Genomic DNA, 57,671 nt, shown 5'->3' with positions numbered 1-57,671 from the left:
AAAACGACCAGTGGCGTATTGTCGGTTTCCTGACCATTTTCAATATTCTGGCGGTATGCGTACGCGGCGGGGCGATGATGTATTACGTCACATGGATTTTGGGTACGCCGGAAGTGTTTGTCGCTTTTCTTACCACTTATTGCGTGGGTAACCTGATTGGTTCCGCACTGGCGAAACCGCTGACCGACTGGAAATGTAAAGTCACTATCTTCTGGTGGACGAACGCCCTGCTGGCAGTGATTAGCCTAGCGATGTTCTTTGTTCCTATGCAGGCCAGCATCACTATGTTTGTCTTCATCTTCGTGATTGGTGTGTTGCATCAACTGGTGACACCTATCCAGTGGGTAATGATGTCCGATACCGTCGACTACGGCGAGTGGTGCAATGGTAAACGCCTGACCGGGATCAGTTTTGCTGGCACGCTGTTTGTGCTCAAACTGGGGTTGGCCTTCGGCGGCGCTCTTATCGGCTGGATGCTGGCTTATGGCGGATATGATGCGGCAGAAAAAGCGCAGAACAGCGCCACGATTAGCATCATTATCGCGCTATTCACGATTGTTCCGGCGATCTGTTATTTGCTGAGCGCGATTATCGCTAAACGCTACTACTCACTCACGACGCACAATCTGAAAACCGTTATGGAACAGCTGGCTCAGGGCAAACGCCGTTGCCAGCAACAATTCACCTCTCAAAAAGTGCAGAACTAAGGAACGGCAATGAAAATTAGCGACGGAAACTGGTTGATTCAACCTGGCCTCAATTTGATTCACCCGCTTCAGGTGTTCGAGGTTGAAGAGCAGGGTAATGAAATGGTGGTCTATGCTGCCCCTCGTGATGTGCGTGAACGTACCTGGCAGCTTGATACGCCTTTATTTACGCTGCGCTTTTTCTCCCCACAGGAAGGTATTGTCGGTGTACGGATTGAGCATTTTCAGGGGGCGCTGAATAACGGTCCTCATTACCCGCTCAATATTTTGCAGGACGTGAAGGTCACAATCGAAAACACAGAACGTTACGCTGAGTTTAAAAGTGGCAACTTAAGTGCGCGTGTCAGCAAAGGTGAGTTCTGGTCACTGGATTTTCTGCGTAACGGCGAACGTATTACCGGTAGTCAGGTGAAAAATAATGGCTACGTGCAGGACACGAATAATCAACGAAATTATATGTTTGAGCGGCTGGATCTTGGCGTTGGCGAAACAGTTTACGGTCTGGGAGAGCGCTTTACTGCCCTGGTGCGCAATGGCCAGACGGTAGAGACCTGGAACCGGGACGGCGGCACAAGTACTGAACAGGCGTATAAAAATATTCCGTTCTATATGACTAACCGTGGTTATGGGGTACTGGTCAATCATCCTCAATGCGTCTCTTTTGAAGTGGGATCGGAGAAAGTCTCCAAAGTGCAGTTCAGCGTTGAGAGTGAATATCTCGAATACTTTGTTATCGACGGCCCGACGCCGAAAGCGGTACTTGATCGTTATACCCGTTTTACTGGTCGTCCGGCGCTGCCGCCCGCGTGGTCCTTCGGCCTGTGGCTAACCACTTCATTTACCACCAACTACGACGAAGCGACGGTAAACAGCTTTATCGATGGTATGGCGGGACGCAATCTGCCACTGCATGTTTTTCACTTTGACTGTTTCTGGATGAAAGCCTTCCAGTGGTGCGATTTTGAGTGGGACCCGCTGACTTTCCCGGACCCGGAAGGGATGATCCGCCGCCTGAAAGCGAAAGGGCTAAAAATCTGCGTCTGGATTAACCCCTATATCGGGCAAAAATCCCCTGTCTTTAAAGAGTTACAAGAGAAAGGCTATTTACTCAAACGCCCGGACGGTTCGTTATGGCAGTGGGATAAATGGCAGCCAGGTCTGGCGATTTATGACTTTACCAATCCGGATGCCTGCAAATGGTACGCCGACAAACTGAAAGGTCTGGTCGCGATGGGCGTTGATTGCTTTAAGACCGACTTTGGCGAACGTATTCCAACCGATGTTCAATGGTTTGACGGTTCCGATCCGCAGAAAATGCATAACCATTATGCGTACATCTACAACGAACTGGTGTGGAACGTGCTCAAGGACACCGTTGGTGAGGAAGAAGCCGTCTTGTTTGCCCGCTCAGCCTCCGTCGGTGCGCAGAAATTCCCGGTACACTGGGGTGGCGACTGTTACGCTAACTACGAATCAATGGCGGAAAGCCTGCGCGGTGGTTTGTCTATTGGCCTTTCAGGTTTTGGTTTCTGGAGCCACGATATCGGCGGCTTTGAGAATACCGCTCCGGCGCACGTTTACAAACGCTGGTGCGCGTGTGGTTTGCTCTCCAGCCATAGCCGTTTACATGGCAGCAAATCTTATCGTGTGCCGTGGGCCTACGATGATGAGTCCTGTGATGTGGTGCGCTTCTTCACGCAACTGAAATGCCGCATGATGCCGTATCTGTATCGTGAAGCTGCTCGTGCGAACGCGCAGGGTACGCCGATGATGCGGGCCATGATGATGGAGTTCCCGGACGATCCGGCTTGTGATTACCTTGACCGTCAATACATGTTAGGCGACAACGTGATGGTTGCGCCGGTGTTCACTGAAGCGGGCGATGTGCAGTTCTACCTGCCGGAAGGTCGCTGGACACACCTGTGGCACAACGATGAACTCGACGGTAGTCGCTGGCATAAACAGCAGCACGGCTTTCTGAGTCTGCCCGTTTATGTGCGTGATAACACCCTACTGGCGCTGGGCAACAACGATCAACGTCCCGATTACGCGTGGCACGAAGGCACGGCATTCCACCTCTTTAATCTGCAAGACGGGCATGAAGCCGTCTGTGAAGTGCCCGCTGCTGACGGTTCGGTGATCTTTACTCTAAAAGCAACACGTACTGGTAACACGATTACTGTGACTGGTGCGGGTGAGGCGAAGAACTGGACACTGTGCTTGCGCAATATTGTGAAAGTAAATGGTCTGCAAGGCGGTTCGCAGGCTGAAAGTGAGCAGGGGCTGGTGGTGACGCCTCAAGGGAATGCGCTGACAATTATGTTGTAATCTATTGATGGAATGCCGGGTACGTCTGAGTCGTACCCGGCGAGATTGATTTTTACTGCACCGGCTCTGTCGATGTAACTTCGCTACTGGAAACGACGCCCGCATTCATGGTTTGGGTCACTTGATGTTTTTCGGCGTTAACCGCATGGAGTTGCCCGCTAACCGTAGGTTTCAGCGGGATATTGGCCTGAATATCGCCGCTGGCGGTAAGCTGAATATTGCCGTCGCCAGTCAACGGTAATTCAGGCCATCCCCACTGTTGCAAAATATTCACCGGCACACCGCGTCCATTCAGGCTGATATGGGTCTGACGTTGTGGCGTCTGTGAAACACTGGCGGTGGCTTCCAGAATGCCTTTTTCAGTAAATGCACTCAGTTCGCTGATATTCACCGTGCTGCTGTTGGCGGTCAGCGCCAGCGATGGGCGACGAACATCAACACGATTGAATGTCGCGGCGGCGGCATTCAGATTCGCCGAACCACTCCAGACGCCCCATTTATGATCGGTAACCAGCGTCAGGTTGGCACCGTAACCATCGAGCGCGGTGAGCTGCCACGGGAAGTCAGGGTCGATATCAATGATCAGATTGCGGCTGGCGCTAAATCTCTTCAGTTGCAGGCTGTTTAACCAACCCGGTGTCGTTTCCATCCACAATTGTTGCCAGTTTTTTGGCAAGGTATATTCCAGTCCGGCGATTGCCGCATCATCAAGGATCAACGTTTTCCCGTTGCGCAGCCAGTTCCCTGACGTTCTGACCATGCCCCCTTCCCAGCGGCTGGTGAACTGACGCAGTGCTACACCCTGCGGGGAAAATTCCGCGTTTATAATCGGGTCAAATAAATGCAGCGAACCATAAATGAACTCGCTAGCGTTCATCGACAGTTTGCCTTCCTGTGTCTGCCAGTCATCTTTACTGAAGGTCATGTTGCGCAAGCTGAGATCGAGGTCGGTCACCGCCCAGTCCGGACCTTGCAAACGAGCATCGATCACTTCCAGGCGACCAATCTGCAACGACGGGACAGAGCGTAATGGCGCAAAGAAGTCGGTTAGCGATTTTTCGCTTTGTAGACGTATATCCGCCATGCGCAGGTTTTCCACTTGCCAGCTGCCGTCGGCGTTACGCTGCGCGTTTCCGGTTAATGTCCCGCGGGCGATGTCGGCACCCAGGTTAGTCAGCGTAACGCGATCGTTATCAATACTGCCTTCAATCAGTACATTGGTGGCAGGAACATCATTGAGCGAAAGCGATCCGGCACTAAACTGAATCTGCGCCTTCGTACCCAGCACTTTACCGGCTTTTGGTGACCACGGAACTACGCCGCCATTTACCCGCTGCGCGCTCAGTTTCCATTCGCTATTCGGGCTATTAAACGCCATATCACGCAGTTGCAGACGATCGGCTTTGAACGGTAGCGGCGCGGTCTGGTCGGTGAGATTCAGCGTCCCGTTTTCCAGCAGGATGGTATCGACATGGCGTGGTTCGGTCAGTTGCCGACTGCTTAGCGCAATGTCGACACTTTTTGCCACCAGGGTCGCGGGCTGGCCATCACGGCCGAACGTGACGTTCTCCAGCACGATATGAGATGGCGCGGAAAAACGGTGATCCATCGCCCCGAAGGCCAGATGATAGTCGCTATTCTCGGAAACCCATGCGCTGATATGTTCTGCTCCCCAGCGGGTTTGCAGAAGAAAATAGAGGCCAGCGATCACCACTAACAGAGCGATGAAAATGTAGAGAAGCAGCTTCCCAATAAATTTCATGGTCTTCCATCCCGTGAAATGCACATAAGGGAGTTATGCACGATTTACGCGCAATCCTCAAGGCGGGAATGGTGAAAGAGGTGAGACTGCGGCGGTAATTATCTTACCGCCGCCAGTGAATTACTGTTTTTCTGGTGGGAAAATCAGATTCAGCACGATGGCAGTAATACCGCCCGCGGCGATCCCGGAGGAGAGCAGGTTTTTCAGCCATTCAGGGGCAAACTGCAAAATCAGCGGCTGCTGAGACACGCCCAGACCGACCGCCAGCGACAGCGCGATAATCAGAATCGCCCGACGGTTCAGCGGCTCACGAGACACAATGCGCACACCGGAGGCGGCGATGGTGCCAAACATTACAAGCGTTGCGCCGCCCAGAACCGGTTCTGGAATATGTTGTACAAAACCGCTCACTGCCGGGAACAGACCCAGCACGATCAACATCAGCGCGACGACAAAACCGACATAGCGGCTGGCAACCCCGGTCAACTGGATCACTCCGTTGTTCTGCCCGAAGCAGGAGTTCGGGAAGGTGTTAAACACCGCCGAAACAAACGAGTTCAGGCCGTTTGCTAGCACGCCGCCTTTCAGGCGTTTCATGTACAGCGGACCGGACACTGGCTGTTCGGAAACGTCAGAGGTCGCCGTGATATCGCCAATGGTTTCCAGTGAAGTGATCATAAAGACCAGCATCAGGGGTAGCAGCAGACTCCATTCGATGCCAAGACCGTAATAGAGCGGCGTTGGTACCATAATCAGTTCTTGCGTCATCGGTTCGTTGCTTTCTGGCAACATGCCCATAAACCACGCCAGCGCATATCCGGCCGCCATCGCAATCACCAGTGAGGCCACGCGCAAATATGGGTTACGCTGACGGTTAAGCAGGATAATTAAGGCTAAGACCACGCCCGCCAGCAGCAGATTTTTCGGTGCGCCGAAGGTGTTATCGCTCATGGCTGCGTAACCGCCGCCAATGGACGTTAACCCAACCTGAATTAGCGACAGGCCGATAATCATCACCACAACGCCAGAAACTAGCGGCGTAATAATGCGGCGCGCCAGATGCAGAACGCGGGAGATCACCATCTCAGTGCAACTTGCCAGCATCAACGTGCCGAACAAAGCCGCCATCATGGTAGGAACATCAGCACCACCGGTTTTCAGCGCGGTACCGCCCATAATCAGCGGGGCAACAAAGTTAAAGCTGGTGCCCTGAATAGACAACAGCCCGGAGCCAACCGGACCCCAGGCCTTAATTTGAATAATCGATGCCACACCGGAGGCAAACAGCGACATACTAATAATGTGTTGCGTGTCTTGTGCCGGTAAACCCAGCGCCTGGCAGATTAATAGCGCTGGCGTGATCACCGCAACGAACATCGCCAGCAGATGCTGACAGGCGGCAAACAGAGTTTGAGGAAGCGGCGGACGATCTTCAAGACGGTAAATCAGTTCGCTGTTTTGAGTCTGCGCAACCGGTTGCGCATTTTCTGACTCGAGGGTGGAAACAGACATCGAAAACAATCCCGTGGTAGCAAAGCGGGCATTTTAGCTGACCGAAAGAGAAAAGCAAACGTTTGCCACATCCTCATCTAAATATTTAAATGAGATAAATGCACTTTTTTATATAACTTTTGGTATTTTTCTGCTTAAAATCCATGCCATTTGTTCATTAACAGCTGAGAATTTGACCCAGGAAAGCATAACTCGATACCCGTCATAGTTCATAAGTTGCCACTGCGCGATGAAGTATGACGAGTATGAAAGAGTGATGCGGATACAAAGGAGTAACTATGTTTCATCTCGATACTTTAGCAACGCTTGTTGCCGCAACGCTGACGTTGCTGCTCGGGCGTAAGTTGGTCCATTCCGTCTCCTTTTTGAAGAAATACACCATACCGGAACCAGTTGCAGGTGGTTTGTTGGTGGCGCTGGCGCTACTGGTACTGAAAAAAAGCATGGGCTGGGAAGTCAACTTTGATATGTCCCTGCGCGATCCGTTAATGCTGGCTTTCTTCGCCACCATTGGCCTGAACGCCAACATTGCCAGTTTGCGTGCCGGTGGGCGTGTGGTTGGCATCTTCTTGATTGTGGTTGTTGGTCTGTTGGTGATGCAAAATGCCATTGGCATTGGTATGGCTAGCCTGTTAGGGCTTGATCCGCTGATGGGGCTGTTGGCCGGTTCTATTACGCTTTCCGGCGGTCACGGTACGGGCGCTGCGTGGAGTAAATTGTTCATTGAACGCTATGGCTTCACCAATGCGACGGAAGTGGCGATGGCCTGTGCGACGTTTGGTCTGGTGCTGGGCGGCTTGATTGGCGGTCCGGTAGCGCGCTATCTGGTGAAACACTCCACCACGCCGAACGGTATTCCGGATGACCAGGAAGTCCCGACGGCGTTCGAAAAGCCGGATGTGGGCCGCATGATCACCTCGCTGGTGCTGATTGAAACTATCGCGCTGATTGCTATCTGCCTGACGGTGGGGAAAATTGTTGCACAACTTTTGGCTGGCACTGCTTTTGAACTGCCGACCTTCGTCTGTGTCCTGTTTGTTGGCGTGATTCTGAGCAACGGTCTGTCAATGATGGGCTTTTACCGCGTCTTTGAGCGTGCGGTATCCGTGCTGGGTAACGTAAGCCTGTCGTTGTTCCTGGCGATGGCGCTGATGGGGCTGAAACTATGGGAGCTGGCTTCGCTGGCGCTGCCGATGCTGGCGATTCTGGTGGTACAGACCATCTTCATGGCGTTGTATGCCATCTTCGTTACCTGGCGCATGATGGGCAAAAACTACGATGCGGCGGTGCTGGCTGCGGGTCATTGTGGTTTTGGCCTCGGTGCAACGCCAACGGCAATCGCCAACATGCAGGCGATCACTGAACGTTTTGGCCCGTCGCACATGGCGTTCCTGGTAGTGCCGATGGTCGGTGCGTTCTTTATTGATATCGTTAACGCGCTGGTGATTAAGCTGTATTTAATGTTGCCGATTTTTGCCGGTTAACCGATGAAGCGGCGGTAGAAGTGCCGCCGCAACGAAGACAAATGCCTGATACGCTTCGCTTATCAAGGCTGCGCATTGATTCACAATTTATTGAGTTTATATGTTTTTGTAGGACGAAGCACATCCGGCAGGAAGGTAGGGTAACCTGAAGCGGCGGTCTTCTCACCGCCGCCTTTTACGCATTCGAGTAACGTTCCGTCTCCGGCATCCAGCGTTCTATCAGGGCTTTTGCTTGTTGTGGGTAACGTTCGTGAATATGTCGCGCCAGGCGCTGAACTTCCGGGATCATCGCCTGATCGCGCAGTAAATCCGCCACTTTAAACTCAGCATTACCCGTCTGACGCGTACCTAACAGTTCACCCGGTCCGCGAATCTCTAAGTCTTTCTGTGCAATCACAAAACCGTCGTTGCTGTCGCGCAGCACTTGCAGCCGAATTTGCGCCGTTTTAGAGAGCGGTGTTTTGTAGAGCAACACGCAGTGAGAAGCCACCGCACCACGACCTACACGCCCGCGAAGCTGGTGCAACTGCGCCAGACCCAGACGCTCCGGGTTTTCGATAATCATCAGGCTGGCGTTAGGCACATCAACGCCGACTTCAATAACGGTAGTGGCAACCAGCAGGTGTAACTCGCCTTGTTTAAATGATGCCATGACGGCCTGCTTCTCGGCTGGTTTCATCCGTCCGTGTACCAGACCAACATTCAACTCTGGTAGCGCCAGTTTCAACTCTTCCCAGGTAGCTTCCGCCGCCTGCGCTTCCAGTAACTCTGACTCTTCAATGAGTGTGCACACCCAGTACGCCTGCCGACCTTCAGTCATGCAGGCGTGGCGCACGCGGTCAATGATGTCGGTACGGCGAGTATCAGGAATAGCGACCGTAGTCACTGGCGTGCGGCCTGGCGGCAGTTCATCAATGACCGAGGTGTCGAGATCAGCATACGCAGTCATCGCCAGCGTGCGGGGGATCGGCGTGGCGGTCATGATCAACTGATGCGGATGGAAGCCTTGCTGCTGGCCTTTCTCCCACAATGCCAGACGCTGATGCACGCCAAAGCGATGCTGTTCGTCGATAATCACCAGCGCCAGGCCGTTAAACTGCACCTGTTCCTGGAAGATGGCGTGTGTTCCGACAATCATCTGCACCTGACCGCTGGCGATGGCTTCCTGCTGTGCCAGCCGCGCTTTACCTTTCTGCTTACCGGCGAGCCAGCCCACTTCGATACCGAGCGGTGCAAACCAGTTACGGAAGTTATTGGCGTGCTGTTCGGCGAGTAATTCGGTTGGTGCCATCAATGCCACCTGTTTGCCGTGGGCAATCGCACGCAGCGCGGCGAGGGCAGCGACCAGCGTTTTACCGGAACCTACATCGCCCTGTACCAGGCGCATCATCGGCGCATCCAGCGCCATATCGCGCTCGATCTCCGCCACCACGCGTGCCTGTGCGCCCGTTGGCTTGAACGGTAAGGCTGCGAGGAGTTTATTTTTCAGCGCGTCATTGGCGCTAAGCGGCTGGGCATGGAAACGTTGTGCACCAGCGCGTAACGCCAACATGCTGAGGTTGTGCGCAAGCAGTTCTTCCAGAATCAGACGGCGTTGTGCTGGATGCTGCCCGGTTTCGAGATCGCTAAGCTGTAGCGTCGGCGGCGGGCGGTGCAAAGTGCGCAACGCTTCCGGTAGCGTCATCATTCCTTGTGACAGTTCCGGCGGCAGGAGTTCTTCAATGGCGCAGGTGTCGAGCAGATCCAGCGCCTGGTCGGTTAATTTACGCAGCGTGGCCTGCTTTACGCCTTCGGTTGTTGGGTAAACCGGCGTAAGCGTTTCCTGCAACTCTGGCGTACTGAGATCGCCCTGCACGCGGTATTCCGGGTGGATCATCTCCGCGCCATATTTACCGCGCTTTGCTTCTCCATAGGCCAGCACGCGGCGGCCCGTCGCCAGGCTATTTTTCATTGCCGCGTTGAAGTTGAAAAAGCGCATGGTGAGAATGCCGGAACCGTCGCTGATCTGGCAGGTCATCATCCGCCGACCGCCGAAGGAGATATTGCAGTTCAGCACTTCGCCTTCCACCGTGGCATAAACGCCCGGTAGTAGTTCTCCGATGGGGTAGAGATGGGTGCGATCTTCGTAGCGCAGGGGAAGGTGTAAGAGTAGATCCTGCACGGTATGCAGGTTGATTTTCGCCAGCTTGTTACTAAGCGCTGCGCCAACGCCCGTTAGGGAACTGAGCGGGACAGCATCTAACAGGCGACCTTTCATGGTACTTACCCTGCAGCTTGCATAGTGGCCCACCAGTCGGCATCGGCTTCAATTTCGCCCTGCTGATTGACGTGGGGGTAAGGCAGGCCTTTGCGTTTTGCGACTTTCGCCAGCACCGGATAGCCGCCTTCAAACAGCAGGCGTTGTTGCTCTGCTTCCGGCAACATGCTGTTTTCACGCAGGTACATGCCCGCATTTTGCCGCTGGCGCTGGGCTTCGTAAAGAATGAGGGCTGAGGCAACGGAAACATTCAGCGATTGCACCATGCCAATCATCGGAATGATGATGTCCCGATCCGCCAGGGCCAACGCTTCCTGCGTGATGCCTGTTTTCTCCTGTCCCATCAAAATACAGGTTGGGCGAGTGTAATCAATTTCGCGGAAATCGACAGCGTTATCAGAAAGATGGGTTGCCAGAATCTGCATGCCCTGGCCTTTCAGATGAGCGACGGCATCGCCAATGGTGCGGTGCGTTTTCACCTGTACCCAGCTGTTACTACCCGCAGCTGCCGAAGCCATGGTGCACATCCGGCTACCAGGCCAGACAGCATGAACTTCATGTACACCAACGGCATCTGCGGTACGAATAATCGCAGAAACGTTATGAGGTTTGTGGACCTGCTCCATGCAGACGGTCAGATCAGGCTGCCGCCTGGCGAGCATTTCGCAGATACGTGCATAACGTGTTGGGTTCATAAAACATTAATTTCGGTTTCGGGTGACTTTAATCACGTCTGGCATCACGCGGATTTTGCGCATGATATTCGCCAGATGCACACGGTCACGGGCGGTCAGACGAATAAAGGCGCTGTAGACGCGACCATCTTTCTCTTCCGTATTCAAACTTTGAATATTCGAGGTGGTGGTGTTAATTGCCGCTGTCAGGTTTGCCAGCGCGCCCTGATGATTGAACATCTCCACCTTGATTTCGGTGATGAACTCCTGCGCCGTCTCTTTATCCCATTCCACAGCCATAAACTTCTCTGGCTCTTTCTGGTAGCCACGGATGTTACGGCAGGATTCATGGTGGATCACCAGACCTTTACCGGGGCTGACGTGGGCGATAATCGGGTCGCCAGGAATAGGGCGGCAGCATTTCGCAAAGGTGATCAGCACGCCATCGGCACCTTTAATGGGCAGATGTCCGTGACTTTGGGTTGCCGGTGGAATGGAGGCGTCCCCATGTTGCAGATTTTTCGCGACCACCACGCTCATTGCGTTACCAAGTCCGATTTCAGCCAGCAGATCGTCAAGCGTAGCCAGCTTCATGCGATCCAGCTCGCGCTGAATATTTTCCTGCGGGATTTCATTGAGCTTACGGCTACCCCCCAACGCATGGTTGAGCAGACGACGGCCCAGACTAACAGAATCATCACGCTTGAGATTTTTCAGCAACTGACGAATTTTTGCGCGCGCTTTCGAGCTGACGACAAAGTTCAGCCACGCGGCATTCGGGCGAGCGCCCGGTGCGGTAATGATTTCAACGGTTTGACCGCTGGTAAGCGGCTGCGACAGCGGGTAAGGCTGACGGTCGACGCGCGCGCCCACGCAGGCATGACCGATATCGGTATGCACCGCATAAGCGAAGTCGACGGGCGTTGCACCGGCAGGCAGCTCTACAATGCGCCCTTCCGGTGTGAAAACGTAAATCTCATCCGGGAAGAGATCGGATTTAACGCTCTCGATAAATTCAAACGAACTACCAGCGCTCTGTTGCAGCTCCAGCAGGCTTTGCATCCAGCGCTGGGCGCGGATTTGCGCGGTAGTACTGGTTTCGCCGTGCTCTTTATAAGCCCAGTGCGCGGCAACACCCATCTCTGCCATCTGATCCATATCTTCGGTACGGATCTGGACCTCAACCGGTACGCCGTGCGGGCCAATCATCGAGGTGTGCAAAGACTGATAGCCGTTCGCTTTTGGAATGGCGATATAGTCTTTCACGCGGCCCGGACGCGGCTTGTACAGGCTGTGCATCTGGCCCAGCACGCGATAACAGGTGTCAGAATCATTGACGATCACGCGGAAAGCGTAGATGTCCATGATTGAGTGAAAACGCTGCTCTTTGAGCACCATTTTGCAGTAGATCGAATAAAGATGCTTCTCGCGACCACTGACGCGGCACGGTATACCCGCTTCCTGCAAACGCCCTTCGATTTCCGAGAGGATTTTTTGGATCATCTCTTTACGGTTGCCGCGCGCGGCTTTCACCACTTCTTTGATTACGCGATAACGGTTGGGATACAGCGCCTCAAAACCCAGCTCTTCGAGTTCGGTTTTAATGTGGTGGATACCTAAACGGTGCGCCAGCGGGCTGTAAATTTCGAGGGTTTCACGGGCGATGCGGCGACGTTTGTCCGGGCGAAGTGAGCCCAGCGTGCGCATGTTGTGGGTACGGTCGGCAAGTTTGATGAGAATGACGCGGATATCCTGCACCATCGCCATAATCATCTTGCGAAAGTTTTCGGCCTGCGCCTCTTTCTTATCGCGGAACTTGAGCTTATCAAGTTTCGACACCCCCTCTACCAGCTCGGCGACGCTTTTACCAAAAAGCTGTTCCATGTCCTGGTAGGTGGCGGGAGTATCTTCAATCACGTCATGCAGCAGTGCCGCCATTAGCGTTTCATAGTCGAGTTTCATCTCGGCCAGAATGCAGGCAACCGCCACCGGGTGCGTGATATAGGGTTCACCGCTTGAACGTGTTTGCCCCTCGTGAGCATCACGTGCAACGAGATACGCCTGCCGCAGACGCTTGATTTGGTCTTCCGGCAGGTAGTTTTGAATCAGTTGATTCAGGCTTTCAAACAGATACAAGGGCGACCCGCTTTGTGATTAACGACGACCTTCAGCAATAGCGGTAACGGCTTGTAATTCAGCGGCTTCCTGCTCTTGCTGTTCCTGGCGTTCGCGCACGTCGAGGATCTGGTTGTTGATCAGACCTTCTTCGATTTCGCGCAGCGCGATTACAGTGGTTTTATCGTTTTCTTCCGGTACCAGCGGATCCTTTCCGCCTACCTGCATCTGACGAGCGCGACGCGCGGCGACCAGTACCAGGTCAAAACGGTTACCAATTTTCTCTACAGCGTCCTGAACAGTTACGCGTGCCATACTTAAAAAGCTCCACAGGTGAAGAAATGACTGGGCATGATACTGAAATCAGGTTCAGTCTGCCAACAATTTGCTGATTAAAGCGTCATGACGCTGCTTTTGGCGGCTCATGCGCAGACGTTCGGCGCGAATAATGGTCTTCAAATCGGTCAACGCGGTATCGAAGTCATCATTCACAATCAGGTAATCATATTCGGCGTAATGGCTCATTTCTGCAACAGCTTGCGCCATACGCTTTGCAATGACCTCTTCGCTGTCCTGACCGCGACCGCGTAGACGGCGGTCCAGTTCAATTTTGGACGGCGGTAAAATAAAGATACTCCGCGCGTGCGGCATCTTCTGGCGAATTTGCTGCGCACCCTGCCAGTCGATATCGAGAAAAACATCGACACCGGTCGCCAGGACTTGCTCAATGGCCTCACGCGAAGTGCCATAGTAATTACCAAAAACTTCTGCGTGTTCGAGGAACGCATCTCTGCTAATCATTTCTCTAAATTCATCATGATTAACAAAGAAATAATGTTCACCGTGGACTTCACCAGGACGCGGTTGGCGTGTGGTGTGTGAAACAGAAACCTGGGTGTCATACAACGGTTGGGTTTTTAATAAAGCCTGAATCAGGCTGGATTTACCCGCGCCACTGGGGGCAGAAACAATATAAAGCGTGCCTTGAGCCATGAGTATCTTTCGTATGTGATTAGCGAAATAAAGCCTACATACGAGCTTATTATACACGGCGTGGGCATGTGACGTAGCCCTTGCTCACACTTTTTGCGCAAAGTTGTTGCGTTTTGCGTAGCTGCTTCCGCATTTGCCTGTCATTCACTGCAATAAAGACGATTCTCAGGAAGCGTCCTCGCAGACTCCGTTTTTGCCACTCGGCTTTGCTTTCATCACGTTGTATATCTGCCTGACTATCTACAGCGGAGGTGATGATGAAAGTATGGATGGCGATATTAATAAGTATCTTGTGCTGGCAATCATCTGCGTGGGCGGTCTGTCCGGCCTGGTCGCCAGCCAGAGCACAGGAAGAAATTTCCCGCCTGCAACAGCAAATAAAACAGTGGGACGATGACTACTGGAAGGAAGGGAAAAGTGAGGTTGAAGACGGTGTTTACGATCAGTTAAGCGCCCGTCTTACGCAGTGGCAACGCTGTTTTGGGAACGAGACCCGCGATGTGATGATGCCGCCTTTAAACGGTGCGGTTATACATCCGGTAGCCCATACGGGTGTACGCAAAATGGCGGATAAAATCGCATTAAGTCTGTGGATGCGCGAACGTAGCGATCTTTGGGTGCAGCCAAAAGTTGATGGCGTTGCGGTAACCCTGGTTTATCGGGACGGGAAACTGAACAAAGCAATCAGTCGCGGCAATGGCCTGAAAGGCGAGGATTGGACGCAGAAAGTTCGCTTAATTTCCGCTGTGCCGCAAACCGTTAGCGGGCCTTTAGCCAACAGTACGCTTCAGGGGGAAATATTTCTCAAACGCGAGGGGCATATCCAACAACAAATGGGGGGAATAAATGCCCGCGCAAAAGTTGCTGGCCTGATGATGCGCCAGGACGATAGCGACACGCTGAATTCTCTGGGCGTTTTTGTCTGGGCATGGCCGGATGGACCGCAGTTAATGACCGATCGTTTAAAAGAGCTGGCTACCGCTGGTTTTACTCTAACGCAGACGTATACCCGTGCGGTGAAAAATGCTGATGAGGTTGCGCGCGTACGCAATGCGTGGTGGAAAGCGAAATTACCCTTCGTCACCGATGGCGTGATTGTGCGAGCGGCTAAGGAACCCGAATCCCGTCATTGGCTACCGGGCCAGGCGGAGTGGCTGGTGGCCTGGAAATATCAACCGGTAGCTCAGGTTGTCGAAGTGAAGGCGATTCAGTTTGCGGTGGGTAAGAGCGGTAAAATATCGGTGGTTGCGTCACTCGCATCTGTCATGCTGGATGATAAAAAAGTCCAGCGGGTGAATATTGGTTCCGTCAGGCGCTGGCAGGAGTGGGATATTGCGCCTGGTGATCAGATCCTCGTCAGCCTTGCCGGTCAGGGTATTCCTCGCATTGATGATGTGGTCTGGCGCGGTGCAGAACGTACAAAACCGACACCACCAGAAAACCGCTTTAACTCGTTGACCTGCTACTTTGCTTCTGACGTTTGTCAGGAACAGTTCATTTCACGCTTAGTCTGGCTGGGGTCAAAACAGGTTCTTGGGCTGGATGGCATTGGTGAGGCCGGCTGGCGCGCGCTGCATCAGACTCATCGGAGCATATCTTTTCCTGGCTTTTATTAACGCCAGAGCAATTACAGAACACGCCGGGGATCGCGAAAAGTAAAAGTGCGCAGTTATGGCATCAGTTTAATCTGGCTCGTAAGCAGCCTTTTACTCTCTGGGTGATGGCAATGGGAATACCGCTAACCCGGGCGGCGCTTAATGCCAGTGATGAACGGTCCTGGTCGCAACTTTTATTGAGCACGGAACAGTTCTGGCAGCAGCTGCCGGGGACTGGATCGGGGCGCGCCAGACAGGTTATTGAATGGAAGGAAAATGCGCAAATCAAGAAGCTGGGCAGTTGGCTGGCTGCCCAGCAGATCACAGGTTTTGAACCTTAGTGTCCTTCGTGGCTGTAGTAAAAGACCGGTAATCCCAGCTTAAGGCGTAGCGCCAGTAAGCGGGCAAAAAAGCCGAATACCAGGGTGGAGATAATTACCACATCATGGTTAGAAACATAGTGTTGCAGCGCGATGTAAAGCACGGCGGAGGCAAATGAGACACCGGCATACAATTCTTTCTGGAATACCAGCGGGATGCGTTTACAGAACATATCGCGCAAAACGCCGCCAAATACGCCGGTCGTCACAGCTGCGACAACGGCAATGATCGGGCCGTGTCCCATATCCAGTGCAACCTGTGCGCCAATGATAGAAAAGACCACCAGTCCGAGCGCATCGAGCACCAGAAACACTTTGCGCAGGTAAGGCATTACAGGAGCAACGATAGTGGTGAGTACTGCGGCGGTAGCGACAATAATCACATATTCCGGGTGTTTGACCCAGCCGAGCGGATAGTGGCCCAGCAGAATATCGCGCACTGACCCTCCGCCAATTGCGGTGGCGGTCGCAATAATAATTACGCCAAATGTATCCATGCGCCGTCGTCCGGCCGCCAGCGCCCCCGTCATGGCTTCGGCAGTAATGCCAACCAAATACAAAATGTGTAACAGCATGGTTCTCTCCCTAAAAATCTGTCTGGCAGGGTAGCGATTTGTGCGTATTGTCACGATTGAGATTTTTTAAGGTGAGAGGAAATTGATAACTTGTAGTTATGTGAAATCGCTATTTTCTGTAGCGTAGATGCATTCTTCTGACTTCTTGTCTGAGAAAATGCATAAGAAAAAATAGGTTAAAATTGAGGGGTGGAAAAGAAAGGTGCAATGTTTAGCCATTGTGTTCACCGCACCTGGACTTTGGCTTACGCATCGGGTATCTCAATCAACAAAAAGAGTTTTTCGTTTCTGCTATTTCTTCTCTGTAATTTTTACACTGTTTTCCAATTGCTTGATGCTGACCTGCGGGGTCGGCAACTTAATACAACCATTTTGGTGGTTTCAACGAAATGGTCAGATGCAGCTTGATTACTGGCTTCGCACGCTTGAGTCGCGCGGGCCAGTACCTTTTGAAAATTGCGCCAGTCCCGATAATCCAGTAACGGTGCCAATTCTCTCGCTGACCAAAATTCTTGCCCTTCAGTGCCATAATGCCGTATTTCTTCAAAAGGTTGATGATGTTCGTTCATTGCCCACTCCATGTGATATCGATTGCAAGGAAAGTAAGTTTACAACTGTGTTTATATACAGTTGTGAGTATCTCACCTTCTCACTGCGCTGGGCAAAAAAACATCGCAAAATCTGGAGCAGGCACGCAAAACAGAATTGAATGTTGCGGGGAGGAAAAATGCCGCTCTGTTTGAGTGGGCGGCATTTGTGAAGGCTGAAAAGGAAGAATTGGCGTTACGAGTTATTCAATGTTCTGGATCTGCTCGCGCATCTGCTCAATCAACACTTTCAGCTCGATGGCAGAATTCGTCACTTCGGCATTGATAGATTTCGACGCTAGAGTGTTCGACTCGCGGTTGAACTCCTGCATCATAAAGTCCAGACGACGACCAACCGCTTCTTTTTTCTTCAGAATGTTGTAGGTCTCTTTGACATGCGCTTCGAGGCGGTCCAGTTCTTCGGCAACGTCAATTCGTTGTGCCAGCAGAACCAACTCCTGCTCCAGACGGTTGTTTTCCAGTTGCACCTGAGCATCTTCCAGCTTCGCGACCAGACGCTCACGCTGCCATTGCAGGATTTCCGGCATATGGGCGCGGACTTTGACCACTTCGGCGGTGACGCCTTCCAGACGCTGCTCGATCAATGCTTTCAGCGCCTGACCTTCGGTTTCACGTGCGATGATAAAGTCGTCCAGCGTACCATCCAGCGCCGCGAGAATTTCAGCAGCAATCGCGTCGAGATCCTGCTCCTGGGCTGCCATCACGCCCGGCCAGCGCAGAATATCAACCGGGTTGATTTCCCCTTCGTCACTCTGCATTTTTACCCAGTTCGCGGCAGTTACCAGCTGTTTAGCCAGTTTTTCGTTGAGGATCAGCTCACCTTGTGCGCTAACATCTGGCTCATAACGCAGGGTACATTCCACTTTACCGCGCGTCAGGCGAGAACGAATACGCTCGCGAACGACAGGTTCAAGGCTACGGAACTGCTCCGGCAGACGAAAGTAAGTTTCCAGATAACGCTGGTTTACCGAGCGCATTTCCCAGGTTGCGCTCCCCCATTCACCCTTGATTTCACGCCGGGCGTAGGCGGTCATACTGCGGATCATAGACGTTCCTGTTTATAAAAGGAGAGGTGGAAGGATTATAGCCATCGATGCCTTGTCAGGATAGGAATAACCGCCGGAAGTCCGTATAATGCGCAGCCACATTTGTTTCAAGCCGGAGATTTCAATATGCGTCCAGCAGGCCGTAGCAATAATCAGGTGCGTCCCGTTACCCTGACTCGTAACTATACAAAACATGCAGAAGGCTCGGTGCTGGTCGAATTTGGCGATACCAAAGTATTGTGTACCGCCTCTATTGAAGAAGGCGTGCCGCGCTTCCTGAAAGGTCAGGGCCAGGGCTGGATCACCGCAGAGTACGGCATGCTGCCACGTTCTACCCACACCCGTAACGCGCGTGAAGCAGCGAAAGGTAAGCAGGGTGGACGCACAATGGAAATCCAGCGTCTGATCGCCCGTGCTCTTCGCGCGGCAGTAGATTTGAAAGCGCTGGGTGAGTTCACTATTACGCTGGACTGCGACGTGCTTCAGGCCGATGGTGGCACGCGTACCGCGTCGATTACGGGTGCCTGCGTGGCGCTGGCAGATGCGCTACAGAAGCTGGTGGAAAACGGCAAGCTGAAAACCAACCCGATGAAAGGGATGGTAGCCGCAGTTTCTGTCGGAATTGTGAACGGCGAAGCGGTTTGCGATCTGGAATACGTTGAAGACTCAGCCGCAGAGACCGACATGAACGTAGTGATGACCGAAGACGGGCGCATCATTGAAGTGCAGGGGACGGCAGAAGGCGAGCCGTTCACCCATGAAGAGTTACTCACCTTGTTGGCGCTGGCCCGAGGGGGAATCGAATCCATTGTAGCGACGCAGAAGGCGGCGCTGGCAAACTGATTTTTAAGGCGACTGATGAGTCGCCTTTTTTTTGTCTGTAGAAAAGTAAGATGAGGAGCGAAGGCATGAAACCATATCAGCGCCAGTTTATTGAATTTGCGCTTAGCAAGCAGGTGTTAAAGTTTGGCGAGTTTACGCTGAAGTCCGGGCGCAAAAGCCCCTATTTCTTCAACGCCGGGCTGTTTAATACCGGGCGCGATCTGGCACTGTTAGGCCGTTTTTACGCTGAAGCATTGGTGGATTCCGGCATTGAGTTCGATCTGCTGTTTGGCCCTGCTTACAAAGGGATCCCGATTGCCACCACAACTGCCGTGGCGCTGGCGGAGCATCATGACCTGGACCTGCCGTACTGCTTTAACCGCAAAGAAGCAAAAGACCATGGTGAAGGTGGCAATCTGGTCGGTAGCGCGTTACAAGGACGCGTAATGCTGGTGGATGATGTGATCACCGCCGGAACGGCGATTCGCGAGTCGATGGAAATTATTCAGGCCAATGGCGCGACGCTTGCTGGCGTATTGATTTCGCTCGATCGTCAGGAACGGGGGCGCGGCGAGATTTCGGCAATTCAGGAAGTTGAGCGTGATTACAACTGCAAAGTGATCTCTATCATCACCCTGAAAGACCTGATTGCTTACCTGGAAGAGAAGCCGGAAATGGCGGAACATCTGGCGGCGGTTAAGGCCTATCGCGAAGAGTTCGGCGTTTAAAGAAACTCGCCGGATGAAAAGTCATCCGGCGTCATATTACTGCAACTGTGCGGCAATTAGCGGCCAGCGGGCGTCAAAATCATCCGTCGGGCGGTATTTAAACTCGCTGCGGACAAAGCGTGACAGCATACCTTCACAGAAGGCCAGGATCTGGCTTGCCAGCAGGGTTTCATCGGTGGTGTAACCTTCACCCTCACGCATTCTCTTTTCGCGCAATACCTGACGCAACTGCGCTTCAATACGCTCGAACAGCTGGTTGATGCGCCCTTGCAGGCGATCCTGTTCAAACATTAGTGCATGACCAGTGAGGATGCGGGTCAGGCCAGGATTACGCTCACCAAAACCGAGAAGCAGCAACACAATCAGACGCAGGCGCGCTGTGGTGTCCTTCTCATCTTTCAGAATCAGATTGATGCGAGTAATCAGGCTATCTTCGATAAACTCAATCAGGCTATCGAACATGCGGGTCTTACTGGGGAAGTGGCGATACAGTGCCGCTTCGGAAACGCCGACAGAGGCGGCCAGTTTTGCCGTCGTGATACGTTGGCTTCCATCGCTGGATTCCAGCATCAGCGCCAGAGACTGAAGTATTTCCTCGCGACGGTTCCTTTTCGCAGTTTGTTTTTCTGCCATGTTACAAAATACCCCTGAAAATAAGCACTTGCCAGGCGGCACCCACGCTATGACCGCAAACGAAATGTTTGCGGCTATGTTATGACGTTATTCGGATGCGTATGTGTTACTGACGACCAGAGTGACCAAAGCCGCCTTCACCGCGGTCGGTGGCGTCGAAATCTTCCACCAGATTAAATTCAGCCTGTACTACCGGAACAAAAATCATCTGGGCGATGCGTTCGCCAGGTTGAATGGTGAAGCTGTCCTGACCACGGTTCCACACGGAAATCATCAACTGGCCCTGATAGTCAGAATCGATCAATCCTACCAGGTTACCAAGCACGATACCGTGCTTATGTCCCAATCCGGAGCGCGGCAGCATCATTGCCGCCAGTGAAGGATCGGCAATATGAATCGCCAGCCCGGTCGGAACCAGCGTAGTGTCACCCGGAGCCAGTTCTACGGCGTCGTCGAGACAGGCACGCAGGTCAAGTCCGGCAGAGCCAGAGGTGGCATAAGTCGGGAGCGGAAATTCCTTCCCAACGCGCGGGTCCAGAATCTTAACGTCGATTTTTTTCATCATAACGGGTCACGATCTCGTCGAGTAATAATTGGCCAAGGAGCTCTTTGCGCTCAAGCGGTAAGACTTTATCTCCGTCCTGCCAGAAAAGGTGTAATGCGTTGTTGTCGCTGTTAAATCCTTGAGTTGGCTGGGAAACATCGTTCGCGCAGATCAGATCAAGGTTTTTACGGATACGTTTTTGCCGGGCGTATTCTTCCACATTATTTGTTTCGGCGGCAAATCCAACGACGTAGGGTCGATGGTCTTTTAGTGCGGCAACGCCTGCGACGATATCGGGGTTTTTAACCATTTTTATTGTTAATTCATCACCCTGCGTGGCCTGCTTTTTGATTTTCTCTGGGGCCACGGTAGCTGCGCGATAATCCGCCACGGCGGCACAGCCGATAAAAATATTTTGCTGCTGTACAGAAGCATTCACGGCCGCTTCCATTTCCAGCGCGGTCATCACATCAACACGTTTAACAAACGGTGGCGTCGGTAGTGAAACCGGACCTGATACCAGCGTGACGTTCGCGCCACGACGGGCAGCGGCGGCGGCGATAGCAAAACCCATCTTGCCGGAGCTGTGATTAGAGATATAACGCACCGGATCGAGCGGTTCACGCGTCGGGCCGGCGGTAATCATAATGTTCAGATGTTTCAGGTCGTTGACGGGCGAAAAATGCGCTACCGCCATATCAACAATGGTTAACGGATCGAGCATTCGCCCAGGGCCGATATCACCACAAGCCTGACTGCCACTGTCTGGCCCCCAGATAAGCAAACCACGGGAAGCAAGCACCTCTAAATTATGCTGCGTGGCAGCGGCACGATACATCTGCTGGTTCATGGCGGGGAGCACGGCTACAGGCGCAGGTGTGGCCAGACAAATCGTCGATACCAGATCATTCGCCATTCCGGCAGCAACACGGGCAATCAAATCTGCCGTGGCAGGGGCGAGAATCACTAAATCAGCCCATTTACCCAGCTCAATATGGCCCATAGCGGCTTCGGCTGCCGGGTCCAGCAGACTGTCGGAAACGGGATAACCAGAAACCGCCTGCAAGCTAAGTGGGGTGATAAAGGCTTTTGCCGCTTCGGTCATGGCTACGCGGACGTCGGCCCCGCGATCGCGCAAACGACGCACCAGTTCAGGGGTTTTATAGGCAGCAATACCGCCGCTAACGCCGAGAACGATTTTTTTACCGGCCAGGCTCATGATGATTTTTCCTGTTGGGTGACACCAGAAGTTGGCGATTTTATCACAATACTTTTGTTGTCGTGCCTTCACCTGAGAATCACTTTGCGAGGCGCTTTCCAGGATTGAAAACTGGCCGTCGATTTAACGGAACGGCTATGACAGGATGCGAGCACCACAAAGGAGGTGAAGGTGAAAAACAATGCACAGCTGTTGATGCCGCGCGAAAAAATGCTGAAGTTTGGTATTAGCGCCTTAACTGATGTCGAGCTGCTGGCGCTATTTCTGCGTACCGGAACGCGCGGTAAAGATGTATTAACCCTGGCAAAAGAGATGCTGGAGAATTTCGGCTCTCTTTATGGCTTGTTAACCTCTGAATATGAACAATTTAGTGGTGTTCATGGAATTGGCGTGGCGAAATTTGCCCAGTTAAAGGGGATTGCTGAACTGGCGCGGCGTTACTACAACGTGCGGATGCGTGAAGAAAGCCCTTTACTCAGCCCGGAGATGACGCGGGAATTTTTACAAAGCCAGCTCACGGGTGAGGAGCGGGAGATCTTTATGGTGATCTTTCTCGACTCACAACACCGGGTTATAACGCATAGCCGTCTTTTTTCCGGCACGCTAAACCATGTTGAAGTCCATCCTCGGGAAATTATCCGCGAAGCGATAAAAATAAACGCCTCGGCGCTGATCCTTGCACATAATCACCCTTCGGGTTGTGCTGAACCCAGTAAAGCGGATAAACTCATTACTGAACGGATAATAAAGAGTTGTCAGTTCATGGATTTACGCGTGCTCGACCATATCGTGATTGGGCGTGGAGAGTATGTTTCTTTTGCCGAACGCGGCTGGATTTAACCCGCTATGCGCGATCCTTCGGGATCTTTGTCTGTTCGGGACTTGAGCACATCGCTGAGTCAGCGTATACTACGCCACCTTTGAGAATCTCGGGTTTGGCATTTGGGCCTGGCAATCGAGAGTTCACATAGAACTGCGATGACCGGGCTGTAAAGCCTGACGAGGCGCCAATACCCCATACGAAGCTCGAGCTAATTTGATTTTTGGAGAATAGACATGTCCCGAGTCTGCCAAGTTACTGGCAAGCGTCCGGTGACCGGTAACAACCGTTCCCACGCACTGAACGCGACTAAACGCCGTTTCCTGCCGAACCTGCACTCTCACCGTTTCTGGGTTGAGAGCGAGAAGCGTTTTGTCACCCTGCGCGTATCTGCTAAAGGTATGCGTGTAATCGATAAAAAAGGCATCGATACAGTTCTGGCTGAACTGCGTGCCCGTGGCGAAAAGTACTAAGTACTTAGAGGAAATAAATCATGGCTAAAGGTATTCGTGAGAAAATCAAGCTGGTTTCTTCTGCTGGTACTGGTCACTTCTATACCACTACGAAGAACAAACGTACTAAGCCGGAAAAACTGGAACTGAAAAAATTCGATCCAGTTGTTCGCCAGCACGTGATCTACAAAGAAGCGAAAATCAAATAATTCTCGCTTTGATGTAACAAAAAACCTCGCTCCGGCGGGGTTTTTTGTTATCTGCTTGCCCCCATATTGACTGCATCTGTTCATTCCTGGAGATGCTATGCCTGAATTACCCGAAGTTGAAACCAGCCGTCGCGGCATAGAACCGCATCTCGTTGGTGCAACCATTCTTCATGCGGTGGTGCGCAACGGACGCTTGCGCTGGCCGGTTTCAGAAGAGATTTACCGATTAAGTGATCAACCAGTGCTTAGCGTGCAGCGGCGGGCTAAATATCTGCTGCTGGAGCTGCCGGAGGGCTGGATTATCATTCATTTGGGGATGTCTGGCAGCCTGCGCATCCTTCCAGAAGAATTTCCCCCTGAAAAGCATGACCATGTTGATTTGGTGATGAGCAACGGTAAAGTGCTGCGCTACACCGATCCGCGCCGCTTTGGTGCCTGGCTGTGGACCAAAGAGCTGGAAGGGCATAATGTGCTGGCCCATCTTGGACCGGAGCCGCTTAGCGACGATTTCAACGGTGAGTACCTGCATCAGAAGTGCGCGAAGAAAAAAACGGCGATTAAACCGTGGCTGATGGATAACAAGCTGGTGGTAGGCGTAGGGAATATCTATGCCAGCGAATCTCTGTTTGCGGCGGGGATCCATCCGGATCGGCTGGCGTCATCACTGTCGCTGGCAGAGTGTGAATTGTTAACTCAGGTGATTAAAGCGGTGTTGCTGCGTTCGATTGAGCAGGGCGGTACAACGCTGAAAGATTTTCTGCAAAGCGACGGTAAACCGGGCTATTTCGCTCAAGAATTGCAGGTTTACGGGCGAAAAGGCGAGCCGTGTCGGGTGTGCGGTACGCCGATTGTGGCGACTAAACATGCGCAGCGGGCAACGTTTTATTGTCGGCAGTGCCAGAAGTAATTCATGCGCGCCGGATGGCATACCATCCGGCATAAACGCTACGCTAACTTCGCCATCAGCGCCTGATGGACATTCTCCGGCAGGAAATGGGTGACATCGCCCTGATGGCGCGCCACCTCTTTCACCAGGGATGAAGAGATAAACGACCACTCTTTCGACGGCATCAGAAACACACTTTCCAGTTCCGGCATTAAGTGGCGATTCATATGCGCCAGCTGCATTTCATATTCAAAATCCGCCACCGCACGCAGGCCACGAATCAGCACCGTAGCGTGTTGATTGCGGGCGAAGTTCGCCATCAAATCACTAAACCCGACCACTTCCACGTTCCCCAGATGCGCGGTTGCCTGCTGTGCCAGCGCCACACGCTCTTCCAGGGTAAACATCGGTTTTTTACTGGGGCTGGCGGCAATCGCCAGAATAACGTGATCGAACATTTGCGTGGCGCGCGTCACGATATCGATATGACCATTGGTAATGGGATCGAAAGTACCCGGATAAATCGCCCGTTTTTGCATAACAACCTCAATGCGTTTTCGGTGGCAGGTAAGGTTCCAGCAGTTGAAGCAGACGCTGTAGCGCGCCCTGGTTTTGATACAGTACTTCAACGGCATGACGGCCATAGAAACTACGGTAATCGGCGTCGGTGAGTAAAGAGGAAACCTCTTTTGCAAGCGTAGTGGCATCGGTAACGGTAATCAGCCCGCTTGCCTGCTCCAGCCGCGCGCAAATGTCTTTAAAGTTAAAAGTATGCGGCCCCATCAATACCGGAATAGCGTGTGCGGCAGCTTCCAGCGGATTATGCCCACCACGTTCAACCAGTGAACCGCCAACAAAGGCGAGATCGGCAATACCGTACAGTAACATCAACTCGCCCATCGTATCGCCAACCACAACCTGCGTGCTGGTGGAGGGGACTTCCCCTGAAGAGCGTGTGATATAGCTTAGTCCAGCCTGGCGGACAAGGTTAATCGCATCCGGGAAGCGTTCCGGATGACGGGGTACCAGGATGAGCAATAAATTCGGGAATTGCTGTAACAATGCCTGATGTGCGGCGATCACCACACTCTCTTCGCCTTCGTGAGTGCTGGTGGCAATCCATACCGGGCGGTGTGGTGCCCACTGGCGGCGCAGCGTCACTGCTTTAGCAGCCAGTTGCGGCGTTACAGAAATATCGAATTTCAGGCTACCGGTAACGGTCACCTGATTATTTTTTGCGCCCAGTGATACAAAACGTGCACCATCTTCTTCATTTTGCGCAGCAATCAGCGTAATACGACGCAGCAAGCGACGGACGAATTTGCCCAGTTTGGCATAACCTGCGGCCGAGCGGGCAGAGAGTCGCGCGTTAGCGATCACCAGCGGAATTTTACGTTTATGTAGCGCCGCAATCAGGTTAGGCCATAGTTCGGTTTCCATAATCAACACCAGTTTAGGGTCGACTTTATTCAGGAAACGATTAAGTGCATCGGGCAGGTCATACGGCAGATAAACGTGCTGAACATCCTTCCCGAAAGCCGATTGTACGCGCTCCGAACCAGTTGGCGTCATGGTTGTAACGGTAATCGGTAAATCAGGATAACGATGACGCAGCGCGCGCACCAACGGGATCGCCGCCAGAGTTTCACCGACGGAGACGGAGTGCAGCATGATGCCGCCTGGTTTTAGCGGATGGCGGTAAAAACCGTAACGTTCACCCCAGCGTTTTCGATAGGCCGGAGCCTTACGTCCGCGCACCCAGAGCCGTATCCAGATCAGCGGCTGAATAAGGTAGAGAAGGGCGGTGTAAAGCAATTCGAGCATAGTAAATAGCTGACTTATGGATGTGCTGGGGATTCTATGTATTTAGCTGTGGCTTTACCATTACTTTTCCCGTTTTTGACTTAAATAGCAATTTACCCGCCAATTCTTGCTGAACATCTATACTTTTTTTGTATTTTTATGCGATTCATTGATTTCTGCAGTACGTGCAGGAAGGAATCGCAGAGCAACAGTGAAAGAATATGGTTGCTAATGATTTTATTTGATTGATTTCTTTATTGAAAATCAACAATGTGCTTAAAAATCATTCGGGTCGGATTGCCGCGAAAGAAGTGATACACTAGCGCGTCAATATCAGTGCGGTATCAGTATTCAGGTAGCTGTTGAGCCTGGGGCGGTAGCGTGCTTTTTCTGCTTCACCTTAATCGGATAATCTCAACAAAAAGAGTTACTTGTGGATAAGCCATTTCGAAGAATTTTGCTCATTAAGATGCGTTTTCATGGGGATATGTTATTAACTACTCCCGTCATTAGTTCGCTGAAAAAAAATTACCCTGACGCAAAAATCGATGTGCTGCTTTATCAGGACACCATCCCGATCCTGTCTGAAAATCCAGAGATTAACGCGCTCTACGGCATAAAAAATAAAAAAGCAAAAGCCGCAGAAAAAATTTCCAACTTTTTTCATCTCATCAAGGTATTACGTGCCAATAAGTATGACCTTATCGTTAATCTTACCGATCAATGGATGGTTGCTATACTGGTTCGCTTATTAAATGCCCGTGTGAAAATTTCCCAGGATTATCATCATCGGCAGTCTGCTTTTTGGCGTAAAAGTTTCACCCATTTGGTGCCGTTGCAGGGTGGAAATGTGGTGGAAAGTAACTTATCCGTGCTGACACCATTGGGACTTGATTCGTTGGTGAAGCAGACAACCATGAGTTACCCGCCTGCAAGTTGGAAACGTATGCGTCGCGAACTTGATCACGCTGGTGTTGGACAAAATTATGTGGTTATCCAACCTACGGCGCGGCAAATCTTCAAATGCTGGGACAACGCCAAGTTTTCCGCTGTGATTGATGCCTTACATGCGCGTGGTTATGAAGTCGTTCTGACGTCCGGCCCAGATAAAGACGATCTGGCCTGCGTCAATGAAATTGCCCAGGGATGCCAGACGCCACCAGTAACGGCGCTGGCCGGAAAGGTGACCTTCCCGGAACTTGGTGCGTTAATCGATCATGCGCAGCTGTTTATTGGCGTTGATTCCGCACCGGCGCATATTGCCGCTGCAGTTAATACGCCGCTGATATCGCTGTTTGGTGCGACAGACCATATTTTCTGGCGTCCCTGGTCAAATAACATGATTCAATTCTGGGCGGGAGATTACCGGGAAATGCCAACGCGCGATCAGCGTGACCGAAATGAGATGTATCTTTCGGTTATTCCGGCGGCAGATGTCATTGCTGCTGTCGATAAATTACTGCCCTCCTCCACGACAGGTACGTCGTTATGATCGTTGCTTTTTGTTTATATAAATATTTTCCCTTTGGCGGTTTGCAGCGCGATTTTATGCGTATTGCTCAGACAGTCGCCGCCCGAGGTCATCATGTTCGGGTTTATACCCAGTCGTGGGAAGGCGAATGCCCTGATGTATTTGAACTGATCAAAGTGCCGGTTAAATCGCATACCAATCACGGGCGCAATGCGGAGTATTTTGCCTGGGTGCAAAAACATTTACGCGAACATCCCGTCGATAAAGTCGTTGGATTCAACAAAATGCCGGGGCTGGACGTTTATTATGCCGCTGATGTTTGTTATGCCGAGAAAGTAGCGCAGGAAAAAGGCTTTTTCTATCGCTTGACGTCACGTTATCGCCATTATGCCGCCTTTGAGCGGGCAACCTTCGAACAGGGCAAGCCGACACAGCTGCTGATGCTGACAGATAAGCAAATCGCCGATTTCCAGAAACATTATCAGACTGAAGCGGAGCGTTTTCATATTCTGCCACCGGGGATTTATCCTGATCGTAAATATAGCCAGCAGCCAGCTAATAGCCGTGAAATCTTCCGTAAGAAGAATGGAATAACCGAACAACAATATTTATTGTTGCAGGTCGGTTCAGACTTCACGCGTAAAGGTGTCGATCGTTCCATTGAAGCACTTGCTTCGTTACCGGATTCGCTGCGCCACAACACATTGCTATATGTTGTTGGGCAGGATAAACCGCGAAAATTTGAGGCGCTGGCAGAAAAACGCGGCGTGCGCAGTAATGTTCACTTCTTCTCGGGGCGCAACGATGTCTCGGAATTAATGGCGGCGGCGGATTTATTACTGCATCCTGCCTACCAGGAAGCGGCGGGAATTGTGCTGCTGGAAGCGATTACTGCAGGATTACCGGTACTAACGACAGCCGTTTGTGGCTATGCGCATTATATTGTTGACGCCAATTGCGGCGAGGCTATTGCTGAGCCATTCCGCCAGGAAACATTGAATGAGATTTTACGCAAAGCGTTAACGCAATCTTCATTGCGCCAGGCCTGGGCGGAAAATGCGCGACATTATGCTGATACACAAGATTTATACAGTCTGCCAGAAAAAGCGGCGGATATCATAACGGGTGGTCTGGATGGTTGAACTTAAAGAGCCGTTTGCCACGTTATGGCGTGGTAAAGATCCTTTTGAGGAAGTTAAAACCTTGCAGGGTGAGGTTTTTCGTGAACTGGAAACTCGCCGCACTCTGCGCTTTGAAATGGCGGGCAAAAGCTATTTTCTCAAATGGCATCGCGGCACGACCCTGAAAGAGATAATCAAAAATTTACTCTCATTGCGGATGCCAGTATTAGGCGCAGACCGCGAATGGAATGCGATTCATCGACTGCGGGATGTCGGCGTTGATACTATGTATGGGGTGGCATTTGGCGAAAAAGGCATGAATCCGCTTACCAGAACTTCATTTATTATTACCGAAGATCTGACACCAACCATAAGTCTGGAAGATTACTGTGCTGACTGGGCGACTAACCCTCCAGATGTTCGCGTAAAGCGTATGCTTATTAAGCGTGTCGCGACGATGGTGCGCGATATGCATGCTGCGGGCATTAACCACCGTGACTGTTATATCTGTCATTTCCTGCTGCACTTGCCTTTTTCCGGTAAGGAAGAGGAGTTAAAAATTTCGGTAATTGACCTGCACCGGGCGCAGCTTCGCACGCGCGTTCCACGTCGTTGGCGCGATAAAGATCTTATAGGGCTTTATTTTTCTTCGATGAATATTAGCCTGACTCAGCGGGATATCTGGCGGTTTATGAAAGAGTATTTTGTCGCCCCGCTTAAAGACATTCTCAAGCAGGAACAAGGGCTGCTGTCGCAAGCAGAAGCAAAAGCCACAAAAATCAGGGAAAGAACGATTAGAAAATCGTTGTAATTTCCGGAGAGAAATATGAGTGCCCACTATTTTAATCCACAAGAGATGATCAATAAGACAATCATCTTCGATGAAAGGCCAGCGGCGTCAGTGGCATCATCATTCCATGTTTCTTATGGCATTGATAAAAACTTTCTTTTTGGTTGTGGTGTTTCAATCACGTCAGTTTTGTTACATAACAACGACGTGAGTTTTGTTTTCCACGTTTTTATTGATGCTATCCCTGAAGCCGATATCCAGCGTTTAGCCCAATTGGCGAAAAGCTATCGTACCTGTATCCAGATCCATCTAGTAAATTGTGAACGGCTTAAGGCATTACCGACGACCAAAAATTGGTCTATTGCCATGTATTTCCGTTTTGTAATTGCAGATTACTTTATTGATCAACAAGATAAGATCCTTTACCTGGATGCTGATATCGCCTGTCAGGGAAACTTAAAGCCGCTGATAACAATGGATCTTGCCAATAACGTTGCTGCTGTTGTTACTGAACGCGATGCTAACTGGTGGTCGTTACGGGGTCAAAGTCTGCAGTGTAATGAACTTGAAAAGGGTTACTTTAATTCAGGTGTCCTGTTAATTAATACACTAGCGTGGGCGCAGGAGTCCGTTTCTGCTAAAGCGATGTCGATGCTTGCTGATAAAGCCATCGTTTCCCGTTTAACCTATATGGATCAAGATATCCTTAATCTTATCCTGTTAGGGAAAGTTAAATTCATTGATGCTAAATACAATACGCAATTTAGTTTAAATTATGAATTAAAAAAATCATTTGTTTGTCCAATTAATGATGAAACCGTATTAATTCATTATGTCGGCCCGACAAAACCCTGGCATTACTGGGCCGGTTATCCAAGTGCGCAACCTTTTATCAAAGCCAAAGAAGCATCGCCCTGGAAAAATGAACCGTTAATGCGGCCAGTTAACTCAAACTATGCTCGTTATTGCGCCAAGCATAATTTTAAACAAAATAAACCAATTAACGGGATAATGAATTATATTTATTATTTTTATTTAAAGATAATAAAATGAAATTGAGAAAAGTTAAATGAATGAATTTATAAAAGAACGGTTTTCGTATTTAGCAGATAATAAAAAAGAAAACGCCCCAGAGCTAAATGTTTCCTACGGTATCGATAAGAATTTTTTGTATGGTGCTGGCGTTTCAATTTCTTCCGTTTTGATTAATAATTCAGATATTAATTTTGTCTTTCATGTTTTCACTGATTATGTGGATGATGATTATTTAAAGTCATTTAATGAAACAGCAAAACAATTTAATACCTCAATTATTGTATATTTAATTGACCCCAAATACTTTGCTGATCTGCCGACGTCACAGTTTTGGTCGTACGCGACATACTTCAGGGTATTGTCTTTTGAATATCTGAGTGAAAGTATTTCCACACTGCTGTATCTGGATGCCGATGTTGTTTGTAAAGGAAGCCTGAAACCTCTCACAGAAATTATATTTAAAGATGAGTTTGCTGCGGTCATTCCTGACAATGATAGTACTCAGGCGGCATGTGCAAAACGCCTCAACATTCCCGAAATGAATGGACGTTATTTCAATGCAGGCGTTATCTATGTCAATCTTAAAAAATGGCATGAAGCAAATTTGACACCGTATTTACTCAAACTTTTACGAGGGGAAACTAAATATGGCTCTCTTAAATATTTAGATCAGGATGCGTTGAATATCGCATTTAATATGAATAATATCTACCTTGCGAAGGATTTTGATACTATTTATACCCTGAAAAACGAACTTTATGATCGTAGTCATCGAAAGTATCAGCAAACCATTACCGATAAAACAGTGTTGATTCACTATACAGGGATAACTAAACCATGGCATAGCTGGGCTGGATATCCGTCTGCATCATACTTTAATATCGCGCGTGAACAATCTCCCTGGAAGAAATATCCTCTTAAAGAGGCGCGGACTGTTGCAGAAATGCAGAAACAATATAAGCATCTGTTTGCCCATGGTGAGTATATAAAAGGCATAACTTCATTAATTAAGTACAAGCTTAAGAAATAAATTACTCTTATGATTACAAGTATACGTTATCGCGGCTTCTCATTTTATTACAAAGATAATGATAATAAATATAAAGAAATCTTTGATGAAATACTGGCCTATAATTTTAAAACAGTAAAAGTATTACGTAATATTGATGATACCAAAGTATCGTTGATTGATACGAAATATGGTCGCTATGTTTTTAAAGTCTTTGCTCCGAAAACGAAAAGGAATGAACGTTTTTTTAAATCTTTTGTAAAAGGTGACTACTATCAGAATTTGATCGTTGAAACCGATCGTGTCAGAAGTGCAGGTCTTACTTTTCCTAATGATTTTTATTTTCTGGCTGAGCGTAAATTTTTCAACTATGCCAGTGTTTTTATCATGCTTATCGAGTATGTCGAGGGCGTAGAGCTCAATGATATGCCGATTATTCCAGAAAATGTTAAAGCAGAAATTAAGGCTTCAATGGAAAAATTGCATGCCTTAAATATGCTATCGGGCGACCCACACCGGGGTAACTTTATCGTTAGTAAAGATGGTGTCAGGATAATTGACCTATCCGGTAAAAGCTGTACGGCAGAGCGTAAAGCTCGTGATCGTCTGGCCATGGAACGTCACCTGGGTATTGCCAACGAAATAAAAGATTATGGCTACTATTCAGTAATCTACAGAACCAAACTACGCAAATTTATTAAAAAATTAAAAGGCAAAGCGTAAACCACACAGTCAAAACGGAACCAACATGGATTTATTAGCTGAGAGTATTACTGAAGTCACTGTCTCTGGGAAAATTACTAACACCGATCGTGTGTTAAATATCGCTTACGGTATTGACCGCAACTTTTTATTTGGTGCGGCAGTATCTATGCAATCAGTTATTATGCATAACCCGGACCTTGCGGTTAAGTTTCATCTCTTTACCGACTACATTGATGAAGATTATCTACAACGTGTTAACGCTTTTACTAGCAAAAATGCTAACGTTGAAGTAAGAATTTATAAAGTCTCCAGTGCCTTTATTGATATCTTCCCCAGCCTGAAACAGTGGTCTTATGCAACATTCTTCCGTTTAGTTGCGTTCCAGTATCTGAGTGAAGTTATTGAAAATCTGTTATATATCGATGCTGATGTCATCTGTAAAGGCTCATTAGCTGGATTGCTTGATATTAATTTTGATGGCGATAAGTTCGCAGCTGTTATTAAAGATGTGCCTTTTATGCAGGAAAAACCAGCGAAGCGTCTGGCTATAGAGGGACTTCCAGGTAATTATTTCAACGCCGGTGTAGTATATCTGCAGCTTGAAGCATGGGCGAAAAATGATTTTATGAATAAAGCCATTGCTATGCTGGCAAGTGACCCGCAGCATACGAAGTATAAATGCCTTGATCAGGATATTTTAAATATTCTGTTCTTTGGTCATTGTATTTTTATTAGCGGCGATTATGATTGCTTTTATGGCATTGACTATGAGTTAAAAAATAAAAGCGATGAAGATTATAAAAAGACCATTACCGATGATACTAAGCTGATTCATTATGTTGGCGTAACGAAGCCCTGGAACGACTGGACGAATTATCCCTGCCAGAAGTATTTTAATGAGGCTTATCAGGCTTCTTGCTGGAATGATGTGGCGTTTATTCCAGCCACGAATGAAAAGCAGTATCAAGTGAAATCCAGACATTTGAAAAGAAATGGTAATATTGCATCTTCATTTTACTATTTCATGCTCTATTATAGTAAGAAAATAGCGCGTAAGCATTTTTCCAAATAATTATTAAGATTAATCACCCAGAGATTTTTTAATGAACTTGCCCATTTATATTGTCTCACTTAAAAGAGATATTGAGCGAAGAAATAAAATAAATGATGTTTTTCATCGATTAAATATTAATTTTGATTTTTTTGATGCCATAGATGCTAAAGACCCTCAAAATAAAGAAATTATTGATAAAATGAGATTAAGTGGTGTCGGCGCAGAAATGACTGATGGAGAAATTGCTTGTACATTAAGTCATCAGCTTATATATAAGGATATGATAGATAAAAATATAGAATGGGCAGTCATTCTCGAGGATGATGTTATCGTCAATGAGAAATTTAAAAAATTTCTGCAATATTTTAATCTTCCTGAAAAAGACAAGTTAAAACATAATAATTTGTATTTGCTTGGAGGACAGAAAGGATTACATGATTATCCGGTATTGGGGCAAAGCCTTTTTAGTAAAGTTAAGGTAAGTACTTGTACTTTTCGGCGTGTTAATTTCAATAAAAATAAAATTCGTCGTACATGTTCATATTTGATGAATAAAGATATGGCACAAAAGTTGCTCAAATTGACAAAGGATTATGGCACCTATCGAGCTGATAGCTGGAAGTTAATGCATCAACATAATATTATAAAAGAGTTTTATTTAGACGAAATAATATTACATCCTATTTTAAATGAGTTTAATAGTCATCTTGAAAGTGAAAGGCTATTAACATCGGAAAAAAAACAACCTAGAACAAGGCTTCAGAAAAGAATGAAGTTTATACGCTCCTGGATAAAGGTGGCTTTTTTTTCTCTTTTGAAATGAGATTGTTAATTTCAATTTGTTGTGAGATATTAACGTGGAAGTAAAAATTGAGCAATTTCGAAATAATAGCTGTAATTTTATTTTTTTATTGTATTTAATCGGTTTGTTGTTTGTGCCAATTGATCTTAATATCACCACTAAAATAATTAATGCGACAGGTGCATTTTCTCTTTTCTTATTAATTGTAAATAAAAAGCACAATTATAATAAAAATGTCATTATATTAATTCTTGGTTTACTTCTTTTGGGTGCAATGAACCTTATATGGTATGAATTTTATAAAACAGAAGATGTAGTATATAGAAATGCTTATCGAGGCTACCTTGAGTCTGGAAAACTATTAGTATTTAGCTCGTTGACATTTTTATTACTAAGTAAAAATAAATTCAGGCAAAATGAAAAACTACATTTTATTTCAGCTATCTTAGTTCAAATAATCATGCTATGTAGAGCATATTATCAAGGGATATATTTGCATGCAGACCGCATTCCCCTCTCCGCCATGAATGGGAATATTGGTCAGATGGGGGCAGCGACTATTGCGGCTTATGTGATTACATTTACAACTTTATATTCTTCAATTGTATTCATAAAAATGCAATCGAAATATAAATGGTTTCTATTTTATGCTAACTTTGCTTTAAGCTTTGCAGCAGTAATGATGACAGGAACGCGTGCGGCAATTTTCACATTCCCACTTATGATTATGGTCATATTATTTCTTCAGCATCGTGATCAAAAAGTGTTTTTATTTAAAGGATTGAGTGGTGTTTTTATATTGCTACTTGCTTGTGGTTTGATATTTAATAAGGAAATTGATAGGCGAATTAATTCATTAAAAGCTGATGTTATTTCATATGCTACAAAAAATAACAGTCAATCCTCGGTCGGAGCACGTTTTGCAATGGTTAATGCAGGAATTAAAGGAAGTCCTGATGGTTTTAATTGGCAATCTCTTGAGCAGCGTGCTGAAAAGATAAAAGCATTAAGTGCAGAAAATAATATTTATAGTGGAGCTTTATTATTCCTTGATGTACATATGCATAACGAAATTGTGGAATCTCTTTCCACGAAAGGAAAAATTGGTCTTCTTGTTCTTATTATGTTCTATGTTGCAATGATCTATTACTGTATACGAGAGAAAAAATATATACTCTTGGTTTTCCCTGCTTCTATTATGTTATTTGGCATTAGTGATGTCATTACACATGCTAAACCAATACCGGCATCGTGGATTGTGTGCCTCTTCCTGTCTATATCGTTTTTGAGTAAAAATGAACCACAATAATAAAAGCGTTGACTAAGTAAGTGGGTATAATGCCCACTTACTATTTATTAAATTAATGTGATTTTTTTATAAACAGCCGCTGCTTCTAAATTATTTAAATTCATTAGCGGAGCCCTACAAACCACCTGATTCTTCCCATATCCGCCAATTAATCCCGGATCGGTTGGTCCATAAACCGTGATATTCGGTCTATCCAGTGCCGCCGTTAAATGGCTTAACCCCGTATCCACCGACACTACAAATTTAGCCCCAGCCAGCACGCGGGCAACGCCTTCCAGACTCATCTTCGGCAATACTTCAACATAAGCAAATCCTTCCGCCAGTCGTTTCGCCCGTTCTTCCTCATGCGGCGCGCCCCACGGAAGTTTAATCCGTATTCCTGAATCTGCCAGTAAACCAATCAAATCTCGCCAGTGTTCTTCCGGCCAGTGTTTATCATCACGGGTCGTCGCATGAAGAAATACGGCATATTCGCCAGCATCTGTAGGCAGGTTCGTCAAGAAATGCTGTGCAATAGCATAATCGCCCTGGGTTTGCGGTTTGCTATAGCCCAGACTTTTGGCAAACAGTTCGCGGGTGCGTTCTACGGCGTGCTGCTGTTTTGCAATATGATGCTTACGATTGTAAAACAGGCTGGCTAAAGGTTCGCGAGCGGTTTGCCAGTCCATTCCATGCTTTACGCCATGCGCCAGACGCGTCACCAGCGCCGCGCTTTTTACCAGCCCCTGAGCGTCGATAACTGCGTCATAGTTCTCTGCTTGTAGCGCTTCACGAAACGCTTTCCGTTCAGCTTTTATGGGGGCCGAGAACCAGGCTTTACGCCAGCGACGTATTGCCACAGGAATAACTCGCTCAACGGCGGCGTGCCAGGAAGGAATCTGTGCGAACCCTTCTTCCACCACCCAGTCAAACTTAATCCCTGGGATTGCCTGCTGGGCATCAGTGAGTGCGGGCAGCGTATGGAGAACATCGCCCATCGACGATGTTTTAACGATCAAAACCCGCATCCGTCAGGTTTCCTCTTGTAACAATAGCGCGTTGAGTTCTTCCAGTACGCGCTGGGGAGTAATGTCGATCAAGCTCTGGTGATAACCCTCCGCAGCGTCACCTTTACGCACTTTGTGATAGCCGGTAATCAGGCGGATCACGCGTGCTTTATGGGATAGCGGCGGTGTGAAGTCCGGGCTACTCGGACCATACAAGGCAACCAGCGGACGATTGAGCGCCGCCGCAACGTGCATCAGGCCAGAATCGTTAGTGACAATGGCTTTACAGGCTGCAATCAGGATAACCGCTTGATCAAGCTGTGTTTCCCCTGCCAGGTTCCGGCACCATGCCTGCTGCTCGGTATTTAAAGCGGCAAGAATCTCATTGCCCGCTTCATGATCTTTCGCCGAGCCAAACAGAACCACCTGATAACCTTCATCAATCAGTTGCTTTGCCAGTTCTGCATAGTGGTAGTGTGGCCAGCGTTTTGCCGGACCAAACTCCGCACCCGGGCAAAAGCCAATCATCGGACGTTCTGATGAAAGCGAAAATTGATTACAGGTATATGATTTTTCACCTTCGCTCACCTGCAACTGCGGCCATAACAATGGTTGCGGCAGATCTTGTGCTGTGCGCATAACGCCTTTGTCATAGGCCAGCGCGACATAGCGTTCCACCATTAGCGGCCAGGCTTCTTTATCGAGCACACGTACATCGTTGAGTAAACCGTAGCGCATCTCGCCGCGCCAGCCGGTGCGATGAGGAATACCCGCGAAGAAAGGCACTAATGCAGATTTGAAGGAGTTGGGTAAGATGTAGGCGCGGTCGTAGCGCTTTTCACGCAGGCTATGACCCAGTTTGCGGCGTTCGCCGATTTCCAGCGCTCCGTGACCGAGAGGCATAGGGATAGCTTCGTTAACTTCCGGCATCCGCGATAATAATGGACGGCACCATGCCGGTGCCATCACATCGATTATCGCCTGGGGATAGCGCGCCTGGAGCGTGCGATAGAGACTTTGCGACATCATCATGTCGCCAACCCAAGACGGGCCGATCACCAGTATTTTCATGCAGAGCTCTTATGCGTCGCGATTCAGCCAGGCCATATATTCCGTTACGCCTTCGGCAACGGTTTTGAACGGTTTGTCATAACCCGCCGCGCGCAGATTCGTCAGATCTGCCTGCGTGAACGCCTGATAGCGGCCTTTCAGTTTATCCGGGAACGGAATGTATTCGATCTGGCCTTTCTTGTGATAAGCAAGCGTTGCATCGGCTACCGCCTGGAAGGATTCCGCACGACCAGTACCGAGGTTGAAGATGCCGGAAACGCCATTTTCCAGGAACCACAGGTTTACATCTGCCACGTCGCCCACATAGACGAAGTCACGTTTGAAGTTCTCGCTACCTTCGAACAGCTTCGGTGATTCACCGTTGTTAAGCTGAGTGTTGAGATGGAAAGCGACGCTCGCCATGCTGCCTTTATGGCCTTCACGCGGTCCATAAACGTTGAAATAGCGGAAGCCAACAATCTGCGAGTTGGCTTCCGGCAGGATTTGGCGAACATATTCATCAAACAGGAATTTTGAGTAACCGTAGACATTCAACGGTTTTTCATATTCGCGGGATTCAATAAAGTCGGAGGTGCGACCGCCGTAAGTGGCTGCAGAAGAAGCGTACAGGAACGGGATTTCGCGCTCCAGGCAGTAGTGCAGCAGCTCTTTGGAGTATTGATAGTTGTTATCCATCATATACTTGCCGTCCCACTCGGTGGTGGAAGAGCACGCACCTTCGTGGAAAATCGCTTCGACATCGCCGAACTCTTCGCCAGCCATAATCTGGATCAGGAAGTCTTCCTTATCCATATAGTCCGCGATATCCAGATCCACCAGGTTCACAAACTTGGTGCCGTCTTTCAGGTTATCCACCACCAGAATATCGGTGATGCCTTTGTCATTCAGGGCTTTAACGATGTTGCTGCCGATAAAGCCCGCGCCGCCGGTAACGATGATCATAACTGTAACCTTCGAATTATGGAGTCAGAGACAATCTCAGACACGAATGCTTCTATCATATCACTACACGGCGTTGGCTTCAGCCATTCGCCAAAAGTGAGATTGATGGACGTTATTTATCCTGAATTTTGCAGAAGTGTTAACGCGTCATCTCGTCGCGACCTATAAGTTTGGGTAATATGTGCTGGAATTTGCCCTGTCTGGAGAATCGCAATGCGTGGAGAATTTTATCAGCAGTTAACCAACGATCTGGAAACCGCACGGGCGGAAGGGTTGTTTAAAGAAGAGCGCATTATTACGTCTGCGCAGCAAGCAGATATCACTGTGGCTGATGGAAGCCACGTCATTAACTTTTGTGCCAATAACTATCTCGGACTGGCGAATCATCCGGATCTGATTGCGGCGGCAAAGGCGGGAATGGATTCTCACGGTTTCGGCATGGCTTCGGTGCGTTTTATTTGCGGCACTCAGGACAGCCATAAAGAGCTTGAACAAAAACTGGCGGCCTTCCTGGGGATGGAAGATGCGATTCTCTACTCTTCCTGCTTTGATGCTAACGGTGGCCTGTTCGAAACGCTGTTGGGCGCGGAAGACGCCATTATCTCCGACGCACTGAACCACGCGTCTATTATTGATGGTGTGCGTCTGTGCAAAGCTAAACGCTATCGTTATGCCAACAACGATATGCAGGAGCTGGAAGCACGTCTGAAAGAAGCGCGTGAAGCCGGTGCGCGTCATGTGCTGATTGCCACCGATGGTGTGTTCTCAATGGACGGCGTGATTGCCAACCTGAAGGGCGTTTGCGATCTGGCAGATAAATACGATGCCCTGGTGATGGTAGACGACTCCCACGCGGTCGGTTTTGTCGGTGAAAATGGTCGTGGTTCCCATGAATACTGCGATGTGATGGGCCGGGTCGATATTATCACCGGTACGCTTGGTAAAGCGCTGGGCGGGGCTTCTGGTGGTTATACCGCGGCGCGCAAAGAAGTGGTTGAGTGGCTGCGCCAGCGTTCTCGTCCGTACCTGTTCTCCAACTCGCTGGCACCGGCCATTGTTGCCGCTTCCATCAAAGTGCTGGAGATGGTCGAAGCGGGTAGCGAGCTGCGTGACCGTCTGTGGGCGAACGCGCGTCAGTTCCGTGAGCAAATGTCGGCGGCGGGCTTTACCCTGGCGGGAGCCGATCACGCCATTATTCCGGTCATGCTTGGCGATGCGGTAGTAGCGCAGAAATTTGCTCGTGAGCTGCAAAAAGAGGGGATTTACGTCACCGGTTTCTTCTATCCGGTCGTTCCGAAAGGTCAGGCGCGTATTCGTACCCAGATGTCTGCGGCGCATACCCCTGAGCAAATTACGCGTGCAGTAGAAGCATTCACGCGTATTGGTAAACAACTGGGCGTTATCGCCTGAGGATGTGAGATGAAAGCGTTATCCAAACTGAAAGCGGAAGAGGGCATCTGGATGACCGACGTTCCTGTACCGGAACTCGGGCATAACGATCTGCTGATTAAAATCCGTAAAACAGCCATCTGCGGGACTGACGTTCACATCTATAACTGGGATGAGTGGTCGCAAAAAACTATCCCGGTGCCGATGGTCGTGGGCCATGAATATGTCGGTGAAGTGGTAGGTATTGGTCAGGAAGTGAAAGGCTTCAAGATTGGCGATCGCGTTTCTGGCGAAGGCCATATCACCTGCGGTCACTGTCGCAACTGTCGTGGCGGTCGTACCCATCTGTGCCGCAACACGATCGGCGTCGGTGTTAACCGTCCGGGCTGCTTCGCCGAGTATCTGGTGATTCCGGCGTTCAACGCCTTCAAAATCCCTGACAATATCTCCGATGATCTGGCTTCCATTTTTGATCCCTTCGGTAACGCCGTGCATACCGCGCTGTCGTTTGATCTGGTGGGCGAGGATGTGCTGGTCTCTGGTGCAGGCCCGATTGGTATTATGGCGGCGGCGGTGGCGAAACACGTTGGTGCACGTAACGTGGTGATTACTGATGTTAACGAATACCGCCTTGAGTTGGCGCGTAAAATGGGTATCACCCGTGCGGTTAACGTCGCTAAAGAGAACCTCAATGATGTGATGGCAGAACTGGGCATGACCGAAGGCTTTGATGTCGGTCTGGAAATGTCCGGTGCGCCGCCAGCGTTTCGTACCATGCTCGACACCATGAACCACGGCGGTCGTATTGCGATGCTGGGTATTCCACCGTCTGATATGTCTATCGACTGGACCAAAGTGATCTTTAAAGGATTGTTCATTAAAGGTATTTACGGTCGTGAGATGTTTGAAACCTGGTACAAGATGGCGGCGCTGATTCAGTCTGGCCTCGATCTTTCGCCGATCATTACCCATCGTTTCTCTATCGATGATTTCCAGAAGGGCTTTGACGCCATGCGTTCGGGCCAGTCCGGGAAAGTTATCCTGAGCTGGGATTAACACAAACAAGGGCTGGTATTCCAGCCCTTTTTCCTGAGGATAATCTGTTAAATATGTAAAATGCTGTCAGTAAAATAAAGAATGGGTAATTGCGCTGATCTCTTATATAGCTGTTCTCATTATCTCTCTACCCTGAAGTGACTCTCTCACCTGTAAAAATAATATCTCACAGGCTTAATAGTTTCTTAATACAAAGCCTGTAAAACGTCAGGATAACTTCAGAGGTCGTCGGTAATTTATGATGAACAGCACCAATAAACTTAGTGTTATTATCCCGTTATATAATGCGGGCGATGATTTCCGCACGTGTATGGAATCTTTAATTACGCAAACCTGGACTGCTCTGGAAATCATTATTATTAACGATGGTTCAACGGATAATTCTGTTGAAATAGCAAAGCATTACGCAGAAAACTATCCGCACGTTCGTTTGTTGCATCAGGCGAATGCTGGCGCATCGGTGGCGCGTAATCGTGGGATCGAGGCGGCGACGGGCAAATATGTCGCTTTTGTCGATGCTGACGATGAGGTGTATCCCACCATGTACGAAACGCTGATGACCATGGCGTTAGAGGACGACCTCGACGTGGCGCAGTGCAACGCTGACTGGTGTTTTCGTGAAACGGGAGAAACCTGGCAATCCATCCCCACCGATCGCCTTCGCTCAACCGGCGTATTAACCGGCCCGGATTGGTTGCGGATGGGGCTTTCTTCCCGCCGTTGGACTCACGTTGTCTGGATGGGGATTTATCGCCGCGATGTTATTGTAAAAAATAACATTAAATTTATTGCCGGATTACATCATCAGGATATTGTCTGGACAACAGAATTCATGTTTAACGCGCTGCGTGCGCGATATACCGAGCAATCGTTATATAAATATTATCTGCATAATACGTCAGTGAGTCGGTTGAACAGACAAGGGAATAAAAACCTTAATTATCAACGTCACTATATTAAGATTACCCGCCTGCTAGAGAAATTAAATCGAAATTATGCCGACAAAATTACGATTTATCCGGAATTTCATCAGCAAATAACTTACGAAGCATTGCGTGTTTGCCATGCGGTGCGCAAAGAGCCGGATATTATTACCCGCCAACGGATGATTGCCGAGATATTTACTTCCGGTATGTATAAGCGCCTGATTACCAATGTGCGCAGCGTGAAGGTGGGTTATCAGGCGTTACTGTGGTCTTTCCGCTTATGGCAATGGCGCGACAAAACGCGGTCGCACCATCGCATTACGCGTAGCGCCTTTAATTTACGCTAGCGTTAAGCTTCGCCGCTTCAGGCTGTTTGCCCCAGCCTTGCCACTGATGCTGGAAGTAAACGATCAGCGTGCTCTGGCTGATGCTTTCGCTTAATACTTCAAAGAAGCGATTAGCATAAACAGGTTCTATCGGTTTCTTCGGTTTGCAGAGCTTCACGCCACGGAACGGATTACGCGGTGTGTCGGGCACAGTGTTTTTCGGCGGTGTAGACGTATCAACCTGCGGTTCATTCAGCAAGCTGCTGGCTTTCACCAGCGTAATGTCTGGCGGCAGGTTATAAACCATCTGTTGTAACACGCGTACCGTTGAAGGGTGAGGATGCCCAATGGCAATGGTCGAACCGTTGCGACGTGCCAGGTCAATTGCGCGATTGAATTGCACACGGATGTCCGCTTCATTTTGCGAATCGTCGAGGAACACTTTCCGTTTGATCACCTTCACGCCAGTGCCTTGCGCTGCGCGCATCGCCTGGGTATTACCGATGGTTACGCTGTCGAGGAAGTAAAGATTGTAACGCTCCAGCGCCTGCATCACTTTCTGCATACCAAACAGGTTAGAGGTCATCTTGCTGCCCATGTGGTTGTTGATCCCCACGGCATAGGGCACGTTATTGACCGCACTACGAATAATGCGCTCAATTTCGTCGCTGCTCATCTCCGGGCGTAGCGTATTTTTCTCCAGCGGCTGTTTACTCAGTGGTGCCATCGGTAGATGAATCAACACTTCGTGACCGCTGTTATGCGCTTTGGTCGCCATCTCTCTGGCGTGCGGTGAATCGGGTAATACAGCGACGGAGATAGCGGAAGGCATCGCCAGCACCTGGTTTTCGTTGTGCGGGCGATACCCAAAATCATCAATGACGATGGCAAGCTTGCCAGCAATTACGGGGGAGGAGAGCGCCAACAGAGCGGCAAATGCAAGAACGTTACGACGAAATGGAAACAAAACTTATCTTCCCAACCACGGCTGTGGATTGACCGCCTGACCCTGGCGGCGAATTTCGAAATAGAGTGAAGGCCGACCCTGACCGCCACTGCTGCCCACCAGTGCAATCGGCTGGCCCGCGCGAATCTGCGAACCAACGCTCACCAGTGCGCTCTGATTATAGCCGTAAAGACTCATGTCGCCTTTACCATGCTCAACCACCACCACCAGACCGTAGCCTTGCAGCCAGTCAGCCAGAATCACCCGACCGTCGGCAATTGCTTTAACTTCAGTACCTTCAGAGGCACCGATAACCATTCCTTTCCAGCGTAATTCGCCCTGTAGCTGCTCGCCATAGCGATGCAGCGTCGGCCCGCGAACTGGCCAGAATGCCTGACCACGCGGCGCACCCAGGCCACCAGTTCGGGACATCAGCGATTTTTCGCTTTCGGTCGGTTTGTAGGTGGTGCCTTTGCGCGTCGCTTCTTTCTGGCGGTCGCGAACCGCCTGGGCCTCACGCGCTTCTCGTTCAGCACGCGCTTTCGCCGCGGCTTCCGCACGGGCAATGCTGTTACGCAGACGGGATTCGTTGGCGCGCAGCTCGCTCAACTGTTGCTGACCTTGCTGGATGGAAGACTCCAGCCCTGCCAGCGTCTTTTTACGTTCGTTCAGCGCCTGGGTCAGCTTCGCCTGTTGGGCGCGCTGCTCATACAACAGCGTTTGTTGCTCGCTCTGTTTCTCTTCCAGCTCGGCGCGTTGCATAGCGACTTCTTCACGCGTTTGTTTCAACTGAGCAATGGTTTCTTGTCGCGCCTGGTTGAGATAGCCGAAATAAGCCTGTAAACGCTGTCCACGCTGGCTTTCTTCACCGCTGAGAATCAGCTGAATACCGGTATGCTCGCCCTGACGGAATGCGGCATCCAGTTGTGCGGCGAGGCTGCGCTCCTGGGCGGCTTTTTGCTGCTCCAGTTTGGCAATCGACGCGTTCATCTCATCAATCTGTTTATTCAGTTGATTGAGCGTGTTTTGCGTTTCGCGCAGCTTACGGGTGGCTTCCGAGATCGCTTCTTCCTGCTTTTTCAACTGAGCAAGCAGGCTGGAGCGTTGTTGTTGCTTTTGGCGTACCGCGCGCTCTTTCGCGGCGATATCTGCCTGAATAGATTTGAGTTGGTCACGCTCATCCGCGTGGGCGGAAAAGGCGCACAACAATACGCCAGCGCTAAGAACGCTGGCGTAGATGATGGGCCTGATTGCAAACCTGCGCGGTTTCACGGCCCGTGTCATGGTATTAATCGCCTTTCCCCTCATGGGGAGGGATTATTCCACGATGAACAGCGGCTTACCAGTCATCTCTTGCGGGATTTCCATACCCATCAGCGACAACATGGTCGGCGCGATGTCAGAAAGTTTGCCGCCTTCAACCGCTTTCACGTTCTTATCACCAACATAAATCAGCGGAACTGGCAGGTTGGTGTGTGCCGTGTGTGCCTGACCCGTTGCCGGATCGCGCATCTGTTCAGCGTTACCGTGGTCAGCGGTGATCAGCAGTTGTCCACCCACGGACTCAACTGCTTTCGCGACTTCTTCCACGCAGTGATCCAGCGCTTCAACCGCTTTAACCGCCGCTTCCATCACCCCGGTGTGACCTACCATGTCGCCGTTCGGATAGTTACAGATAATGGTGTCGTATTTGCCGCTCTTGATTGCCGCAACCAGTTTTTCGGTCAGCTCTGCGGAGCTCATTTCCGGTTGCAGATCGTAGGTAGCCACTTTCGGTGAGTTGATCAGAATGCGATCTTCGCCTTTGAACGACTCTTCTACGCCACCGTTGAAGAAGAAAGTAACGTGGGCATATTTTTCGGTTTCGGAAATACGTAACTGAGTTTTGTCGTTTTTCGCCATCCACTCGCCGAAGGTGTTAACCAGGGAAGCGGGTGGGTAAGCAACCGCAGTTTTGATGTCAGCGGCGTATTCGGTCAGCATCACGAAATCGACGTTAACCACTTTCTTACGCGCGAAGCCATCGAAATCAGCGTTCACGAATGCACGAGTGATTTCACGTGCGCGGTCAGCACGGAAGTTCATGAAAATCAGCGCATCGCCGTCTTCCATTGCCGCGTCTGGCTGACCTTCTGCACGGATAACGGTCGCTTTCACGAATTCGTCGTTTTCGTCGCGAGCATAAGCAGCCTGCAAACCAGCAACGGCGGTATCGGCCTGGAACTCACCCTGCGCCAGAGTTAGCAGGTCATAAGCTTTTTCAACGCGATCCCAACGGTTATCGCGGTCCATGGCGTAGTAACGACCAATGATGGACGCTACGCGGCCTTTGCCCAGTGCGGCAAATTTTTCTTCGAATTTTTTCAGCGAGGATTCGGCACTGCGCGGTGGAGTGTCGCGACCGTCAAGGAATGCGTGCAGGTAGATTTTTTCTGCGCCGCGTTCAGCGGCCAGTTCTACCATCGCCATGATGTGATCTTCGTGGCTGTGTACGCCGCCTGCGGACAGCAGACCCATAATGTGAACTGCTTTGCCTGCGTTTTTCGCTTTATCTACCGCGCCAGTCAGTACCGGGTTAGCGAAGAAAGCGCGATCTTTGATTTCAACGTCCAGACGAGTCAGGTCCTGATACACGATGCGGCCGGCACCCAGGTTAACGTGGCCTACTTCGGAGTTACCCATCTGACGGTCAGGCAGACCGACTTCCAGACCGGAAGCGTCGATCAGGGTATGCGGACGATTGGCCCACAGTGCATCCATTACCGGGGTTTTAGCACTAAAAATGGCGTTATCCTGCTGTTCTTCACGATAGCCATAGCCATCCAGAATCACCAGTACCATAGGTTTTTTAGAAACCGACATTGCGACAACCTCATACTCAAGAGTCAAAATTTGCGTAATTTTACTACAGCTGAATCGATAAAATAGCCTCTGAAGATCAAAATATACGACCGCTCGCAGCAAGCCGATGCCAGATTTGCGCTTTTTTTTCGTCGCGCCCCGCAAAATTGCATTCCAGTTAACGCGCTGGCTGTATTTGCCGCACCGCGCAGGTATACTCCTTTCCTGGTTTTTTTAATCACTACGTCGGGAGTTGTTACCCCCCATGCAAGAAATTATGCAATTTGTTGGCCGTCATCCCATACTGAGTATCGCCTGGATCGCGTTACTGGTGGCGGTTCTTGTGACTACGTTTAAGAGCCTGACCTCGAAAGTGAAGGTGATTACTCGTGGTGAAGCTACGCGTCTGATCAACAAAGAAGACGCTGTGGTTGTGGATTTACGTCAGCGTGATGACTTCCGTAAAGGCCATATCGCAGGTTCTATCAACCTGTTGCCGAGCGAAATCAAAGCCAACAATGTTGGTGAGCTTGAGAAGCACAAAGACAAACCGGTTATCGTGGTAGACGGTTCTGGCATGCAGTGCCAGGAGCCTGCAAACGCGCTGACGAAAGCTGGTTTTGCGCAAGTATTCGTGCTGAAAGAGGGCGTTGCTGGCTGGGCTGGCGAAAACTTACCTCTGGTGCGCGGCAAATAATTTACCTGTCGTCTTTCATGATGCAGGCCGTTAGCTGCAATTAGGCCCCCAGCGACTTATTGTTATAAGCTTCTGGGGACACTCCATTTTGCAGCCGCCCTGCAACATGAAATTTCAGGGTAAAAAAACAGGAGCTAAGTTATGGCCAATGTTGAAATCTATACCAAAGAAACCTGCCCGTATTGCCATCGTGCGAAAGCACTGCTGAGCAGCAAGGGCGTGAGTTTTCAGGAGTTGCCGATCGATGGCAACGCCGCTAAGCGTGAAGAGATGATCAAACGCAGCGGGCGCACCACGGTTCCCCAGATTTTTATTGACGCACAGCACATTGGCGGCTGTGATGACTTGTATGCATTGGATGCACGTGGTGGACTGGATCCCCTGCTGAAATAACGTGTGAACGTTGGCATTACATTGCGCAGTATTTAAGGACAACACTTAAGGGTTTTCTACACATGTCAGAACAAAACAACACCGAAATGACTTTCCAGATCCAACGTATTTATACCAAGGATATTTCTTTCGAAGCGCCGAACGCGCCGCACGTTTTCCAGAAAGATTGGCAGCCAGAAGTTAAACTTGATCTGGATACGGCATCTTCTCAACTGGCAGATGACGTTTACGAAGTGGTACTGCGTGTTACCGTAACGGCCTCCCTGGGCGAAGAAACCGCGTTCCTGTGTGAAGTTCAGCAGGGCGGTATTTTCTCCATCGCGGGTATCGAAGGCACCCAGATGGCACATTGCCTGGGTGCATACTGCCCGAACATTCTGTTCCCGTATGCTCGTGAGTGCATCACCAGCATGGTATCCCGCGGTACATTCCCGCAACTGAACCTTGCGCCGGTTAACTTCGATGCGCTGTTCATGAACTATTTGCAGCAGCAGGCTGGCGAAGGTACTGAAGAACATCAGGATGCCTGATGAACCAACGTAATGCTTCAATGACTGTGATCGGTGCCGGCTCGTACGGCACCGCTCTTGCCATCACCCTGGCAAGAAATGGCCACGAGGTTGTCCTCTGGGGCCATGACCCTGAACATATCGCAACGCTTGAACGCGACCGCTGTAACGCCGCGTTTCTCCCCGATGTGCCTTTTCCCGATACGCTCCATCTTGAAAGCGATCTCGCCACTGCGCTGGCAGCCAGCCGTAATATTCTCGTCGTCGTACCCAGCCATGTCTTTGGTGAAGTGCTGCGTCAGATTAAACCGCTGATGCGTCCTGATGCGCGTCTGGTGTGGGCGACCAAAGGTCTGGAAGCGGAAACCGGGCGTCTGTTGCAGGACGTGGCGCGTGAGGCGTTAGGCGATCAAATTCCGCTGGCGGTTATCTCTGGCCCAACGTTTGCGAAAGAACTGGCGGCAGGTTTACCGACGGCTATTTCGCTGGCCTCGACCGACCAGACCTTTGCCGATGATCTCCAGCAGCTGCTGCACTGCGGCAAAAGTTTCCGCGTTTACAGCAACCCGGATTTCATTGGCGTGCAGCTTGGCGGCGCGGTGAAAAACGTCATCGCCATTGGCGCGGGGATGTCCGACGGTATCGGTTTTGGTGCGAATGCGCGTACGGCGCTGATCACCCGTGGGCTGGCTGAAATGTCGCGTCTTGGTGCGGCGCTGGGGGCCGATCCTGCCACCTTTATGGGCATGGCGGGGCTGGGCGATTTGGTGCTGACCTGTACCGACAACCAGTCGCGTAACCGCCGTTTTGGCATGATGCTCGGTCAGGGCATGGATGTACAAAGCGCGCAGGAGAAGATTGGTCAGGTGGTTGAAGGCTACCGCAATACGAAAGAAGTCCGCGAACTGGCGCATCGCTTCGGCGTTGAAATGCCAATAACCGAGGAAATTTATCAAGTATTATATTGCGGAAAAAACGCGCGCGAGGCAGCATTGACGTTATTAGGTCGTGCACGCAAGGACGAGCGCAGCAGCCACTAATCCCAGGGAACTTTGTTACCGCTATGACCCGGCCCGCGCAGAACGGGCCGGTCATTATCTCATCGTGTGGAGTAAGCAATGTCGTGTGAAGAACTGGAAATTGTCTGGAACAATATTAAAGCTGAAGCCAGAACCCTGGCGGACTGTGAGCCAATGCTGGCCAGTTTTTACCACGCGACGCTACTCAAGCACGAAAACCTGGGCAGTGCACTGAGCTACATGCTGGCGAACAAGCTGTCATCGCCAATTATGCCTGCCATTGCTATCCGCGAAGTGGTGGAAGAAGCCTACGCCGCCGACCCGGAAATGATCGCCTCTGCGGCCTGTGATATTCAGGCGGTGCGTACCCGCGACCCGGCAGTCGATAAATATTCGACGCCATTGTTATATCTGAAAGGTTTTCATGCCTTGCAGGCCTATCGTATCGGTCACTGGCTGTGGAATCAGGGCCGCCGCGCACTGGCAATCTTTCTGCAAAACCAGGTTTCTGTGACGTTCCAGGTTGATATTCACCCGGCAGCAAAAATTGGCCGCGGTATCATGCTTGACCATGCGACGGGCATCGTCGTCGGTGAAACGGCGGTGATTGAAAACGACGTATCGATTCTGCAATCTGTGACGCTTGGCGGTACGGGTAAATCTGGTGGCGACCGTCATCCGAAAATTCGTGAAGGTGTGATGATTGGCGCGGGCGCGAAAATCCTCGGCAATATTGAAGTTGGGCGCGGCGCGAAGATTGGCGCAGGTTCCGTGGTGCTGCAACCGGTGCCGCCGCATACCACCGCCGCTGGCGTTCCGGCACGCATTGTCGGCAAGCCGGATAGCGATAAACCGTCAATGGATATGGATCAGCATTTCAACGGTATTAACCATACGTTTGAATATGGGGATGGGATCTGACGTCCTGTGATTGTGCCGGATGCGATGTAATCATCTATCCGGCATACAGTAACTAATCTCTCAACACCGCTCCCGGATATCCCAGCTGCCGCCAGGCTTCATACACCACGACCGACACCGCATTGGACAGGTTCATGCTGCGGCTGTCCGGCACCATTGGAATGCGAATTTTTTGTTCAGCGGGCAGGGCATCAAGAATGCTTGCTGGCAGGCCGCGTGTTTCCGGGCCGAACATCAGATAATCGCCATCCTGATAGCTTACGGCGCTGTGAGCAGGCGTACCTTTCGTGGTGAGGGCAAACAGGCGCTGGGGATTTTCTGCTTCGAGGAACGCGCGATAGTCATGATGACGCGTAACGGCGGTAAACTCGTGATAGTCCAGCCCCGCGCGGCGCAGGCGCTTATCGTCCCAGGCAAATCCCATTGGTTCGATGATATGCAGACGAAAGCCGGTATTAGCGCAAAGACGGATGATGTTGCCAGTATTTGGCGGAATTTCTGGTTCGTAAAGTACGATGTTTAGCATACTGCCCCCTTAGTGCGGGGGCAGGATAGCAGATATTCGTCTAACCCTTAAGCTGCATTCCCTTTCGCCATCGGAGCTAGTGCCGCAGGCAATTCTTTACCCAGCCCCTGCACCAGCGAATCTTGCGTAATTTCGCTAATCGATTTCGCGCCAGTCAGCGTCATTGCCACTTTCATCTCTTTTTCGATTAGATTAAGCAGATTTGCCACGCCCGCCTGGCCCGCTGTTGCCAGCGCATACAGGAAAGCACGACCCAGCAGTACGGTGTCGGCACCGAGCGCAATCATACGCACGACATCAAGCCCGTTACGAATCCCGCTATCTGCCAGAATGGCAATATCACCTTTCACCGCATCCGCAATAGCGGGCAATGCACGAGCGGAAGAGAGTACACCGTCCAGCTGGCGGCCACCGTGGTTAGAAACCACAATCCCATCAGCACCAAAACGTACTGCATCGCGCGCATCTTCCGGATCGAGGATCCCTTTGATCACCATCGGGCCATCCCAGAAATCGCGGATCCACTCAAGGTCTTTCCATGAGATGGACGGATCGAAGTTATTCCCCAGCCAGCCGATGTAATCTTCCAGTCCGGTCGGTTTGCCGAGGTAAGCCGAAATATTACCTAAATCATGTGGACGACCGTTCAGGCCCACATCCCACGCCCATTGCGGATGCGTCACCGCCTGCAAATAGCGGCGCATTGCCGCGTTCGGGCCGCTCATCCCAGAATGTGCATCACGGTAACGTGCGCCCGGTGTCGGCATATCCACGGTGAAAACCAGCGTCGAACAACCCGCTGCTTTTGCTCGCTCCAGCGCGTTACGCATAAAGCCGCGATCGCGCAGCACATAAAGCTGGAACCACATCGGACGTTTGATAGCTGGAGCGACTTCTTCAATCGGGCAAACGGAAACCGTCGAGAGAGTAAACGGAATACCATGCGCATCCGCCGCTTTGGCAGCCTGAACTTCGCCACGACGCGCATACATGCCACACAAACCCACCGGAGCCAGCGCCACCGGCATCGACAATTTCTCATTAAACAGCGTCGTTTCCAGGCTTAAGTCAGACATGTTTTTCAGAATACGCTGGCGCAGCGCCACTTCTGACAAATCATCCACGTTGCGGCGCAGCGTGTATTCAGAATATGCACCCCCATCCATATAGTGGAACAGGAACGGCGGCAGAATGCGTTGTGCTGCGGCGCGATAATCGCTGGCTGCGGAAATAATCATGCGTTTTTCTCCCTCGAATGCTCATTATGGTCACCAGGCAGGCGGGTAATGCGTGCATGGCGAGCTTGATCTTCATCGAATCGTTTCATGGTGGTGTGAACAAAGCTAAGGTGCGCCATCATTGCTTTACGCGCCCCGTCAGCATCACCGGCAAAAATGGCGTCAATGACTGCCTGATGTTGTTCGGTCAGCTGTGAAAAAACCGGGGGTACCAGATACATCCGCTGGCGGCTATGCTTCACAGAGGATTGCAGGACATCGAAGAAACCGCGCATGGTTTGCAGCAGCACGATGTTATGTGAGGCTTCGGCAATCGCCAGATGAAAACGAACGTCCGCTTGTGAGGCGAGATCCGGGTCTTCACTTAGCGTTGCTTCAAAGCAAAGCTGAATTTTCTCTTTTTCGCCTGGTGTGGCGCGCATTGCCGCATGCCACGCGGTGCTGGCTTCAATGGCGTAGCGGGCTTCCAGAATATCGAAACTGTAATCCGGATCATCGGCCATCAGCGTTTTCAGCGGCTGGACGATGTTTTGCTCCGACCATGTGTCATGACGCCAGCGAATAAACGTCCCGCCGCCGCGTCGACTAAGCAGCACGCCTTCGCTCACCAGTTTTGCCAGCGCCTCGCGCAGTGAATTACGCGATACGCCGAGTTGCATCGCCAGTTGACGTTCAGCGGGCAACTTCATGCCCGCCTCCAGGTTTTTTTCATCAATCAGCGCCCGCACACGATCGGCAACCTCGTCTGACAGGCGTCTGGGTAAAACAATCATTAAGGAATCATCCACGTTAAGACATAAGCCTGAAGCGTGGTGATCACGCCCACCATACAGGTGAAGATCAGGCTGTGTTTGACGGTAAAGCGGAACAGATCTGACTCTTTGCCTACCAGGCCTACCGCCGCACAGGCGATAGCGATAGATTGCGGAGAGATCATCTTACCGGTGACACCACCGGTGGTGTTGGCGGCAACCAACAATAGGTCAGAAACGCCAATTTGTTGTGCTGCAGTGGCTTGCAGGGCGGCGAACAGGGCGTTAGATGAGGTATCCGATCCGGTCAGGAAGACACCAAGCCAGCCGAGGAACGGCGAGAAGAAGGTGAATGCATGGCCGGTGTGCGCCAGTGCCAGCGCCAGCGTTGATGACAGTCCGGAATAGTTCGAGATAAAAGCGAACGCCAGCACCATACCGATGGAGTAGATAGGCAGAGCCAGTTCTTTCAGCGTGCTGCCGAAGGTGCTGATAGCGTCAGATGGTTTCATCTTCAGCCAGACAATCGAGAGCAGGGCAGAAAAAAGAATGGCGGTACCGGTGGCAGAGAACCAGTCGAACTTAAACACGGCGGCATACGCTGTCGCTTCGCTGACCACTGGCGGCATACGGGCAACCAGTTTATCGAGGTACGGCACCGGAATATTGATCACCCATTCATACAGCGCACCACCCGAAGCGAACAGGGCTTTAAACGGTGGAATACTCCACAGCGTTACGGTGGCGGTCAGGAACAGGAACGGTGTCCAGGCGCGAAGCACCTGACCTGCGGTGTAACCGGTGTGAGCCAGCGTCATATCAACCTGTGACGCCCCCAAGTCACCGAAGCGGAATACGCGCACTGGTTGCCAGCGTTTGAGGAACAGCGTCAGGCAGAGCAGTGATACCAGCGAAGAGATAATGTCTGGCAGTTCCGGCCCAATGAAGTTAGAGCTGAGGTATTGAGCAATGGCAAACGAACCACCTGCAACCACGACCGCAGGCCACGTCTCTTTGATACCGCGCCAACCGTCCATAATCGCCATGATCCAGAACAGCACGATAATGGTCATAAACGGCAGCTGACGCCCCACCATCTGACCAATCTCAAAGCTGTCGATGCCTGTTACCTGCCCGGCGACCAGAATCGGAATACCCATCGCGCCAAATGCCACTGGCGCGGTGTTAACAATCAGGCACAGCCCGGCGGCGTACAGCGGTTTAAAGCCCAGGCCGACCAGCAATGCGGCGGTAATTGCTACCGGTGCGCCAAAGCCTGCGGCTCCTTCAAGGAAAGCGCCGAAACAGAAACCGACGATCAGCATTTGCAGGCGCTGGTCAGGGGTTATCGAAAGAATAGACGAGCGGATGATGTCAAACTGCCCGGTTTTCACCGAGATCTTATAGACGAACACCGCTGCAATAATGATCCACGCGATGGGCCACAAACCGTAGAAGAAGCCATAAATCACCGAGGCCAGCGCGTTAGCGACCGGCATTTTATAGAACAGCAAAGCCACGGCAAGGGCGATTGCCACCGTCCATGAGGCGGCGACATAACCTTTGAGTTTGAGCTTAATCAGCGCAAAGAAGAAAAACAGGATGGGAAGCGATGCTATCAGACTGGAAAGCCAGATATTCCCGGCGGGATCGTAGTTTTGTTGCCAGAGATTCATTGCAGGTCTCCTGGAGTCCACGCACATCGTGTAATGAGTCTGATGCTCATCTCCTTGTCACACGTTGTGTAAAAGTGGTACTGCCAATTGTGTTGTGTAGGGATAATGACAATGAATGGTTAACTAAATGTTATGCATTGGCAACATTGATGTGAGTTTTAATTGGGGAATTGTGAACCAGAGGTCAGATAAGCGAAGAATTGGTAGGGCCAATTCTTGGTGGAGGGAGATGTCTGGTAAAGAAAAGGGCAATCCTCATCAGAGAATTGCCCTTAGTCACACTAAGTTAATGGATCATTACCACTGAATACCGGCACCGAGCGCGGCGGAGTATTCACCCTGGCTATTGGTACTACCTTGTAATTTGTAGACCCAACGACCATTGGCGCTCACCATCGACACACCTAAAGCAACAGCCGATTCACCATTGTAAGTACCGCCACCAATAGAGGCCATGCTGGCACCTGGAGTGTAAGCCTGCGGCAGACCGGTCATTGCCATTGCAGAAGCGATACCACCGCTCAACTTGCTTTCGGTTTTGGACAGTTTGTTATCCATCTCAACCATCCGCTGATCGGTATATTGCTTCGTTTCCTGCACGCTTTGCTTCAGCTGCGCATAGTTCACTGCGTCGTTGTTGTTGACGCCAGCGGAGACGTTGTTGATGCGAGTCGTACCGCCATTACCACCACCGAGAGTGATGTTGCTGTAGTCTATAGAACCATCAGCTTTGGTGTCGTAACGAACGCCGCCTGCCTCAGAAGACTTCAGCTGCGAAACGTTAACCGCATCGGTGGCATTAACACCTGCAGCAACGTTGGTGATACGACGCTGGTTGGTAGAAGAACCCACAGAGATGGTGTTTTCTTCGTTGGCCACGGAACCGGTACCCAGCGCGACGCTGTTGTCAGCGGCAGCAATGGAACCAGAACCAATCGCAACACTATCTTTACCCTGCGCGTTGGCATCTACGCCATCGGTGTTGGTCTTGAAGTATTTGGTGCTACCGGTGGTTACGATATCGCCAATGCCGTTTTCGATATTGGTAACGCGAGTATCCAGATTCGTCACCTGATTGTTCAGGTTAGTAATGCTCTGGGTATTTTGCGCTACGCGCTCATCAGTGACTTTCAACTGACCTACGTTAACCGCATCGGTATCCGCTGAACCAGCCGCGACGTTGGTGATCTGACGTTGACCGTCTTCGCTGCCGACAGAGAATTCACCGACAGAATTCTGCGGCGCGTCCATGTTGTAGGCGGTGTAGTCAGTCTGCGCACCACGGGTGGTCTGGGAACCACTACCCATCGCAATACTGTTTGCATGATTTGCACTCGCGTTGCTACCGATAGCAATACCGTTGATTGCATCAGTTAACACCAGAGTGTTCAGGCCAATACCGATCCCTGCATCACCATTAACAATGGTTTTCGCACCCATTGCCAGCGAGTCTTCACCGACAGCCAGTGAATCTTCAGCTGTTGAGTTAGCGTGGAAGTATTTGGTCGGCGTGGTAGCGACTGCACCAATGGCATTTTGCAACTGGCGAACCGTAACGGCGTCATGGGCTTCGGAACCATCGGCTACGTTGATGATTTGACGATATTTACCGTCATCACCAATAGACAACGCACCAAGTAGTTCGCCATCCGTGGTGTCATAACCAATCACAACACCTTCTTCCGACACGCTGGTGTCACGAGAACCTTTAACTATTACACGGCTGGAAACGGAACTGCTACCCAGGGCGATACCCGTATCAACGGAGCTGCTGCTACCTTGACCAATGGCTACGCTGCTTTCGCCTGAGGCGACAGCGTTATAACCCACAGCCGTAGCGCCAATACCTGAAGCGCTGGCATCGTTGAACGCTAAGCCGTTGTCGTTGGTACGTACATAGTTAATGCCCGCACCGTTATCTTCGATGTAGGTTTCGCTGGTGTTACCGGCAAGCTGATTGATGATTTCGCTGTTCTGCTGGATCAGCATATTGGTGTTAAACAGCTGAGAACCGTTGATGGCGTCAGTGCTGCCTTCGCCAATGTTACCATCAGCAACATTTGTGATGATGCTGGCCTTGCCGTCATGGCTGGCGTTGTAGGCACCTGCGCCGTCATTGGCTGTTGCATCCCACAGCAGAGCGTTATCGTCGAGCGCATCCAGGGCGTCACCGACGTTGTTGTACTCGGCATTTGCAATGGTGTAAGTCGGCGCAGTAATAGAACCATCAGCGTTAACTTCTGCGTCACCACCCAGGGCATCGGCAATGTACTTGTTGGTGGTATACAGTTGTGAACCGTTAATGGCATCGCTGCTGGTGGCAGAGATTGCACCGTTAGCGACGTTAGTGATTACACTGGCTGTTTTATCTTTTCCGTGAGCGGCGCTAAATGCACCATTGCCATCATTGGCTGTTGCATCCCACAACAGAGCGTCATCCAGCGTGGTATCGATCGCTTCCAGCGCGTCACCGACGTTGCTGTAACTGCCGCCAGCGATGGCATAAGTCGGTGCGGTGATTGTGCCGTCAGCATTGACTTCTGCGTCACCACCCAGAGTATCGGCAATGTACTTGCTGGTGTCATAGAGCTGTGAGCCGTTAATAGCGTCGCTGCTGGTAGAGGAAATTGCACCGTCTGCAACATTAGTAATGATGCTGGCCGTGTTATCTTTTCCGCGACCGGCGCTAAACGCACCGTCACCGCCCTTGGCGGTCGCATCCCAGAGTAGGGCATCACCGAGTGATGTGCTAAATGACGTGTTAATGGCAGCCAGAGCATCACCGACGTTATTGTAGTCAGTACCACCAATAGTGTAGGTTGGCCCGGTTAATACACCCGCATCACTGATATCAGCACCACCGCCAAGGTATGACGTAAATGAATCAGCTAAGCCATAAAGTTGTGAGCCATTAATGGCGTCAGTGCTATCAGAGGATACAGTGCCTGCCAGTAAGTTGGTGATTTTGCTGTCAGTACCGTTGGTGCCGTGTTTGGCACTGAATGCACCCGCCGTAGCGTTCCACAGCAGAGAGTCATCACCGAGACTGTCAACAGCGTCAGTCAGGTTGGTGATGTTGGTGGTATTCGTGGCGATATTGGTGGTGTTGGTTGCCACATTATCGTTGGTGGTTTTGAGCTGAGAGCCGTTAACCGCGTCAGTGCTGCCAGCCGTCAGGTCACCGTCTTTGACGTTAGTGATTTTGCTGGTGGCATCAGTACCGTGTGCGGCACTGAATGCCCCCGCCGTAGCGTTCCACAGCAGGGAATCGTCACCGAGACTGTCAACAGCGTCAGTCAGGTTGGTGATGTTGGTGGTATTCGTGGCGATATTGGTGGTGTTGGTTGCCACATTATCGTTGGTGGTTTTGAGCTGAGAGCCGTTAACCGCGTCAGTGCTGCCAGCCGTCAGGTCACCGTCTTTGACGTTAGTGATTTTGCTGGTGGCATCAGTACCGTGTGCGGCACTGAATGCCCCCGCCGTAGCGTTCCACAGCAGGGAATCGTCACCGAGACTGTCAACAGCGTCAGTCAGGTTGGTGATGTTGGTGGTGTTCGTGGCGATATTGGTGGTGTTGGCTGCCACAGCATCGTTAGTGGTTTTGAGCTGAGAGCCGTTAACCGCGTCAGTGCTGCCAGCCGTCAGGTCACCGTCTTTGACGTTAGTGATTTTGCTGGTGGCATCAGTACCGTGCGCGGCGCTGAATGCTTTCGCTGCATCATTCCACAGCAGAGAGTCATCACCGAGACTGTCAACAGCGTCAGTCAGGTTGGTGATGTTGGTGGTGTTAGTGGCGATATTGGTGGTGTTGGCTGTCACGGCATCGTTAGTGGTTTTTAGCTGAGAGCCGTTAACCGCGTCAGTGCTGCCAGCCGTCAGGTCACCGTCTTTGACGTTGGTGATTTTGCTGGTGGCATCAGTACCGTGCGCGGCGCTGAATGCTTTCGCTGCATCATTCCACAGCAGAGAGTCATCACCGAGACTGTCAACAGCGTCAGTCAGGTTGGTG

Annotated in this window: 51 protein-coding genes and 3 pseudogenes (1 of these 54 running past the window's edge); 27 read left to right on the top strand and 27 right to left on the bottom strand. The window is 50.5% G+C overall.

The window, feature by feature from the left end:
- Both ACJHXB_RS17300 and yicI read left to right on the top strand, forming a co-directional pair.
- Positions 1 to 707 carry the 3' portion of a glycoside-pentoside-hexuronide family transporter gene (locus ACJHXB_RS17300; RefSeq protein WP_001521624.1) on the top strand. 676 nt of this gene lie to the left of the window's left edge, so the window shows 707 of its 1,383 coding nt (coding positions 677-1,383); its start codon lies off the left edge, out of view; the stop codon is at positions 705 to 707.
- 9 nt (positions 708 to 716) lie between these two features.
- Positions 717 to 3,035, top strand: coding sequence for an alpha-xylosidase (gene yicI, locus ACJHXB_RS17295; protein ID WP_097446917.1), 2,319 nt, complete (start codon positions 717 to 719; stop codon positions 3,033 to 3,035).
- Between the two features lie 52 nt (positions 3,036 to 3,087).
- On the opposite strand, the gene ACJHXB_RS17290 is transcribed toward yicI, so the two are convergent.
- On the bottom strand, positions 3,088 to 4,797 hold the full coding sequence (locus ACJHXB_RS17290; protein WP_001469036.1) for an AsmA family protein: 1,710 nt from the start codon (positions 4,795 to 4,797) through the stop codon (positions 3,088 to 3,090).
- A 120-nt stretch (positions 4,798 to 4,917) separates the two neighbouring features.
- Entirely contained in the window at positions 4,918 to 6,309 is a 1,392-nt protein-coding gene (xanP, locus tag ACJHXB_RS17285; RefSeq protein WP_001295238.1) for a xanthine/proton symporter XanP, read from the bottom strand.
- 278 nt (positions 6,310 to 6,587) lie between these two features.
- On the opposite strand from xanP, the gene gltS reads away from it, so the two are divergent.
- Positions 6,588 to 7,793, top strand: coding sequence for a sodium/glutamate symporter (gene gltS / locus ACJHXB_RS17280; protein WP_000468836.1), 1,206 nt, complete (start codon positions 6,588 to 6,590; stop codon positions 7,791 to 7,793).
- A 175-nt stretch (positions 7,794 to 7,968) separates the two neighbouring features.
- Here the strand turns inward: gltS and recG are convergent, their stop codons facing one another.
- Genes recG through gmk form a run of 5 tightly spaced genes read right to left on the bottom strand, consistent with a single transcriptional unit; the run spans position 7,969 to position 13,832 of the window.
- A complete protein-coding gene (recG, locus tag ACJHXB_RS17275) occupies positions 7,969 to 10,050 on the bottom strand; it encodes an ATP-dependent DNA helicase RecG (RefSeq protein WP_000678400.1) in 2,082 nt (693 codons plus the stop codon).
- Between the two features lie 5 nt (positions 10,051 to 10,055).
- A complete protein-coding gene (gene trmH / locus ACJHXB_RS17270; RefSeq protein WP_410233518.1) occupies positions 10,056 to 10,745 on the bottom strand; it encodes a tRNA (guanosine(18)-2'-O)-methyltransferase TrmH in 690 nt (229 codons plus the stop codon).
- A 6-nt stretch (positions 10,746 to 10,751) separates the two neighbouring features.
- Positions 10,752 to 12,860: a bifunctional GTP diphosphokinase/guanosine-3',5'-bis pyrophosphate 3'-pyrophosphohydrolase gene (spoT, locus tag ACJHXB_RS17265; RefSeq protein ID WP_000280473.1), complete on the bottom strand. Its 2,109-nt coding sequence runs from the start codon at positions 12,858 to 12,860 to the stop codon at positions 10,752 to 10,754.
- 18 nt (positions 12,861 to 12,878) lie between these two features.
- Positions 12,879 to 13,154, bottom strand: a complete 276-nt coding sequence (gene rpoZ, locus ACJHXB_RS17260; RefSeq protein ID WP_000135058.1) for a DNA-directed RNA polymerase subunit omega — start codon at positions 13,152 to 13,154, stop codon at positions 12,879 to 12,881.
- A 54-nt stretch (positions 13,155 to 13,208) separates the two neighbouring features.
- Positions 13,209 to 13,832: a guanylate kinase gene (gene gmk, locus ACJHXB_RS17255; protein ID WP_001469035.1), complete on the bottom strand. Its 624-nt coding sequence runs from the start codon at positions 13,830 to 13,832 to the stop codon at positions 13,209 to 13,211.
- Positions 13,833 to 14,089: 257 nt separating this feature from the next.
- On the opposite strand from gmk, the pseudogene ligB reads away from it, so the two are divergent.
- Positions 14,090 to 15,768 (top strand): annotated as a pseudogene (gene ligB, locus ACJHXB_RS17250) (NAD-dependent DNA ligase LigB).
- Here the strand turns inward: ligB and ACJHXB_RS17245 are convergent.
- From ACJHXB_RS17245 to ACJHXB_RS17230, 4 genes and pseudogenes are all read right to left on the bottom strand, one after another.
- Positions 15,765 to 16,382: a trimeric intracellular cation channel family protein gene (locus ACJHXB_RS17245; RefSeq protein WP_000924289.1), complete on the bottom strand. Its 618-nt coding sequence runs from the start codon at positions 16,380 to 16,382 to the stop codon at positions 15,765 to 15,767. The pseudogene ligB and the gene ACJHXB_RS17245 sit on opposite strands and share 4 nt — an antisense overlap.
- 291 nt (positions 16,383 to 16,673) lie before the next feature.
- Positions 16,674 to 16,742 (bottom strand): annotated as a pseudogene (locus tag ACJHXB_RS17240) (DNA replication protein DnaD); the annotation flags it as partial.
- Positions 16,724 to 16,951: pseudogene (locus ACJHXB_RS17235) on the bottom strand (BRO family protein); the annotation flags it as partial. The pseudogenes ACJHXB_RS17240 and ACJHXB_RS17235, both read right to left, overlap by 19 nt.
- Before the next feature lie 221 nt (positions 16,952 to 17,172).
- Positions 17,173 to 18,036, bottom strand: a complete 864-nt coding sequence (locus ACJHXB_RS17230) for a YicC/YloC family endoribonuclease (protein WP_000621326.1) — start codon at positions 18,034 to 18,036, stop codon at positions 17,173 to 17,175.
- A gap of 126 nt (positions 18,037 to 18,162) precedes the next feature.
- Here ACJHXB_RS17230 and rph point away from each other — a divergent pair, with 126 nt between their 5' ends.
- Complete coding sequence (rph, locus tag ACJHXB_RS17225) at positions 18,163 to 18,879, top strand: ribonuclease PH (protein ID WP_001247093.1); 717 nt, start codon at positions 18,163 to 18,165, stop codon at positions 18,877 to 18,879.
- Between the two features lie 65 nt (positions 18,880 to 18,944).
- Positions 18,945 to 19,586 (top strand): orotate phosphoribosyltransferase, encoded by a 642-nt coding sequence (gene pyrE / locus ACJHXB_RS17220; protein ID WP_000806177.1) that lies wholly within the window; start codon positions 18,945 to 18,947, stop codon positions 19,584 to 19,586.
- A 36-nt stretch (positions 19,587 to 19,622) separates the two neighbouring features.
- Here pyrE and slmA read toward each other — a convergent pair whose 3' ends face one another.
- The 3 genes from slmA to coaBC form a co-directional block, all read right to left on the bottom strand.
- A complete protein-coding gene (slmA, locus tag ACJHXB_RS17215) occupies positions 19,623 to 20,219 on the bottom strand; it encodes a nucleoid occlusion factor SlmA (protein ID WP_000818601.1) in 597 nt (198 codons plus the stop codon).
- A 106-nt stretch (positions 20,220 to 20,325) separates the two neighbouring features.
- Positions 20,326 to 20,784, bottom strand: a complete 459-nt coding sequence (dut, locus tag ACJHXB_RS17210) for a dUTP diphosphatase (RefSeq protein ID WP_000976070.1) — start codon at positions 20,782 to 20,784, stop codon at positions 20,326 to 20,328.
- Complete coding sequence (gene coaBC / locus ACJHXB_RS17205) at positions 20,762 to 21,982, bottom strand: bifunctional phosphopantothenoylcysteine decarboxylase/phosphopantothenate--cysteine ligase CoaBC (RefSeq protein ID WP_000050139.1); 1,221 nt, start codon at positions 21,980 to 21,982, stop codon at positions 20,762 to 20,764. The genes dut and coaBC overlap by 23 nt, the downstream gene beginning before the upstream one ends.
- A 171-nt stretch (positions 21,983 to 22,153) precedes the next feature.
- Here coaBC and radC point away from each other — a divergent pair, with 171 nt between their 5' ends.
- The 4 genes from radC to mutM all read left to right on the top strand — a co-directional run bounded on the left by radC (position 22,154) and on the right by mutM (position 24,370).
- The gene (gene radC / locus ACJHXB_RS17200) at positions 22,154 to 22,822 is read left to right on the top strand and encodes a RadC family protein (RefSeq protein WP_001297375.1); all 669 of its coding nucleotides are present in this window, start codon (positions 22,154 to 22,156) and stop codon (positions 22,820 to 22,822) included.
- Positions 22,823 to 23,038: 216 nt separating this feature from the next.
- Positions 23,039 to 23,275 (top strand): 50S ribosomal protein L28, encoded by a 237-nt coding sequence (rpmB, locus tag ACJHXB_RS17195; protein WP_000091955.1) that lies wholly within the window; start codon positions 23,039 to 23,041, stop codon positions 23,273 to 23,275.
- 20 nt (positions 23,276 to 23,295) lie between these two features.
- Positions 23,296 to 23,463 (top strand): 50S ribosomal protein L33, encoded by a 168-nt coding sequence (gene rpmG / locus ACJHXB_RS17190; RefSeq protein WP_001051798.1) that lies wholly within the window; start codon positions 23,296 to 23,298, stop codon positions 23,461 to 23,463.
- 97 nt (positions 23,464 to 23,560) lie between these two features.
- Positions 23,561 to 24,370, top strand: coding sequence for a bifunctional DNA-formamidopyrimidine glycosylase/DNA-(apurinic or apyrimidinic site) lyase (mutM, locus tag ACJHXB_RS17185; RefSeq protein WP_001114528.1), 810 nt, complete (start codon positions 23,561 to 23,563; stop codon positions 24,368 to 24,370).
- A 38-nt stretch (positions 24,371 to 24,408) separates the two neighbouring features.
- Here the strand turns inward: mutM and coaD are convergent, their stop codons facing one another.
- Complete coding sequence (coaD, locus tag ACJHXB_RS17180) at positions 24,409 to 24,888, bottom strand: pantetheine-phosphate adenylyltransferase (protein WP_001171866.1); 480 nt, start codon at positions 24,886 to 24,888, stop codon at positions 24,409 to 24,411.
- Positions 24,889 to 24,895: 7 nt separating this feature from the next.
- Positions 24,896 to 26,173, bottom strand: coding sequence for a lipid IV(A) 3-deoxy-D-manno-octulosonic acid transferase (gene waaA / locus ACJHXB_RS17175; RefSeq protein ID WP_000891574.1), 1,278 nt, complete (start codon positions 26,171 to 26,173; stop codon positions 24,896 to 24,898).
- A gap of 412 nt (positions 26,174 to 26,585) precedes the next feature.
- On the opposite strand from waaA, the gene rfaQ reads away from it, so the two are divergent.
- From rfaQ to ACJHXB_RS17130, 9 genes are read left to right on the top strand one after another with little or no spacing between them, the layout of a single operon-like run.
- On the top strand, positions 26,586 to 27,644 hold the full coding sequence (rfaQ, locus tag ACJHXB_RS17170) for a lipopolysaccharide core heptosyltransferase RfaQ (protein ID WP_000360394.1): 1,059 nt from the start codon (positions 26,586 to 26,588) through the stop codon (positions 27,642 to 27,644).
- Complete coding sequence (locus ACJHXB_RS17165; RefSeq protein ID WP_000634246.1) at positions 27,641 to 28,765, top strand: glycosyltransferase family 4 protein; 1,125 nt, start codon at positions 27,641 to 27,643, stop codon at positions 28,763 to 28,765. The genes rfaQ and ACJHXB_RS17165 overlap by 4 nt, the downstream gene beginning before the upstream one ends.
- The gene (gene rfaP, locus ACJHXB_RS17160; protein ID WP_001328023.1) at positions 28,758 to 29,555 is read left to right on the top strand and encodes a lipopolysaccharide core heptose(I) kinase RfaP; all 798 of its coding nucleotides are present in this window, start codon (positions 28,758 to 28,760) and stop codon (positions 29,553 to 29,555) included. Before ACJHXB_RS17165 ends, rfaP begins: the two co-directional genes overlap by 8 nt.
- Before the next feature lie 15 nt (positions 29,556 to 29,570).
- Positions 29,571 to 30,587 carry a lipopolysaccharide 3-alpha-galactosyltransferase gene (gene waaO, locus ACJHXB_RS17155; RefSeq protein ID WP_001272745.1) on the top strand — a complete coding sequence of 339 codons (1,017 nt, stop codon included), beginning with the start codon at positions 29,571 to 29,573 and terminating at the stop codon, positions 30,585 to 30,587.
- A gap of 16 nt (positions 30,588 to 30,603) precedes the next feature.
- Positions 30,604 to 31,599, top strand: coding sequence for a glycosyltransferase family 8 protein (locus ACJHXB_RS17150; protein WP_001001720.1), 996 nt, complete (start codon positions 30,604 to 30,606; stop codon positions 31,597 to 31,599).
- A gap of 9 nt (positions 31,600 to 31,608) precedes the next feature.
- Entirely contained in the window at positions 31,609 to 32,301 is a 693-nt protein-coding gene (gene rfaY, locus ACJHXB_RS17145; protein ID WP_000633080.1) for a lipopolysaccharide core heptose(II) kinase RfaY, read from the top strand.
- A gap of 25 nt (positions 32,302 to 32,326) precedes the next feature.
- Positions 32,327 to 33,355, top strand: a complete 1,029-nt coding sequence (locus ACJHXB_RS17140; RefSeq protein ID WP_000364807.1) for a UDP-galactose--(galactosyl) LPS alpha1,2-galactosyltransferase — start codon at positions 32,327 to 32,329, stop codon at positions 33,353 to 33,355.
- A 31-nt stretch (positions 33,356 to 33,386) separates the two neighbouring features.
- Complete coding sequence (locus ACJHXB_RS17135; protein WP_001052917.1) at positions 33,387 to 34,160, top strand: glycosyltransferase family 25 protein; 774 nt, start codon at positions 33,387 to 33,389, stop codon at positions 34,158 to 34,160.
- A 34-nt stretch (positions 34,161 to 34,194) separates the two neighbouring features.
- Complete coding sequence (locus ACJHXB_RS17130) at positions 34,195 to 35,448, top strand: O-antigen ligase family protein (RefSeq protein ID WP_000453196.1); 1,254 nt, start codon at positions 34,195 to 34,197, stop codon at positions 35,446 to 35,448.
- A 47-nt stretch (positions 35,449 to 35,495) separates the two neighbouring features.
- Here ACJHXB_RS17130 and rfaC read toward each other — a convergent pair whose 3' ends face one another.
- The 3 genes from rfaC to rfaD are packed head-to-tail and all read right to left on the bottom strand — an operon-like array spanning position 35,496 to position 38,447.
- A complete protein-coding gene (gene rfaC / locus ACJHXB_RS17125) occupies positions 35,496 to 36,455 on the bottom strand; it encodes a lipopolysaccharide heptosyltransferase RfaC (protein ID WP_001264578.1) in 960 nt (319 codons plus the stop codon).
- 3 nt (positions 36,456 to 36,458) lie between these two features.
- Positions 36,459 to 37,505, bottom strand: a complete 1,047-nt coding sequence (gene rfaF / locus ACJHXB_RS17120; RefSeq protein WP_000699214.1) for an ADP-heptose--LPS heptosyltransferase RfaF — start codon at positions 37,503 to 37,505, stop codon at positions 36,459 to 36,461.
- 9 nt (positions 37,506 to 37,514) lie between these two features.
- Positions 37,515 to 38,447: an ADP-glyceromanno-heptose 6-epimerase gene (gene rfaD, locus ACJHXB_RS17115; protein ID WP_000587750.1), complete on the bottom strand. Its 933-nt coding sequence runs from the start codon at positions 38,445 to 38,447 to the stop codon at positions 37,515 to 37,517.
- Between the two features lie 213 nt (positions 38,448 to 38,660).
- Between rfaD and kbl the strand changes: the two genes are divergently transcribed.
- The 3 genes from kbl to waaH all read left to right on the top strand — a co-directional run bounded on the left by kbl (position 38,661) and on the right by waaH (position 42,165).
- On the top strand, positions 38,661 to 39,857 hold the full coding sequence (kbl, locus tag ACJHXB_RS17110; protein WP_001213834.1) for a glycine C-acetyltransferase: 1,197 nt from the start codon (positions 38,661 to 38,663) through the stop codon (positions 39,855 to 39,857).
- 9 nt (positions 39,858 to 39,866) lie between these two features.
- Positions 39,867 to 40,892, top strand: coding sequence for an L-threonine 3-dehydrogenase (tdh, locus tag ACJHXB_RS17105; RefSeq protein WP_000646014.1), 1,026 nt, complete (start codon positions 39,867 to 39,869; stop codon positions 40,890 to 40,892).
- Positions 40,893 to 41,130: 238 nt separating this feature from the next.
- The gene (gene waaH, locus ACJHXB_RS17100) at positions 41,131 to 42,165 is read left to right on the top strand and encodes a UDP-glucuronate:LPS(HepIII) glycosyltransferase (protein WP_000982076.1); all 1,035 of its coding nucleotides are present in this window, start codon (positions 41,131 to 41,133) and stop codon (positions 42,163 to 42,165) included.
- On the opposite strand, the gene ACJHXB_RS17095 is transcribed toward waaH, so the two are convergent.
- From ACJHXB_RS17095 to gpmM, 3 genes are read right to left on the bottom strand one after another with little or no spacing between them, the layout of a single operon-like run.
- Entirely contained in the window at positions 42,152 to 43,111 is a 960-nt protein-coding gene (locus ACJHXB_RS17095) for a divergent polysaccharide deacetylase family protein (protein ID WP_000483830.1), read from the bottom strand. The genes waaH and ACJHXB_RS17095 overlap by 14 nt on opposite strands.
- Before the next feature lie 3 nt (positions 43,112 to 43,114).
- The gene (gene envC, locus ACJHXB_RS17090; protein WP_000196270.1) at positions 43,115 to 44,374 is read right to left on the bottom strand and encodes a murein hydrolase activator EnvC; all 1,260 of its coding nucleotides are present in this window, start codon (positions 44,372 to 44,374) and stop codon (positions 43,115 to 43,117) included.
- Between the two features lie 33 nt (positions 44,375 to 44,407).
- The gene (gpmM, locus tag ACJHXB_RS17085) at positions 44,408 to 45,952 is read right to left on the bottom strand and encodes a 2,3-bisphosphoglycerate-independent phosphoglycerate mutase (RefSeq protein WP_000116566.1); all 1,545 of its coding nucleotides are present in this window, start codon (positions 45,950 to 45,952) and stop codon (positions 44,408 to 44,410) included.
- 244 nt (positions 45,953 to 46,196) lie between these two features.
- Between gpmM and ACJHXB_RS17080 the strand changes: the two genes are divergently transcribed.
- The 5 genes from ACJHXB_RS17080 to cysE all read left to right on the top strand — a co-directional run bounded on the left by ACJHXB_RS17080 (position 46,197) and on the right by cysE (position 49,470).
- Positions 46,197 to 46,628 (top strand): rhodanese-like domain-containing protein, encoded by a 432-nt coding sequence (locus tag ACJHXB_RS17080; RefSeq protein ID WP_001156181.1) that lies wholly within the window; start codon positions 46,197 to 46,199, stop codon positions 46,626 to 46,628.
- A 141-nt stretch (positions 46,629 to 46,769) separates the two neighbouring features.
- Positions 46,770 to 47,021 (top strand): glutaredoxin 3, encoded by a 252-nt coding sequence (gene grxC / locus ACJHXB_RS17075; RefSeq protein WP_000024392.1) that lies wholly within the window; start codon positions 46,770 to 46,772, stop codon positions 47,019 to 47,021.
- A gap of 62 nt (positions 47,022 to 47,083) precedes the next feature.
- Positions 47,084 to 47,551 (top strand): protein-export chaperone SecB, encoded by a 468-nt coding sequence (secB, locus tag ACJHXB_RS17070; protein WP_000003377.1) that lies wholly within the window; start codon positions 47,084 to 47,086, stop codon positions 47,549 to 47,551.
- A complete protein-coding gene (gene gpsA / locus ACJHXB_RS17065) occupies positions 47,551 to 48,570 on the top strand; it encodes an NAD(P)H-dependent glycerol-3-phosphate dehydrogenase (protein ID WP_001076194.1) in 1,020 nt (339 codons plus the stop codon). The genes secB and gpsA overlap by 1 nt, the downstream gene beginning before the upstream one ends.
- A gap of 78 nt (positions 48,571 to 48,648) precedes the next feature.
- Positions 48,649 to 49,470 (top strand): serine O-acetyltransferase, encoded by an 822-nt coding sequence (gene cysE / locus ACJHXB_RS17060; protein WP_001277561.1) that lies wholly within the window; start codon positions 48,649 to 48,651, stop codon positions 49,468 to 49,470.
- A 52-nt stretch (positions 49,471 to 49,522) separates the two neighbouring features.
- Here the strand turns inward: cysE and trmL are convergent, their stop codons facing one another.
- The 5 genes from trmL to ACJHXB_RS17035 all read right to left on the bottom strand — a co-directional run.
- Complete coding sequence (gene trmL / locus ACJHXB_RS17055) at positions 49,523 to 49,996, bottom strand: tRNA (uridine(34)/cytosine(34)/5-carboxymethylaminomethyluridine(34)-2'-O)-methyltransferase TrmL (protein WP_000932347.1); 474 nt, start codon at positions 49,994 to 49,996, stop codon at positions 49,523 to 49,525.
- A gap of 47 nt (positions 49,997 to 50,043) precedes the next feature.
- A complete protein-coding gene (lldD, locus tag ACJHXB_RS17050) occupies positions 50,044 to 51,234 on the bottom strand; it encodes a quinone-dependent L-lactate dehydrogenase (RefSeq protein WP_000586942.1) in 1,191 nt (396 codons plus the stop codon).
- Entirely contained in the window at positions 51,231 to 52,007 is a 777-nt protein-coding gene (lldR, locus tag ACJHXB_RS17045) for a transcriptional regulator LldR (RefSeq protein ID WP_001304974.1), read from the bottom strand. The genes lldD and lldR overlap by 4 nt, the downstream gene beginning before the upstream one ends.
- Positions 52,007 to 53,662 carry an L-lactate permease gene (gene lldP, locus ACJHXB_RS17040; RefSeq protein WP_410233517.1) on the bottom strand — a complete coding sequence of 552 codons (1,656 nt, stop codon included), beginning with the start codon at positions 53,660 to 53,662 and terminating at the stop codon, positions 52,007 to 52,009. Before lldP ends, lldR begins: the two co-directional genes overlap by 1 nt.
- Before the next feature lie 297 nt (positions 53,663 to 53,959).
- On the bottom strand, positions 53,960 to 57,671 hold a 3,712-nt coding region (locus ACJHXB_RS17035), incomplete at its 5' end, for a YadA-like family protein (protein WP_410233516.1).

This window comes from Escherichia sp. WS3227_2 (assembly GCF_046486495.1).
Lineage (GTDB): Bacteria > Pseudomonadota > Gammaproteobacteria > Enterobacterales > Enterobacteriaceae > Escherichia > Escherichia coli.
The sequence above is the reverse complement of the archived record's forward strand: the minus strand, read 5'-3'. Positions and strand labels throughout refer to the sequence as shown.

Coding starts and splice junctions, on each gene's coding strand:
- trmH (WP_410233518.1), bottom strand. CDS start 10,745: ATGAACCCAACACGTTATGCACGTATCTGCGAAATGCTCGCCAGGCGG.
- ACJHXB_RS17140 (WP_000364807.1), top strand. CDS start 32,327: ATGGATTTATTAGCTGAGAGTATTACTGAAGTCACTGTCTCTGGGAAA.
- coaBC (WP_000050139.1), bottom strand. CDS start 21,982: ATGAGCCTGGCCGGTAAAAAAATCGTTCTCGGCGTTAGCGGCGGTATT.
- ACJHXB_RS17080 (WP_001156181.1), top strand. CDS start 46,197: ATGCAAGAAATTATGCAATTTGTTGGCCGTCATCCCATACTGAGTATC.
- ACJHXB_RS17290 (WP_001469036.1), bottom strand. CDS start 4,797: ATGAAATTTATTGGGAAGCTGCTTCTCTACATTTTCATCGCTCTGTTA.
- rfaF (WP_000699214.1), bottom strand. CDS start 37,505: ATGAAAATACTGGTGATCGGCCCGTCTTGGGTTGGCGACATGATGATG.
- rfaP (WP_001328023.1), top strand. CDS start 28,758: ATGGTTGAACTTAAAGAGCCGTTTGCCACGTTATGGCGTGGTAAAGAT.
- waaH (WP_000982076.1), top strand. CDS start 41,131: ATGATGAACAGCACCAATAAACTTAGTGTTATTATCCCGTTATATAAT.
- dut (WP_000976070.1), bottom strand. CDS start 20,784: ATGATGAAAAAAATCGACGTTAAGATTCTGGACCCGCGCGTTGGGAAG.
- coaD (WP_001171866.1), bottom strand. CDS start 24,888: ATGCAAAAACGGGCGATTTATCCGGGTACTTTCGATCCCATTACCAAT.
- recG (WP_000678400.1), bottom strand. CDS start 10,050: ATGAAAGGTCGCCTGTTAGATGCTGTCCCGCTCAGTTCCCTAACGGGC.
- mutM (WP_001114528.1), top strand. CDS start 23,561: ATGCCTGAATTACCCGAAGTTGAAACCAGCCGTCGCGGCATAGAACCG.
- slmA (WP_000818601.1), bottom strand. CDS start 20,219: ATGGCAGAAAAACAAACTGCGAAAAGGAACCGTCGCGAGGAAATACTT.
- yicI (WP_097446917.1), top strand. CDS start 717: ATGAAAATTAGCGACGGAAACTGGTTGATTCAACCTGGCCTCAATTTG.
- rpoZ (WP_000135058.1), bottom strand. CDS start 13,154: ATGGCACGCGTAACTGTTCAGGACGCTGTAGAGAAAATTGGTAACCGT.
- ACJHXB_RS17150 (WP_001001720.1), top strand. CDS start 30,604: ATGAATGAATTTATAAAAGAACGGTTTTCGTATTTAGCAGATAATAAA.
- pyrE (WP_000806177.1), top strand. CDS start 18,945: ATGAAACCATATCAGCGCCAGTTTATTGAATTTGCGCTTAGCAAGCAG.
- envC (WP_000196270.1), bottom strand. CDS start 44,374: ATGACACGGGCCGTGAAACCGCGCAGGTTTGCAATCAGGCCCATCATC.
- ACJHXB_RS17135 (WP_001052917.1), top strand. CDS start 33,387: ATGAACTTGCCCATTTATATTGTCTCACTTAAAAGAGATATTGAGCGA.
- waaO (WP_001272745.1), top strand. CDS start 29,571: ATGAGTGCCCACTATTTTAATCCACAAGAGATGATCAATAAGACAATC.
- rfaY (WP_000633080.1), top strand. CDS start 31,609: ATGATTACAAGTATACGTTATCGCGGCTTCTCATTTTATTACAAAGAT.
- rpmG (WP_001051798.1), top strand. CDS start 23,296: ATGGCTAAAGGTATTCGTGAGAAAATCAAGCTGGTTTCTTCTGCTGGT.
- rpmB (WP_000091955.1), top strand. CDS start 23,039: ATGTCCCGAGTCTGCCAAGTTACTGGCAAGCGTCCGGTGACCGGTAAC.
- lldP (WP_410233517.1), bottom strand. CDS start 53,662: ATGAATCTCTGGCAACAAAACTACGATCCCGCCGGGAATATCTGGCTT.
- ACJHXB_RS17165 (WP_000634246.1), top strand. CDS start 27,641: ATGATCGTTGCTTTTTGTTTATATAAATATTTTCCCTTTGGCGGTTTG.
- ACJHXB_RS17230 (WP_000621326.1), bottom strand. CDS start 18,036: ATGATCCGCAGTATGACCGCCTACGCCCGGCGTGAAATCAAGGGTGAA.
- rph (WP_001247093.1), top strand. CDS start 18,163: ATGCGTCCAGCAGGCCGTAGCAATAATCAGGTGCGTCCCGTTACCCTG.
- gpsA (WP_001076194.1), top strand. CDS start 47,551: ATGAACCAACGTAATGCTTCAATGACTGTGATCGGTGCCGGCTCGTAC.
- gltS (WP_000468836.1), top strand. CDS start 6,588: ATGTTTCATCTCGATACTTTAGCAACGCTTGTTGCCGCAACGCTGACG.
- rfaD (WP_000587750.1), bottom strand. CDS start 38,447: ATGATCATCGTTACCGGCGGCGCGGGCTTTATCGGCAGCAACATCGTT.
- kbl (WP_001213834.1), top strand. CDS start 38,661: ATGCGTGGAGAATTTTATCAGCAGTTAACCAACGATCTGGAAACCGCA.
- ACJHXB_RS17245 (WP_000924289.1), bottom strand. CDS start 16,382: ATGCTGTTACACATTTTGTATTTGGTTGGCATTACTGCCGAAGCCATG.
- gmk (WP_001469035.1), bottom strand. CDS start 13,832: ATGGCTCAAGGCACGCTTTATATTGTTTCTGCCCCCAGTGGCGCGGGT.
- trmL (WP_000932347.1), bottom strand. CDS start 49,996: ATGCTAAACATCGTACTTTACGAACCAGAAATTCCGCCAAATACTGGC.
- lldD (WP_000586942.1), bottom strand. CDS start 51,234: ATGATTATTTCCGCAGCCAGCGATTATCGCGCCGCAGCACAACGCATT.
- grxC (WP_000024392.1), top strand. CDS start 46,770: ATGGCCAATGTTGAAATCTATACCAAAGAAACCTGCCCGTATTGCCAT.
- xanP (WP_001295238.1), bottom strand. CDS start 6,309: ATGTCTGTTTCCACCCTCGAGTCAGAAAATGCGCAACCGGTTGCGCAG.
- cysE (WP_001277561.1), top strand. CDS start 48,649: ATGTCGTGTGAAGAACTGGAAATTGTCTGGAACAATATTAAAGCTGAA.
- rfaC (WP_001264578.1), bottom strand. CDS start 36,455: ATGCGGGTTTTGATCGTTAAAACATCGTCGATGGGCGATGTTCTCCAT.
- lldR (WP_001304974.1), bottom strand. CDS start 52,007: ATGATTGTTTTACCCAGACGCCTGTCAGACGAGGTTGCCGATCGTGTG.
- waaA (WP_000891574.1), bottom strand. CDS start 26,173: ATGCTCGAATTGCTTTACACCGCCCTTCTCTACCTTATTCAGCCGCTG.
- tdh (WP_000646014.1), top strand. CDS start 39,867: ATGAAAGCGTTATCCAAACTGAAAGCGGAAGAGGGCATCTGGATGACC.
- gpmM (WP_000116566.1), bottom strand. CDS start 45,952: ATGTCGGTTTCTAAAAAACCTATGGTACTGGTGATTCTGGATGGCTAT.
- secB (WP_000003377.1), top strand. CDS start 47,084: ATGTCAGAACAAAACAACACCGAAATGACTTTCCAGATCCAACGTATT.